The sequence below is a fragment of the Marinilactibacillus psychrotolerans genome (genome assembly GCF_900101525.1).
Lineage (GTDB): Bacteria > Bacillota > Bacilli > Lactobacillales > Carnobacteriaceae_A > Marinilactibacillus > Marinilactibacillus psychrotolerans.
Genome location: NZ_FMZD01000004.1, coordinates 1 through 57,671 on the forward strand (window position 1 = coordinate 1; position 57,671 = coordinate 57,671).

Sequence of the window (57,671 nt, forward strand, 5' to 3'; positions counted from 1 at the left end):
TTTCCAGTATCCCTTCCCATTCTTTTAAATCAATCACTTTTGATTGTGGAAAAGAGTTCTCTAATTGGAAATCAGTTAGTAACCACCATGATATTTCTATTTTCTTTGCAGATCCTGGTTGTCCGTCTCAGCGTGGGCTGAATGAACACTCTAACGGATTGCTTCGACGTGACGGACTGCCAAAACAGATGGACTTTAATAAAACCGATCAATCCTTTATTTCTTCTGTTTCAAACTACAGAAATACGATTCCTAGAAAGTCTTTAGATTATAGAACCCCTATGGAAGTTTTTCATGAGCATGTATCAGATTGGAAACCGTCTAGCTTAATTTGACAAACGAGAAATTGAAAAAACTCCTTTAAAATATTGGTTGATACGTCTACTTCCAGTATAAAGAAATGATTTCATCTATTCACGTTATTTTTATAATTACCAATAATCTTTCTTGATTGAAGTTTTACAATAAAGCGCTTGTATGTAATGGATTACATCTTATACAATAAGTCTATAACAAATAGTTTTTACTGTCTTGAAACAGACAATATACTCAAGGAGGAACATATATAATGGCATTTAGAAAAGATTTTCTATGGGGCGGCGCAACTGCTGCCAATCAGCTTGAAGGTGGATACGATCAAGACGGACGTGGATTAGCGAACGTTGACGTGGTACCCGTTGGAGAAGACCGTGGACCAATCATTACAGGACAAGTAAAACATTTTGACTTCGATGAGGACCATTTCTATCCAGCTAAAGAAGCAATCGATCACTATAACCGTTTCAAAGAAGATATTGCATTGTTTGGGGAAATGGGCTTTAAAACGTACCGTCTGTCTATTGCCTGGACTCGCATTTTCCCTAAAGGGGACGAAACAGAACCAAACGAAGCTGGCTTGAAATTTTATGAAGACTTATTCAAAGAATGTCATAAATATGGTATCGAGCCGTTAGTTACTATTACTCACTTTGATTGCCCGATGCACTTAATTAAAGAGTATGGTGGATGGCGTAACCGTAAGATGGTTGGTTTCTACGAGAACCTTTGTCGTGCAATCTTCAATCGCTATAAAGGATTAGTAAAATACTGGTTAACTTTCAATGAAATCAATATGATCCTGCATGCTCCATTTATGGGTGCTGGATTAGCATTTGACGAAGGCGAAAATCAGAAACAAGTGAAATACCAGGCTGCTCACCATGAATTAATTGCTAGTGCATTGGCAACTAAAATTGCGCATGAAGTAGATCCTGAAAACCAAGTTGGTTGTATGCTGGCAGCGGGTAAATACTATCCAAACACACCAAATCCAGTAGATGTATTCGCAGCTCAACAAGAAGATCACGAAAACTACTTCTTCATCGATGTACAGTCTCGAGGAGAATACCCTGCGTACGCGATCAAAGAATTAGAACGTGAAAATATCGAGATTCCATTCGAAGAAGGCGACAAAGAATTATTGAAAAAAAATACTGTCGACTTTATTTCATTCTCTTATTATTCATCTCGTGTAGCTTCAGGCGATCCTAAAGTGAACGAAAAAACTGCTGGAAATATCTTTGCTTCAATCAAAAATCCTTATCTAGAAGCAAGTGAGTGGGGATGGCAAATTGATCCATTAGGACTACGCATTACAATGAACGATATCTATGATCGTTACCAAAAACCATTGTTCATCGTAGAAAATGGGCTAGGCGCAGTTGATCAACCAGACGAAAATGGCTACGTAGAAGATGACTATAGAATCTCTTACATGGCCGAGCATATCAAAGCAATGAAAGATGCTGTTGAGTTAGACGGTATTGATTTGATAGGTTACACTTCTTGGGGATGTATTGACCTTGTAAGTGCCGGAACGGGTGAAATGAAAAAACGTTACGGATTCATCTATGTTGACCGTGACAACGATGGTAATGGAACACTGAAACGTACGAAGAAAAAATCATTTGACTGGTATAAAAAAGTTATCGCTTCAAATGGGGAAGATGTAAGTAACGGTTAATTTATCGACAACAGGTAATGAAGAATAGGGACGTCAGCTGGATATAGCTGACGTTCTTTTATTATCTCTAATATTCTAATCTATTATTAGTTAAGTTTCTTTATCTATTGTAGAGATAATCATCTTTCTTTAAAATAAGACTAACAAACGAGGAGTGATGAAAATGGAGAATTTGCAAGGGAAATGTCTATGTGGCAAAACAGTTCTTACCGTCAGCCAAATAACGCACGATTTGACGGTCTGCCACTGTAGTATGTGCAGAAAGCAGGCGGCTGGGCCTATGTTTTACACCGAGAGAGTCCCAGATGACCAGATCCATTTCAATCAAAGACAGACAGTCGGCCTCTATCCTTCATCCAAAGAGATTGAACGAGGATTCTGTAATCAATGTGGAACATTCTTATTTTTCCGTAATACAAAACATCAGATGACTGCAATAAATCCGGAGTTGTTCGATGAACAAATCTCAGTTTTGAACTTTGAGAAAGAAATTTATTACGACGACAAACCAGACTACTATATTTTTGCAAATAAAACAGTTAAACGACCATAACGGAGGAAAAACAGTGAGCAAACGAACAGAATGGATTGAAGAAAAGACGATCCGACAATTACAGCATGCCTTAACTAAAGGGGAAACGACTTCAAGAGAATTAGTCCTCACATATTTTGAACGTATTGCAGAAATTGATTCTTCAGGCCCAAATTTAAATGCTTTAATAGAAATAAATCCGGACGCTTTGCATTTAGCAGATAAGTTGGATATAGAAAGAAAAAGTGGAAAAATAAAAGGGGATTTGCATGGGATCCCTATCGTTATCAAAGATAATATTGATACAAAAGATAATATTGATACAAAAGATAATATTGATACAAAAGATAAGATGCATACTTCAGCAGGTTCATTATTATTAAAAGACCACGTCGCAAAAGCAGATGCATTTATAGTTAAACAATTACGAAAAGCAGGAGCAATTATATTAGGCAAAACAAATCTGACGGAATGGGCAAATTTTATTGCAGAGGATATGCCAACTGGATATAGTTCACGTGGAGGTCAAACGTTAAATCCATATGGGAAAGAATTTATGGTCGGAGGATCTAGCGCCGGTTCGGGTTCTGCAGTAGCCGCTAATTTAGCCGTAGCTGGTATTGGAACTGAAACATCCGGCTCAATATTGAGTCCGGCAAGTCAGAATTCACTAGTTGGATTAAAACCAACGGTTGGCTTAATTAGTCGCAGTGGAATTATACCCATTTCTCATACACAAGATACAGCAGGTCCGATGACCAGAACGGTAGAAGATGCAGCAATACTACTAAATCTCTTACAAGGTTACGATAAAAAAGATCCAATCACGGAAACCAATCCAAATCTAGCGATAGATTATACAAAGTGTCTCTCAAGTAAGGGATTAAAAGGAAAACGAATCGGGATTACACGAAAGCCTTTCTTTGATTATGTAGACACAGAAAAACAAATTTTGATAAACCAAGCAATAGAAGAGATGAAAAAAGCCGGTGCAAAGGTTGTAGAAGATATTTCCATTCCTTCAGCTAATGAAAATTGGAACATCAATGTAATGATTTATGAATTCAAAGCAGCTGTGGAAACGTATTTGAAGACGATCGACGCTTCTATAGGATTGCATACACTAAATGATCTCATTAATGGAAATCGTCAAATAGGTAAAAGAGCATTGAAATATGGGCAAGCTTTATTTTATCAAGCAGAAGCAACAAGTGGTCAGCTAACAGAGACTGCATACTTGAAAAGTCTAGTTTTTGACCAAAAACAATCTAGAGAAAACGGAATCGATGCTGTAATAGACGAGCATAACTTGGATGCGGTCATCACTCCAAATAATGCAGGAGCTATGATTCCTGCCAAAGCTGGTTATCCATCAATAACTGTTCCAGCTGGCTATACAGAAGCAGGCGAACCGGTAGGTATGACTTTCACAGCCAGCGCTTATGCTGAATCAGTTCTACTTGAATGTGCCTATGCCTTTGAACAAAGCACAAAGTATAGAAGAAGTCCCTTTTGATAGATAAATAGAACAGGAGGATCAGGATGACGAAACACAAAATTTATACAATGAGTTTTGCCAGAGTTTACCCACATTATATTACTAAAGCAAAGAAAAAAGGACGGACGAAAGCTGAAGTAGATGAGATTATCCGCTGGTTAACCGGATATAGTCAAAAGGAAATAGAAGCTCAAATAGAAAAACAAACAGAATTTGAAATCTTTTTTAAAGAAGCTCCTCAGATGAATCCTTATAGAAGACAAATCAAAGGTGTGATTTGCGGGATACGAGTTGAAGACATTGAAGAACCCATCATGCAGGAGATCAGATATCTGGATAAGATGATAGATGAGTTAGCAAAAGGGAAAGCAATGGAAAAAATTTTCCGTGAAGGATAAGTAAGATACAGAGTGAGTCAATAGGTTGAATAAATAACTTTTAATGTATTGACTTTAATCTGTACTTTCGTTATATTCAATTAAAGACAAAACGAATCTGTAATTAAAGGAAGTAAATGATGAAATTCTCAAAAGCAACGAATTATGCATTGCATTCAATGGTCCATTTGGCGATGGAATCAGGTAATGAGGCGATTAAAGTAGAAGATTTAGCGAGTCGTCAAAAGCTGTCCCCGACATATCTGTCTAAAATATTGACTAAGCTTGCCAAAGCAAATCTGATTGAGTCTACTCCTGGAGTAAAGGGTGGGTATAGATTGTTACGAGCACCAGAGGAATGTACATTTTTAGATGTGATTCGAGCAACAGAAGGTTATGAATCTTTACTCAACTGTACAATGTCCCATGATGGCAAGTGGAACAAATCTTGCTTAATTGAACGAGCGATGTCAGATGTTGAAAACAAGATGGAAGAAGAACTAGCAAATAAAACCATTGCCAAAATATTGTCTGAAATGCATACTGAAAATTAGTGATGAGCTAATTTTGTTTTAATTATAGATATTGTAGATCTTTAATAGAGGTTATAGGAGGATTGAATAGGATGGATGTAGTTGTAATTGGTGGAGGTCCTGCTGGCATGAGTGCAGCTTTAGTAGCCGGAAGAGGAAAGAAAAACGTGGTATTGATAGACGAAAATAAACCAAGAAATGCTGTAACAAAGGAATCTCACGCTTTTTTAACTAGAGACAACATAAAGCCAGCAGATTTCAAAGAGAAAGGTAGAAGAGACCTGCTGAAATACCCGACGATCGCTATAAAGGACGGCAGGGTATTAGAGATTAAAAAAACTGATCAATCATTATTCGAATTAACGACAGAAGCGGGTGAAATTCTTCAGACTAAAAATGTCGTGATCACTCCAGGTCTCAAAGAAACGCTGCCAGCAGTTTCAGGAATTGAAAACTATTATGGAACCAGTCTGTTTTCATGTCCATTCTGTGATGGATGGGAAATGAAGGATAAACCTTTGATATTAATAGCAGAATCTGCACAAGCTTTACACGTAATAAAGTTATTAAAAAATTGGACAGATGATTTGATTGTAGCAACTAATGGTCATAGCGTTTTTGATACAGAGCAGAAAAAAGTCTTCGAACTCAATCATATTCGTTTGATAGAAGAGAAAATTACTGAACTTAAAGGCAATAATGGAGAATTGAAAAGTGTTGTTTTCAAAAATGGAGAAGAAGTCGAAAGGTCTGGCGGATTCTGTACAACCGTATTAGACAATTCGCTTCCTTTTATAGAACAGTTAGGGATAGAAGTGAATGAAGCAGGATATATTACCGCGGATATGATGGGACATACGAATGTAAAAGGGATTTATGCTGCGGGAGAAATAACTGGACCTTCTCAGTTGATCGTTTCTGCCAGCCAAGGGCATATGACTGGGGTAGGAATCATAGCCGATGCTTGCGAAGAAGCTTTTCAAAATATTTAGTATAATCAATATAATAATAAAAAAATGGAGTGTTGATCATCGGACATCTAGATAAATTTAATCAACTGGCAGCTACTTACGATACACCAAGAAATATAGAAATGGCTAAACGATCTGCTGAAGCTATTCGAGAGTTAATGGATAGAACACAGACTAGCAAAGCGATCGATTTTGGTTGCGGGACAGGGTTAGTCGGCTTGGAGTTAATAGATGAATTTGATTCTCTAGTATTTATGGATGCTTCAGCTAAGATGATTGAAGAAGTAGAGAGCAAACTAGCTGATTTAAATGTGGAAAAGGCGAGCACATTATGCTTGAATATTGAAGAAGAGGATATCTTACCAATTAAAGCAGATACGATTATTATTTCTCTAGTATTACACCATATAACAGATACTAAAAATCTATTATCACAATTCTACGATGCCTTAAACTTAAATGGACAATTACTAATCGTTGAAATGCAGAAACAAGAAATAAATGCCCATCATCATGGGCACGGAATTGACAGTACGGATTTAGAGAATGAACTTGAAGCAATTGGATTTCAACAGATACAAATCGATCGATTCTATGATGCAGAGAAAGAGAACGAAGGGCAGGAAGCTTCTCGTTATGCATTGAGTGCCAGAAAAATTTAAAATAAATAATTGAATAATCACTAACCAGCACTTTAAACGTATGGATTCGTTTAGAGTGCTTATTTCTATTACTGTATAGATACGGCTGCAAGATAACGGGTCTCAAAAGCAGACGGAACCTGTTATAATAAACTAAAGTTACTTAAATGATAAGATCAACCAAATTCATCTTTGAAAGGAATCGTGACATGCAAAAAGAATTTGACCATAAATTAAACACTATTAAATGGATTGGGATAATTACGATGCTAATCGATCATATGGGCTATTTTTTGTTTCCGCAGTTATTATGGATGCGAGTAATTGGAAGAATTGCTTTTCCCTGTTTTTTGTATGGCATTATAGAGGGGACTAATCGTACCCACAATTATAAAAAATATATAACACGATTATTAATGCTTGGAGTAATATCTATGCCCATTACTCCGAATACGTTAAATGTAATATTCCTACTTGCTCTATTTTCGCTTTCTATAAAATACAAGAAATATTTATTCGTCTTTTTACTGCTGAGTATCCCAGTGGAATATGGAGTTTATGGTATGTTATTTGGTTGGGCAATATATTGGATAAAAGAACAAGATCGCGATCAAGGTATTTTATTTTCCATTCTTGTACAATTTATAATGGGTATTTCGGTTCAAGCATTTTCTTTAATGGCTCTGCCGTTGTTTCTAAGCAATATAAGCCTTAAACTTCCTAAAGTATCTAAATATTTTTTCTATGTGTTTTATCCAGCACATCAAGGTATTTTAATACTGATTGTAATGTGGATAAACAGATAGAAATTAAGCAACAGAATAGCCTGAATCTAGTAGCTGGAATTTGAAACAGACGTTCTTTATAATGGGCCGACCTATATAAAGTAAGGTTGGCAATCTGACAAATCATGTAAATTTATAAATCAAAACATTCATCGACTATGTTAAATAATTCTTTAAGATACTGATAGTTTTTATTCCCAAAAGAGAAACAGATAAATAAACAATAACTTGAAGTCGTTTTATTATTTGTATACATAAGCAAATTAAATGACATAATTTCATATAAATAGTAAACTAAATGATAGCCCTTATTAAATAGACTCACGAAACGAAAGTTGATTATTTCTTTAAAGCTACGGTAACCAATCTCTGGGAGGAGACACTATTAAAATGGAATTAACAGAACTATTAAAATCGGTAGAGATTGATTCGAAACGTCTTGCTAAAGAAAAAACGAATACTGAAAAATTAAATATAAAAAATGTAGCCTATCACTCAAAAGAAGTTAGCCAAGATACAATCTTTGTTTGCATCAAAGGTCATCTAGCAGACGGTCATCAGTATGCAGAAAAAGCTGTTGCTAAAGGAGCTGTTGTTATTGTTGTAGAGCGGTTCATTAAGGATTTGGATGTTCTTCAGGTTAAAGTAAAGGACAGTCGAGAAGCTTTAGCTACCATATCTAGTAATTATTTTAAACAACCATCTAAGTCTATGCACATTTTTGGTATCACGGCAACGAATGGTAAAACGACAATTACATATATGACGGATGAGATCTTTAAAGCATATAAATTGAAAGTAGGACTAATCGGCACGATTATTACTAAAATTGATAACGAGATAGAAACTAGTGTTTTAACAACGCCAGAATCTTATGATTTACAGAAATACTTTGCAAAAATGGAAGATGAGGCAATATCTCATGTTTCTATGGAGGTCTCCTCTTCAGCACTTGAACTTAAACGGGTTCATAAAACAGCATTTGATGTAGTGGCGTTTACTAATATTAGCCCTGAACATATTAGATTACATGAATCTTTTGAAGCTTATTTTGATGCAAAATCGCTACTTATAAGAAATGCACCAAAAAATAGCTTTGCAATTCTGAATATTGATGAGCCGATATTAAATCCGCTGGTAAATCAAACGGAAGCTCAGGTCGTAACTTTTGGAATAGAAAATAGTTCAGGGATTGTTAAAATAACGGATATCGATTTATCGTCTGGTAAGCCGTCCTTTACCGTCAATATTATGTCCCGCCTTAATACATTAAATGGGACACAAATCAGCCCTGAAAAATTTAAGATTCAATTATCCGTTCCAGGCTATCACTCAATATATAATGCCACAACAGCAATTCTAACCGCGTTAATCAATAATATCCCTCTTGAATATGTTAAAAGAGGAAGTAATGGACCAGAATTAAGCGAAGAAATTGCAGAATCAATAGTAGGGTGGTTTAATAAAATGAATATAGAAAACATCATTTTAACAACCAGTCGATCGCATGTAATGAAAAAAGATGAGGTTACAAAAGAAGAATTAGAAGCATTCTTAGAAGTGATGCAGAAGAATAAAATAGATGTAGCTTTTTTTGAGGAGTTAGACGATGCGCTGCAACTAGGCGTTGAAAGGTTAAATCCGGATGACATCTTATTGATTTCTGGAGCCCATTCAATGGATACCGGAGCTAAAAAAACATTAGATTTATTGAAGCAAATGTATCCGAATGTTGACCACGAGGCAATAGATAGTGTAGTAGGTTCTAAAATAATTGGTATGGGTTGAAATTGAGTAAGTAAAATAAAATTAACTGGCTATGTTAAGTCTTGAGTTTCATCGGCTTAATATAGCTAGTTTTGTATGTTGAAAAACGTTTCTTAGTTAATATGCAAAGGTATATCCTTAGTAAATTATTTTAGATAGCATGCTTTTTTTAGAAGATAATTATTTATAGTTGACAAAGTAGAAAATGATGGTAAACTAATTGTGTAATCGGTTACAGATAGAGGGAGATAAGATGACTACAATCAAAGATGTTGCAGAATTTGCTGGGGTATCCGTTGCCACAGTTTCAAGAACGTTAAATAATAGTGGATATGTGGGAGAAGAATCCAGAAAAAAGGTAGAAAGAGCGATTAAAACTTTAGAGTATTATCCTAATGAAGTGGCTAGATCCTTGTTTCAAAAAACATCTAAGATGATAGGATTATTACTGCCTGATATCTCTAATCCATATTTTCCTTTACTAGCAAAGGGAGTAGAGGATTATGCTCAAGAAAAAGGATATATGGTAATTCTTGGAAATGTGGAAGATAATTTAGAAAAAGAAAAATCTTATGTTAAGTTTTTTTCACAATATAATGTTTCTGGAGTATTGTCAGCCTCCGCTATACAAAAAGATGCTAAATCAACCATACCATTTGTTTTATTAGATAGAGCAATGGAAAAAGAAGACTATTCCATTTCTACTGATGATCTCTTGGGCGGTAAACTAGCAGCTAAGGCAATTAAAGAAGCAAGAGCAGAGAGCGTTATTGTAATGGCGGGACCTAAAAAAGTACCAGGAGCTAATGATCGTCTTACTGGAAACCTTCAAATCTTAAACCGATCTAATATAAATTATAAAATCTTTGAAACAAATACTTATCAAGTTGATAAAGCAGAAAAAATAGCAAGAAGCCTTTTTGAAACCTTTGAAAATTTTGATAGTGTAATAGCAAGTAATGATGTATACGCACTAGCCGTTATGAAAGAAGCGATGAGACGGGGGTATCGTATTCCACAGGATATACAGATCATTGGTTATGATGATATGCCTTTTAGCCGCTACATGTTTCCGGGGCTTACTACTATTGCTCAACCAGCTTATGAAGTAGGGCACAGAGGAGCAAAAATGTTATTTAATTTAATTGAAAAAAAATCAATTACACAAAAAAGAGTTATTTTAAAACCGGATCTGGTTTGTCGAGATACTTTAAGATAGGAGCTTGAAAATGTCAAATATTGTAGTAGTAGGAAGTATATCAACAGATTTCATTGTTGGAGCTAATAAGAGACCTCTTGTTGGAGAAACGATAGAAGGAACAAGTTTTACCACAGATTTTGGAGGAAAAGGAGCTAATCAAGCCGTTGCTTGCGCTCGTTTAGGAGCAAAGACATCGATACTAGGAGCTGTTGGAGGAGATGAATTTGCGGAAAGACTTTTACAGAATCTTCAAAATAATAATATAAATATAAGCAATGTGGAACGGGTTACACATTCACCTTCTGGTTCTGCAGTGATCACTTTGGTTGAAGGAGATAATTCAATTATATATGTACCAGGAGCAAATGCTGAATATAATCCACTAGCGGTCAGAACTTACTTTGAAAATAGAAAAGATGAAAAAATTGATTTAGTTTTGGTACAAAATGAGACAAAAGAAGAAACGGTAGAAAGTTTAATTGATTTATGTAATCTGGAGAATGTGCCTGTTTTATTAAATCCAGCTCCAGCTAGAACAATAGCAAAGAATACTATTGATAAATTAACATTTCTGACTCCAAATGAAACGGAGTTTAAGACGATGTTTCCTAATGAAAAATTAAAAGATGTCTTAACACAATATCCAAAAAAATTAATAGTAACTTTAGGTTCAAAAGGAGCCATATTCCATGATGGTAAATCTATTATTAAAGTCCCGTCAATACCCGTAGAAAATGTAGAAGATACAACAGGGGCAGGAGATACCTTTAATGGAGCATTTGCTGTAGCGGTTACCTCGGGTCTGCAGATAGAAGAAAGTATAAAATTCGGGAATTTAGCTGCAGCTATTGCTATTCAAAATAAGGGAGCACAAAATGGAATGCCGACATTAAAAGAAATGAAGGGAAGAATAGAATATGAAAAAAAATGGGATCTTGAATAGCGAAATCAGTAAAATATTAGCGGATATGGGGCATACAGATCAATTGATTATTGCAGATTGCGGGTTGCCAGTTCCTGATGGAGTGAAAAAAATTGATCTATCGATATATGAAGGCATACCCAGTTTTGAAGAGTTATTAAACTTAATGATGAATGAAATGAAGATAGAAAAAGCGATATTGGCTGAAGAAATAAAAGGTAAAAATTCGAACCTTAATAAAAGAACAGTAGAAAAATTAAAAAGTTCTGATATTGAAGTTGTTTATATACAACATGAAGAATTTAAAAAACAGTCTCAATTTTCTAAAACAATTATTCGAACTGGAGAAGCAACACCCTATGCAAATGTGATTTTACAATCCGGAGTATTATTCTAGGAGGTGCAAAAATGAACATAGAAATGAAAGGGGTTACTAAATCTTTTGGCAGCAATTATGTCTTGAGAGGAGTGGACTTTGATCTACAAGCGGGTGAAGTACATGCACTAATGGGAGAAAATGGAGCTGGAAAATCCACCTTAATGAATATTATGACAGGGTTGCACAAAAAAGATGAGGGACAAATATTTATTGATGGAAAAGAGCAGCTATTTGATAGTCCCAAAGCAGCTGAAAATTATGGGATTAGCTTTATTCATCAGGAAATGATTACATGGCCAGAAATGACAGTTTTAGAAAATTTATTTATGGGAAAAGAAATGAAAACTAGTTTTGGTTGGATAAAAACCAAAGAGATGCAGAATAAGGCAGACAATATTTTTCGAGAACTTGGTATCCAAATAGACTTCGACAAACAAATGAAGACATTAAGTGTAGGACAACAACAATTAGTTGAGATTGCAAAAACCTTAATGAACGAGACCAAGGTCATCATAATGGATGAGCCAACAGCTGCATTAACGGATAGAGAAATTGAGCTATTATTCAAGATAATAAATCAACTTAAGGAAAAAAATGTAGCGATTGTTTACATTTCTCATCGGATGGAAGAGATTTTTAAAATTAGTGACCGGGTAACAGTTATGAGAGATGGAATCTCAATCAGTACTAAACCTACCAAGGACACATATTATGATGAAATTGTTCGTCAAATGGTTGGAAGAGACTTAGAGGATTATTACCCAACTATCGAAAGCGAGAAGGGAGAGATGGTATTAGAGGTTAAAGAACTATCTCGATTTAACCTTTTTAATGAAATTTCTTTCAAGCTACATTCAGGTGAAATAATTGGATTTTCTGGATTAATGGGATCAGGTCGTACGGAAATCATGCGGGCAATATTTGGGATTGATCGATTAGAAAAAGGGGAAATATTTTTAGAAGGTGAAAAAGTAGAGATAAAAACGCCGAATGATGCTATTTCAAAAGGAATTGGATTCCTAACAGAAAATCGCAAAGACGAAGGATTATTTTTAGATTTCTCTATACGAGATAATATCAGCATGACGGCTTTTGAAGAATTTTCTAAATATGGTTGGATCAATCGTAAAGAAGAAGCAGAGTTTGTAGAGCTACTAATTAAAAGATTGACGGTTAAAACAACAGATATGGAGTTGCCGGCATCTGCTCTTTCGGGAGGGAATCAGCAGAAAGTTGTGCTTGCCAAATGGATTGGTGCTGGATCGAAAGTATTGATTCTAGACGAACCAACTCGTGGAGTAGATGTAGGAGCCAAAAAAGAGATCTATAGTTTAATGAAAGAATTAACGGAAAGAGGCGTTGGTATTATTATGGTATCGAGCGACTTACCAGAAGTAATCGGCGTTAGTGATCGGGTGATTGTAGTTCATGAAGGAAAAATAGCAGGAGAACTCTCAAAAGAATCTTTATCTGAAGAAAAAATTATGACATTAGCAACAGGAGGATCTTAATGGAAGCTAAATCTAAAAGTATTGCTCAAACAAAAGCTAAAAGAAGTGAATTATTTAGGAAGTTAGGGCCACTAATTGCCCTAATAGTTCTAGTTACTGTGGTAACCTTTTTGAATACAAATTTTATCAGTCCGACAAACCTTTTAAATCTTTTAAGACAAGTATCTGTGAATGCTTTAATTGCCTTTGGTATGACATTCGTTATCATTACCGGAGGAATTGATTTATCAGTAGGATCCACACTAGCGCTTAGTGGAGCTTTGACTGCTGGGATTCTAGCGGCAGGTGTACCACCTGTTGTTGCGATTTTTGCTGGTCTATTGATAGGGGCAGCGTTAGGATTACTGAATGGTATTGTGATTACCAAAGGGAAAGTAGCACCATTTATCGCAACACTTGCTACAATGACAATATTTCGTGGATTAACGTTAGTTTATACAGAAGGAAATCCCATCACAGGATTTAGTGATGACTTCACATTTTTATTTTTTGGAAGGGGGTATCTATTCGGAATACCATTCCCAGTAGTATTAATGGCTATTGCCTTCGGGATACTATTTGTTCTTTTACACAAAATGACATTTGGTCGTAAGACTTTTGCGATTGGGGGGAATGAAAATGCATCTTATATAGCTGGGATCAAAAGTGATAGAGTTAAATATACCGTCTATGCCATTTCAGGAATGATGTCAGCGCTAGCCGGACTGATTTTAACTTCGAGATTAAATTCTGCACAACCTACTGCCGGGACCGCTTATGAATTAGATGCAATTGCTGCTGTAGTAATTGGTGGCACAAGCTTAGCAGGAGGAAAAGGACGTATAGTGGGAACACTTATTGGGGCGTTGATTATTGGAACATTAAATAATGGATTAAATCTCCTTGGCGTATCTAGTTTTTATCAGCAAGTAGTTAGAGGAATCGTTATTATTATTGCAGTATTGTTAGACAGAAAAAAATAGATAAATGGAGGAATTAACATGAAAAAACTTTTTGGACTATTAACAATCTTTACAATGTTTCTTTTAGGAGCTTGTGGTTCAGCAACATTAGAAGGCGAACAATCTGACGAAAGTGAAAAAGTAGCGGAAATATCTCCAGATGAAATGACTATTGGTCTATCTATTTCAACATTAAATAATCCATTTTTTGGTCAGCTGCAAGAAGGGGTAGAAGATAAAGCCGAAGAAAATGGTACGACAGTGCGAACAGTTGATGCTCAAGACGATACAGCTACACAAATTAATGGGATTGATGATTTGATTCAACAAGGCGTAGATGTTCTTTTAATCAATCCAGTAGATTCTGATGCCATCACACCAGCGATTGAATCTGCTAATGCAGCTGGGATCCCTGTCATTACCTTAGACCGTTCAAGTGAAGGTGGAGAAGTCGTTACATTAATTGCTTCAGACAATGTTCAAGGCGGAGAAATGGCTGCTGAACACATAGTTGAGCTTGTGGGAGAAAATGCTAAAGTTGTTCAACTAGAAGGAACCCCAGGAGCATCTGCTGCTAATGAACGTGGTGAAGGATTTAATAATGTGGCAAATGAAAAATTAGATATTGTAGATAGTCAATCTGCTAATTTTAGCCGATCAGAAGGATTAACCGTAATGGAAAACCTACTACAATCCAACTCAGATATTGATGCTGTATTTGCTCAAAATGATGAAATGGCATTGGGTGCTATAGAAGCTATAGAAGCAGCAGGATTAGAAGATATTGTAGTAATCGGATTTGACGGAAATGAAGATGCACTTGCTCAAATCGAAGAAGGTCGATTAGATGCAACAGTAGCGCAACAACCATATGAAATGGGCTCATTAGCAGTGCAAGCAGCCTATGACTATGTCTCAGGAAAAGATGTAGAAAACGTAATTTCTTCTCCATTAGAATTGATGACTGCTGAATAAAATTTTGAAAAGACGAGAATAACTATTACCCTTAAAATCATCTATCATATTATAAATATTTGAAATTGAAACCGCCTAAATCTGCTAAGATAAGATTTAGGTGGTTTTTTAATGTTGTATACCCATCTATGACAAAGTAAGTCATCGTATAATTCATTATTTGGTATGAAAGCCTATACAATTACTGTCAGTAAGCCCTTATAATGAAAAGTGTCAGGAGGGAAGAACATGCTTTTAGATAAGCGAAGCTATTCAATTATTGAATTACTAGTCCAAAACCCAAATAATCGAATTGCTGATTTAGAAAAGGAATTTCAGTTAACAAGAAGGCAAATCAATTACTCAATTAAGAAAATAAATGGTTGGCTAGAGAGTAATTGTTTGCCAACAATCAAGCGGAGTAAAAACGGCAGTTTTTCATTAGATCAGAAAGTTATTCAATATTTTACTAACTTAAGTAGTCAACAAGATGAGTCAGAACAATTGGAATATGTACCAACTGAGAAAGAACGTACGATTCTTTTAGTATTCTATCTTTTATCGAAAAAAGAAGAACTATCACTGGCTCATATTACGGATATCCTAGAAGTTAGTAAAAATACAGTAGTGAGAGATATAAAAGTTGCAAATGAAGGGCTAAGTAATTACGGGTTAGCCATTAGTTACACTAGAGCAGAAGGCTATAAAATCGAAGGAGAAGAATTGATAATCCGAAAATTGCTCAATTCTTTATTGGAAAAAATTCTTCAAATGTATAAAGGTCAATACTATTTAGAAAAAATTGGACAATTAAATGTAGAAGCCGTTCTTCCTGTCATTGAAAAAATAGAAGAAGTACTTGGTATTCAATATACAGATCAAAGCTTAGCTGTTTTACCTTGGTTGCTTTTAGTTAATAAAAGAAGAGTAAATCAAGGAAATGTATTGAAAAGGTCATGGCATGAATCTGTAGTTGATTTTCGAGATACAAGAGAATATGAGGTGATAAATGAACACTTAATACCTTTTATAAATCTGCTTGATCAAGAAAGAGAATGGTTGATTCTACAATTTCTTACTGCAAACTTTCAAGATTCTACTAAAAATGTGGTTGAAGATAAGGACTTGATTATGGCCATTAAAGAAATGATTTGGCTGTTTGAAGAAAAAACTTATCTAACGATTTCTAATAAACAATATTTACTCGAGAGATTGGCTCAACACCTGCGACCTGCCTATTATCGGGTGAAATATCAAATTAGTTTGAAGAATGACTGGTATCTAGATTATATAGAAAGAGAAGAGAGCTACACAGTTCTATTCGAAATTATCAAAGAGATTATACAGCCTATTGAAAAGTTGACAAATAGAATATTTAATAATAACGAAATTGCTTTACTGACCTTTTTCTTTGGAGCGGAACTATTGAATCAAGGTATATCTTTAGAAAACAAGATCAAAGCGGTAGTGGTTTGTACAAATGGAATTTCAATTTCCAGGATTCTAAATTACTCTCTAAAAGAGCTCTTTCCGGATTTTATATTTTTAAATGTTCTTTCTATACGAGAATTTAAAGAATATACAAGAGACTTTGATATTGCCTTTTCTACAGTACCTCTAGAAACAGATCAGAAAACTTTTCTATTGAATCCACTTATTACTGAGAAAGAAAAACAAGCATTACAAAAACAAGTTTATCAACATTTAGGGATTGATAAAAAAGAGCTTTCGATTACTAGATTATTATCTGTAATAAAAAAACATGCCAAAATTTATGATGAAGACCAATTAGTTTCTAGTTTGAAAAATATATTAAATAGTAATGTGGAAACGAAAGATCCTGTTGAATTCGAATCTTCTTTACCTTCTTTATTGAATTATCTTAACGAAGAACGGATTCGGTTTATTGAGGAAGTAGATGATTGGAAAGAGGGAATTCGTCTAGCCTGCGCTCCATTGGTTGAGGAACAAAAAATCACGCCGCAATATATCGAAACCTTAATCAACGAAAATGATACAGAACACACGTATAGCTTTTTAGGAGAAACGATGGCGATCCCCCATGCTGATAGGCCTAATCAAATACTAAATGATGGCTTTTCTATGTTGATCTTGAAAAGACCTATTCAGTTTAAGAATAAACATAAAGTTCAAATTGTTGTGCCGCTAGCTATTGAAGAAAAAACAAATCATCTAAAAGCGATTCTTCAATTACAAAAATTGGCAGAAGATACTGAATTGATGAAAGAATTAATGAGTAAGCATAATGCCGAAGAAGTTATTGAAATAATAAGAACAAAGTTATTGGATTTTGAAATAAAGGTATAAGAAAGAGAGGTTTAGTCATTGAATATAAATCAGTTTCCAATCATTACTGTCATATTTAGAGGGTTCAGCAAAGACCAAGTAATGATTGCTATAGAAGAGTTGGAAAAAAGTAGAAGAGAATATGCAGTAGAAATTACACTGAATTCTCCAGATGCGTTTACTACTATAAAAGCTGCTTCAAAAAAATATGGAAAAAGAATGTGGATTGGAGCAGGAACAGTAAAGAATTTAGATGAAGCAAAAATTGCGATTGATTCAGGAGCGAGATTTGTTTTATCCCCAATTGCATTAGATAGAGAAACTTTGAATTACTGCAAGAACCATGGTGTTTTAACGGTCCCTTCAGGGTTAACACCTACAGAAGTATGGAAATTAGTAGAAGACGGAGCAGATATTATAAAAGTTTTCCCTGCAGCTTCTATTGCTATTGATCACATGAAAGCTTTAAAAGGTCCTTTAGGCGATTTACCACTTATGGCTGTTGGTGGAATCAATAAAAATAATGCAAAGGCATACTTAATGAATGGCGCAAAGTATTTAGGAGTAGGCTCTAGTTTATTTAAAAAAGAAGATATTGAGCACAAAAATATTGAAGGTCTCAAACAGTCATTAAGAGCATTTGAAGAAGCAATAAATTAAAAGGAGGCGCAATTAAGTGGATGTGGCGGTTGAATTAAAAAAAGAAAATATTTTAACAAATTTGAATTTCCAAACAAAAGAAGAAGTTCTGCGCTTTCTTGCAAATCATTTGTATGAAGAAGGATATGTTAAGGAAGAATATAAAAAATCCATAGTAGAAAGGGAGCACAGATATCCTACCGGCCTTCCTTCAGCAGGAGTTAATATTGCTATCCCACATACTAATCATGATTTAGTAAATGAAACAACGATTGCTATTGGAGTATTGGATAAACCGGTTAGTTTTTATTCAATGGAAGATTCAAAAACACTTTTAGATATACAAATTGTTATTATGTTAGCTATTGGAGAACCAAAAGGACAAATTGAAATGCTGCAAAGAATAGTAGCAATTATCCAAAATGAAGCATTAACCAAAAAGGTTTTAGCATCTGATTCAACAGAAACAATCGTAGCCTTATTAGAACCTGCTTTAACAGAAAACAAATAAAATTGGGAGTGGTTTAAGATGAAAAGAGTATTAGTAGCTTGTGGAAATGGAATTGCTACGTCTACGGTAGTAGCTTCAAAAATTAGAGAATATGCTGAAGAAAAAGGGATAGCACTTCAAACCGATCAATGTAAATTAATGGAAGTTCCAGGGAAAGCAAGTAGTTATGATCTGGTTGTAACGACAGGTACATTTGGAGGGGATGTTGATACTCCGGTGGTTCGTGCCATTTCGTTATTAACTGGAATAGGACAAGAAGACACCTTACAAGAAATTATAACTAAATTAGAACAGTAAAGGAGAATAAACTATGTTAGATGCTCTTATGGCAGCGTTCCAATGGTTGATGGATGCAGGTCCTACGGTTATGCTACCTGTTATTATTACAGTGATAGGTGTTATATTCCGATTGAAAATTACAAAAGCTTTTAAAGCAGGATTAACATTAGGTATTGGTTTTGCAGGAATTCGATTAATTTTAGATTATATGACCTCCAACATTGGTCCTGCTGCCCAAGCTATGGTAAAGAATATAGGAATTGAGCTGGATGTATTAGATGTAGGATGGGGCGCGATTGCGGCTGTAACTTGGTCTTCACCTATTATTGCGATTCTTGTAGCGGCTATCTTGATCACCAATGTCGTTATGTTGATTTTAAAGGTAACCAATACATTAGATGTGGATATCTGGAACTATCATCATATGGCGATTGTAGGGATTATGGTTCATTATACAACTGGAAATGCTCTTTTAGGAATTGCAGCATCTGTTGTAATGGCTGCTACAACATTTAAAATTGCAGACTGGTCTCAACCTATGATTGAAAAGTTTTTTGGTATCCCAGGCGTTACTCTTCCTACCGTGTCGGCTACGTCTAGTTTATTAATTGCATGGCCGTTGAACTGGTTACTAGACAAAATTCCAGGTATTAATAAAATTCATTTTAGTTTAAAAGATGCTCAAAAAAAACTTGGTTTTTTTGGAGATCAAATGATTATGGGTCTGCTTTTAGGATCCATTATTGGATTATTAGCAGGATATAATATACAAGAAGTTTTACAATTAGGTGTAAGCATGTCTGCTGTATTAGTCCTTATACCAAAAATGGCTTCAATGTTTATGGAAGGCTTGATGCCTATTTCAGAAGCAGCTCAAAAATGGAGTCAAAGAGTATTTAAAGATCGTCAATTATTTATTGGTTTAGATGCAGCGGTAGTAGTAGGAAATCAAGATGTTATTACGACAGCATTAATCATTATCCCGTTAACTATATTTTTAGCTGTAGTTCTGCCAGGAAATCGGATGCTTCCTTTCGCAGATTTAGCTGTTATTCCTTTCCGAGTAGCACTCGTGGTTGCGTTAACTAGAGGGAATTTATTCAAAAATATTATCATAGGGTTATTCACAACGGCTGCTTTATTATATGCAGGTTCTATTACAGCGCCAGAATTAACCTCAATTGCACAAGGAGTAGGGATTGATATTGCAGTAGTAGGAACAGCATTATTCATCAGTTCATTTGCAGCAACTAGTTTAACCCATAGTTTCTTAGTTTATCTAGCCTTTACGATGAATCTGTTCATCTCTATACCCATTATGCTAATAGTTATTGGTGCTTGTTGGTATTACTTTGAAGTGATTAAACCTCGTCGTGGAGATTTTTATGATGCAGATAGGCAAGAAGTATCTGTTCAATCTGACAACTTAGAAATTTGAAATTAGATAGGAGAGAAAGTATGAAAATTTCAGATATTACTGTTTATAAAATAAAACCAAGATGGATTTTTATCAAAATAAGTACAGACGAAGGAATTGATGGATGGGGAGAAATGATCTCAGGAACTAAAACGGAAACTGTAGTAGCAGGAGCATATGAAATGGGGAATAGGATTATTGGAAGAGACCCATTTGAAATTGAACGTTTATGGCAAGAGTTGCATCGGTCATTTTTTAGATTTGGACCGATTAATAGCACGGTTATTTCAGGAATTGAGATGGCACTTTGGGATATAAAAGGAAAATATTATAATATGCCTGTCTATGAATTTTTAGGTGGCAAAACACGAGATAGAATAAAAGTCTATTCCTGGATAGGGGGCGATAGACCAGATGATATAGTTGAACAGGCCCAAGATCGTTTAGATAGAGGGTTTAAAGCAGTAAAAATGAATGGAACAGAAGAGTTGCATTATATTGATTCCTTTAAAGAAATAGAAAAAGTAGTGGAAAGAGTTGGATTATTACGAGACAAATTTGGGTATGAATTAGATATAGGAGTGGACTTTCATGGTCGTGTTCATAAACCTATGGCAAAAGTACTAGCAAAAGAGTTAGAACAATTTCGACCAATGTTTTTAGAGGAAGTAGTTTTACCTGAAAATGAAGAGTCATTTAAAGAAATCGGAAAAGTTACCTCTACTCCACTTGCGACTGGTGAGCGGTTACAAACACGTTGGCAATTTAAAAATATATTTAAAGAAGGAATAATCGATATTATTCAACCAGATATTGCATTGGCAGGAGGCATTTTAGAAACAAGGAAAATTGCGGCTATGGCAGAAGCTCATGATATGGCCGTAGCGCCTCATGCACCATATGGGCCAATTGCTCTTGCAGCTACACTACAACTAGATGTATGTACTCCGAATGTTTTCATACAGGAACAAAGTTTAGGCATTCACTACAACAAAGGTTTTGATTTACTAGATTTTGTCCATAATAAAGAAATCTTTCAATATAAAGATGGTTTTGTTGGTATACCAGAAAAGCCAGGTTTAGGGTTAGAATTAAATGAAGAATTAATTGAAGAAATTTCTCAAGAAGGCTTGGTTTGGACAAACCCTAAATGGAAAAATTATGATGGTACAATAGCTGAATGGTAAAGAGAATAATTGACTGAATTAATGAATATCAAATGATAAAGTTATATCTAAAATAATATCATCAGCGAATTCAAAAAAGATAATGAAGATTCAGCAATGAAACTTTTATTAATATAAATACAATATTTTTCTCAAGAATAAAGCACAGTACCCAAGAAAATAAGGATACTGTGCTTTAATTCATTCATCATTTTTATTGTTTTTACTTGTATAAGTTGCAGCCCCGATAACGGTCCCTAGGGCAATGCCAATTGCTAATCCAACAGCTAGATTATCCATCATTATTCCAATGGCAGCTCCTAAAGCTACCCCTATACCAATTCCCATACCCGTACTTGAACCAGCAGCTGAATCTTTTTCTTTTGGTGACTCGTTATCTGTATCTTCTTTCACAAGTTAGGACTCCTTTATTTTTAATGTAGCATAAACAAATAATAAAGTACATTCATAAAGCGGATACAAGCTAATCCCTCTTTTATATGATATGCTTTTTAAAACTATACTTGAAAGAAGGAAACTAATGGACTCTCTAATTAGTAAGTTGCAAAAAAAGAAATCTACATTAAGTAATTTAGAAAATCAAGTTCTAGAGTATATTTTAGCAAATCCTCTTGAAGTCTCAGAAAGTACGATTGAACAGTTAGCTGATAAACTTTTTATCTCTACCGCAACAATTTCTCGTACAGCAAAGCATCTTGGTTTTAAAGGGTTTCAGGAGTTGAAATATGCTATCTTACATTATACAAATAAAGAGCGAGGCCAGACCAATATTAAAGAGTTATCAAAAGAAACTTCTCTTTTTAGTGATAATTTAAACCACCAAATTTCTAAATCTTTTGAAAATATTCAGGATGAAGTTGTCAGTAAAGTAACAAAGCTAATGAAAGAAGCGGATACGATAGAGATTATAGGAGTAGGTGGAAGTTTGCCAAATTGTATAGATACAGCAAAAAAACTTATAGCACTTGGAAAAAAAGCTACAGCTCGAACAGACTGGGATGAATTAAGATCGATTTCCAGATCATTAACTCAAAAAGACTTAGCTATAATAGTCAGCTTAAGTGGGGAAACAATTCATGTTACTGAATATGCTACTAATTTTGTGAAGAATAATGTTCCTATCGTTGCGGTTGTAGGGGTCAGTAATAGTTCTTTAGAGAAAATGGCTACCTATACTTTGAAGGCATTTGTGGAACCTCTATATTTTGGAGAAGTAGATTTGAGTTCTAGAGTAGCACTAACCGGTATATTAGATTTGTTGTTAATTCGATATGCAGGAGAGAAGCCTTAGATAATGTAAATCTGTACATAATCGTGTAAGAACTTCCAACGTTATGTAAGCGATAGCATTCCGCTATTGTAGCCCATATAATAAAGGTGTATTAAATGTCCGGGCAAATTTAGCAAAGGAAGGGATAAAAATGAAAAACAAGAAAAAAGTAAGTTTTTGGGAGTTTTTTCAGGGTTTAGGTAAAACATTCATGTTACCTGTAGCATTGCTTGCATTTATGGGACTTTTACTTGGGATCGGTAGTTCATTCTCAGGAGAATCAACGATTGATGCATTACCATTTTTAGGAAATCGATTTTTACAAATAATTTTCCGCTTTATGTCAACAATTGGAGCATTTGCATTTAGTTATTTACCAGTGATGTTTGCAATGGCAATTCCATTAGGACTAGTAAGAAAAGAAAAAGGAATTGCTGCTTTTTCAGGATTTGTAGGCTATACGATTATGAACTTATCCATAAATTTTTATTTGACAGAAAATAATTTACTGGCTGATCCAGAAGCATTAAGAGAAGCTGGACAAGGAATGGTTTTTGGAATTCAGACAATCGAAATGGGGGTTCTTGGTGGAATCATTGCTGGGTTAGTAGTTTACCAACTTCATAAGCGTTTCTATACTATTCAACTTCCAGATAGTCTTTCCTTCTTTTCAGGAGTAAGGTTTGTTCCCATTATCACTTCTTTAGTCTTAGCGGTTGTGGGGTTGATTATACCGATCATTTGGCCAGTATTTGCGGTAGTAATTACCGGAATCGGTACATTGATTCAAAGTGCTGGAGTATTTGGACCTTTTCTGTTTGGTGCGGGGGAGCGATTGCTATTACCATTTGGATTACATCATATCCTAGTGGCTATGGTGCGATTCACAGAAGCAGGTGGATCAGCAATTATAGATGGTAATCAAGTATTTGGAGCATTAAATATCTTTTACGCTGAGTTACAGCAAGGAATTCCGATATCAGGAGATGCAACGGCGTTCCTTTCGCAAGGGAAAATGCCTACATTTATTTTTGGGTTGCCTGCTGCTGCCTTAGCTATGTATCATGCAGCAACGCCTGAAAATAGGCATAAAATAAAAGGACTATTGATATCAGGTGTTGTAGCAACAGCAGTTACGGGTATTACAGAACCAATAGAATTTCTCTTCTTGTTTATAAGTCCTTTACTCTGGATCTTCCATGTTATTATGACTGGTTTAGGATTTATGATTATGCCGTTAGTGGGCGTTGTCATTGGGAATACAGATGGAGGATTACTCGATTTTCTTATTTTCGGTGTTATGCAAGGAAATTATACTAGGTGGTGGATGGTTCTTGTAATAGGTGCAATCTGGTTTGCGATTTATTATTTTGTATTTAAGACAGTTATTCTAAAATTTGACTTAAAGACTCCTGGACGAGAAAAACTTACAGATGAAACAGAATACACGGAAGAAGAAACGCATTACAAGAAAAAAGGAAGCTACCATGTGCCCGAAATGATTGATGCTTTAGGTGGGGCGCAAAATATTGAAGTAGTGGATAATTGTATTACTCGCTTAAGATTAGTTTTGAAACAGGGTGCCATCGTTGATGATAATAAACTTAAAGAACTGGGGGCTTTAGGAGTTGTTCATCTCGGAGAGAATAATGTACAAGTTATCATAGGGACTAAGGTAACGAGTGTCAGAAATGAATTAGATTCATTGTTATATGATTAGGAAGGAGAAAAAGTGTGTGGATTTCAATCAGATAGTCGATCGAAAGGGTACTCATTGTACACAATGGGATTATATTGAAGACAGATTTGGAGAAAATAATCTTTTACCATTTACTATTTCTGACACAGACTTTATGTTGCCGGGGGAAGTTAGACATACTTTATCTAAAAGGCTTGAACATGGGATTTTTGGCTATACTAGGTGGAATCATCAAGCATTCCAAGAAGCAGTTTTGAAGTGGTATCGGAATAGATTTAATTTAGAAATAAAAAAAGAATGGCTGAATTACAGTCCGTCAGTTATTTATAGTATTTCATTATTGATTGATATGCACTCTGACAAACAAGATGGTGTTATTGTACAAACGCCAGCATACGACGCATTTTTCAAAACGATTGTAGGAAACCAGCGCAAACTTATTGAGAACCCATTACTTTATCAAAATGGACTATACTCTATCAACTTTATTGAACTGGAAACAAAGCTATCAGATCCACAAAATAAAATACTGTTGTTATGCTCTCCCCATAATCCAACTGGAAGAGTGTGGGAAAAGGAAGAGTTAAAGAAAATCGTAGAATTATGTAAGAAGTACCAAGTATTCTTAATATCGGATGAAATCCATATGGATATAGTAAGAAAAGAATATTCTCATCATCCCATTCTGGAACTTTCTGAGCAAAATGTTGCTATTGTAACTTCAGGATCTAAAACATTCAACTTTCCAGGTTTAATTTTTTCCTACGTCCTTTTGCCTAGTGAAACGGATAGGAAAGCATTTAGATATAGATTGAAAAATAGAGACGGGCTCTCTTCTGCAAGTACTTTAGGTCTTGAAGCCACCATTTCTGCCTATGACAACTGTGAAAATTGGGTAGAAGAATTGAATGAGTATATTGATGGAAATATTGAATATGTAAAGAAAGAATTGTTAAAAAAAATGTCTACTATAAAAGTAGTGGAATCACATTCTACCTACTTAATGTGGCTGGATATGACAAATTATCCAGGAACAATGGAAGAAATTCAAAAAAAGTTACTAGAAATTGGTCAAGTAGCTATAATGGACGGTGGAGTATACGGAGGAAACGGAAGGAACTTTTTACGACTCAATGTCGGGTGTCCTAGAGACAAAGTGGTAGATGGACTCCATCGATTAATTAAAAGTTTAAATTAAATAGAATAGAGTATTTATTTTTCGGATAGACACAGTGGGCTATATATCTGTGTCTATCCGAAATTTTTTGTCTAAAAGTTTAAGATATGTAAATAATCTAACTAAAAAAGTTCATCACAATTTATATAAAAGCGGTTTCTTTTATTTGTGATCAACCTACGCAATAAGTTGAATAATAGTGATAAAATAAGTTTAGAAGTAAAAGGATAGGAGGTGAGAAAATGGATCAATTAGCATTAGAAATTATAGCGAATACCTTAGTTAGAAATGAAGTAACAATTCATACAATCGCTCGATCTTTAGGAATAACAGAAAATAAAGTGATCTTAAGTATCGATAGAATTAATTCTGAAGAAGAAAGACCAGTCATAAAGTATCAAAAAGAAAAAATATATTTTTCTCAAGAACAAGTTGAAAAGTACTATCATATATCAAAAAAAGAAGGGTTCCTGCAGTACTCAATTTCACTAAGAAGAATGTTGCTTATTCTTTTGCTGGCATTAAAAGAAAGCTCTTATTCCTTACAAGACTTAGCAGAACAGATGAAAGTAAGTAAGAATACTATCGTTTCAGATTTGAATACCTTAAAAAGCGATTTGGAAGAGAAAGAGTGTAGATTATTTTACTCGAGAAAAGATGGCTATAGTTTAGAAGGTGAGGAACTAATAGTAAGGAAACTTTTAGTGGAGACAGTAAACAAAATATTTAATATTCCTGTCGGAAAATATTTATTATTTGAAGAAGGTCTATTGGATGCTAATGAAGTCATTTTTCTACAAAAGAGACTTCAAAAAGTAGAAGAACGTCTGAATATATTATTATCTGATGAAATGGTTGAGGTATTACCTTATACGGCCTATTCCATTGTTCAGAGGAAAAAGAATACGAATAGTTCCTGTTCCCTTACTACGGAAATAAAAGCTGTAACAAATTCAAGAGAATATGAAACAATTATTTCTGCTTTCTGGAATTACGATTTTTTAGATGAAGATGATTTAATCTATTTAGCTGTATTAGTTCTATCATCTAATATGATAAATTCTGAGTTCACTGTCTATAATACGGATGCACTAGATCAAACGATTACGTGTTTCATCGCAACCATCGAAAGTAAGTTAGCTATTCAATTCTCCAATGTGGAACAATTGAAAAAGGTATTATTGCAGCATATACGTCCAGCACTTTTTAGAGCAGAGTTAGGTATTTCAATCGTTAATCCATTGACAAAACAGTTTAAAGAAGAGTATCGGTCGATATATAGGTTAGTCAAACAGGAAATGACAATGTTTGATGCTTTTGTTCCAAACCCCTTTTCTGAAGACGAAACAGCGTTTATTGCAATGATCGTATTAAGTAATATTATGGAATACTCTAAACAAAAGGAAGATAAACCGTTCAAAGCAGTAGTTGTATGTAAAAGTGGAACGAGTATTTCTAAAATGTTGCTTGGTTTGCTAGAAGAATTGTTTCCATTTATCTCATTTAAAGGAACATATTCTGCAAGACAATTTGAAAGTAGTGTTATAGAAGCTGACTTTATTTTTTCAACGGTTCCTCTTAATACGGATCAAGAGGTTTTACTGGTCTCTTCTTATATGAATTATAGAGATCGTGTAGAGTTAAAAGAACGCGTAGATAGAAAGATTGAAGAGAATACCGTTAGAAAAGCAAGATATATTCTTTCTTACCTTGGAGATTATCTAAAGCAGGAAAAAGAAAAGGAAGCAATAGATACTTTATCAAAGTTTTTAGCAGAAGATCAGGTCGAAGAAGAGAAAGAACAAGAAAAATCAGAAGACTTAATTATAGATGACTGTCAGATATCTATTATTGATGAAAAATGGGAATGGGAAGATTGTATAGAGAAAGCATTTAATCCGATTTCTAATAGGGGAAATATTAACCAGCAGTATATCGAAACATGTAAAAAGGCATTTGCAGTTTCGTATAAAACCATGCTGATTGGACCACAGGTATTACTTCCTCATGTGGGATTCGAAGAAGGTGTTCAGAAAATGGATGTACAGATTTCTATACTCAAACATCCCATAGTAGATCCAGATGGAGAAAAGTATCAGGTGATTGTAGCGCTAGCACCAGGTCAACATAATGAACACGTGAACTGGCTGATGAGATTAAATGAAAAGTTTGTCTCTGAACATTTAAAAGAAAAGTTGTTATCTGCTGCTGATTCAGTAGAAGCAATGAATTTTATAGAAGGGAAGACAATAGATGGAATACGCTGAATTATTTCGAGAAGATCTCATACAACTAAATGCTGTTTTCAGAGACAGAAATGAACTATTTGAGACAATTTATAAAAAATTATTAGAGAAAGAACTAGTAAAAAACACTTTTTTGAAAGCGGTTGAGAATAGAGAGGAGAATTATCCTACTGGCTTACAATTTGAAAATTTATCAATAGCCATTCCTCATACAGATGTAAAACATATTGAACAACCATTTGTTTATATCTGTACTTTGGAAAAACCCATTCCTTTTATACAAATGGGAACAAGTGATACTTTAGTCGAAGCAGAAGTGATTTTAGTATTAGGAATTAAGGAACCAAAAGAACAAGTAGGCATGTTATCTCGGTTGATGGAAATATTCAGTAATAAAGAGTTTATAAAAGCGTTTAAAAATACAGATAGTGAAAGCGAAATCCTTGCACTATTTAAAAAGGAAATGGAAAGAACTGTTGAGTAAGGAACTAAATGAATAGAGAGAAAGAATGGAGGAAGGTAAAATGGATTGGGCATTGTCAGCATTACAATGGTTTGTAGATCTTGGAGCAGTTGTCGTATTACCCATATTGATTTTTATTTTTGGAATAGTGTTGGGAGCAAAGTGGGGTAAAGCTTTTATTTCAGCGTTAACAGTTGGTATCGGATTTATTGGATTGAATTTAGTTATTGATTTATTGACGAATAACTTAGGACCAGCAGCCCAACAAATGGTTGAACGTTTTGGATTGAACTTAACCGTAATTGATGTAGGATGGCCAGCCGCGGCAGCAATCTCATATGGATCAATTTTAGGAACATTAGCGATTCCAATTGGTGTAGCTATTAATGTAGTATTACTGATTTTTGGGTTAACTAAAACGCTAAATGTTGATATTTGGAATATTTGGCACGCTGCATTTATTGCATCTTTAGTATATGCATTGACAAATAATTTCTTAATGGGCATTTTGGCAACAGTCGTTTACATCATGATGATTTTGTTATTCGGGGACTTACTAGGTCCAATTATCAAAAAGTTCTATGGATTTCCAAATTTAACTTTTCCACACGGAACAGCAGCACCAGGATTTATTATTGCACTGCCTTTTGAATGGTTATTTAACCGTATACCAGGTATTAAAAACTGGAAAGCTGATCCAGATACCATCCAAGACAAATTCGGTGTATTCGGAAATTCAGCAGTTGTCGGATTTATAATTGGTTTAGCTATTGGACTTTTAGCAGGGTACGATGTAGCGGCTTTAGGACAACTAGCTGTAAGTACAGCCGCAGTTATGATTTTATTACCACGAATGGTTGCACTATTGATGGAAGGGTTAACACCAATTTCTGAAGCAGCGAATGAATTTGTTAAGAAACGTTTTCCTGGAAGAGAGTTATATATCGGAATGGACGCAGCCTTATCAGTTGGACATCCAGCTGTATTATCTTCAAGTCTATTATTAGTTCCGATTACAATTTTCTTAGCCGTTATTTTACCAGGAAATAGTACGATTCCTTTTGGGGATTTAGCTACAATTCCTTTCTTAGTGTGTTTAATGGCACCAGTGTTTAATGGGAATATTATACGAACGGTTATCGCAGGTACATTTTATATGGTAAGTGTATTGTATATTACTTCTTGGGTCGCACCTTTAGTGACACAAGCTGCAATATCTGCTAATTTCGATTTAGAAGGAAATTCTGCCATTACTGCTTTAGCAGAAGGTGGATTGTGGACTACAGGCATGTATGTTGGAATTACACAACTAATGGGCTGGATCGGATTAACAGTCATTGGATTAATCGTACTGGGCGGATTGTATTACGTAAATAAAGTTCTACCAGGTAAAAAGGCAGATTTAAAAGATATTAATGAATCATAATAGAAAAGGGGAAAACTGATGAAAAAATTATTGATCATGTGTGGAACAGGTGTAGCAACATCGACGGTAGTAACGAATAAAATAAAAGTCTGGTTAAAAGAAAAAGGATTAGAATCAGACGTCAAATTATATCAATCTAAAATAGCTGATGAAGTAAACAAACTAGATGAATACGATGTAGTACTCAGTACAACAGTTGTTCCAGATCGAGTAAAAGATAAAGTCATTAGCGGCGTTCCTATGTTGACTGGAATGGGAACAGAGGAAATGTATGATGAAATTGAAAGACAAATTCGTGAAAGTTAGGTGACAAAGGATGTTGGTAACTTCAACAAATTTATTTCAAAAAGCACAAAAGAATAGCTATGCGATCCCAGCAACGAACTTTATTGATTTGGACTCCGCCAGAACCTTCGTAAATACTGCTGAAAAACTAAGGAAACCTTTGATATTGCCATTTGCACAGGCTCATGCAGAAGTGCTTCCATTAGAAGAAGCCGCATTGATTGGTAAATACTTTGCAGAAAAAAGTAAGATGCCAGTGGTCCTGCATTTGGATCATGGAGAAGATATTGACTTTATTGAACGTGCCGTTCAGTTAGGTTTTACATCTGTCATGATTGATGCTTCTCAGGAAAAACTAGATGAAAATATTCGTAAAACCAGAGAAGTCGTTAATCTTGCACGTTTAAATGGAGTGGTTGTAGAAGCTGAGATTGGACATGTAGGGTCTGGAATCAATTATGAGAATCATGACCATACTGATAGTATCTATACAGAAGTAGAAGATGCCGTTCACTTTGTGGAGTCAACTAAAGTAGATTCCTTAGCCGTTTCGATTGGAACAGCCCATGGAATCTATAAAGGAGAGCCGCACATCAATTTTGAACGTCTGGATGAAATTACAGCAGCATTACAAATTCCTTTAGTCTTACATGGTGGATCTTCCTCTGGAGATGAAAACCTAGCTAGATGTGCGAAGAGCGGTATCTGTAAAATTAACATTTTTACGGATTTTATCAGTGGAGCATTGAAAGCTATTGAGGAAGAAAGACCTGAAGATTATCTTTCATTAAAACAACTATCCAATCAAGCCATGGAAAAAGTACTCACACATTATTTTGATCTTTTTAAAACAATGTCAGTGGAGGAATTTAAATGAGCAAAAGGAAATTGCGCAAACCGTTTTTTGTAGTGAATCCAAAAGCGTACTTGTATGGAGAAGAATCACTTAAGCTAGCAAAAGCAGTTGACCAATTGGCTGAAAAGTATGATGTGGATATTCTTTTTACTGTGCAACACGTAGATGCATACAGAATCAGGCAAGAAACATCAAACATTATAGTGACGGTTCAACACATGGATTCTTTAGAAGCCGGCAGAGGTATGGGCTATATACTAGGAGAGGCGTTGGTTGACGCTGGTGTAGAAGCAACCTTTTTAAATCATGCCGAGCATCCAGTGCAAGTCAATGAACTGGTTGCAACGATTAAACGAGCAAAAGAACTAGATCTCCTAACTATTGTATGTGCAGATTCAATGGCTGAAGCGAGAGCCATCGCTTCTTTAGGGCCGGATATTATGGTATGCGAGCCGACAGAATTGATTGGAACAGGAAAAGTCAGCGATGTCAGCTATATGAAAGAGACAAATCAAGCTGTGAAAGAGGCGAACGCAACGGTTCAGGTCCTTCAAGCTGCTGGGATAAGTACAGTAGAAGATGTCAGACAGGCAATTGAATCTGGAGCAGAGGGTACGGGAGGAACAAGTGGCATTATTAAAGCAACTGACCCAGTGGCTACAGTAGAAGCTATGCTGCAAGAATTAGTGAAATGGAAGGACTGATTAAATGATTGTCACAGATAAACTAACCTTACACTCTAATGGAAAGCGAGTTACCTACCATAATATTACAAATGAAGTAAAGCGTATATTAGAAACAAGCGAAATACAAAATGGAGTGTGTGTCATTCAATCTCCACATACAACCTGTTCTGTCATTTTTGAAGAATTTGTTCATGATTTGGATTTTAATGGAGATGAGTATCTGCAAGTGGACTTAAATCGAATATTAGATCAAATCATCCCTAGAGAATTAAGTGAAAACACCGATTATCGCTATCCTGGTCAAAAACATGTTGATTTTCTGATGGGAATGAATGATCCGAATTACCCAGCAGATCCAGGAACTATTTTAAATGGAGATGCACACATTCGAGCTTCCTTTTTCGGAGCCAGTGAATCACTGATCATTAAAGAGGGAGATTTGCAAATTGGCACCGTCGGTTCAATCTATTTCATTGACTTTGATCAAAATAGAGAAAGAGATAGAACTTGCCATGTAATGATTATGGGCGAATAAAAATAAAACTCTTATACAGATTGATGCAGCAGATAGTAATATGTGATGCAGGACCTGTGTAAGAGTTTTTATTATAAATTACAAGTAATCGGCAAAATCATTAAAGTTTGTAATGATCCCATCATAACTTAATTTATTTTGGTCGAAATGCGGTTGATTGTGGCCTTCTGGATCAATTGCAATAATTGTCCCAATTCCAGCATTCATAGCCGCTTTCAGACCAGAAATAGCATCTTCAATTACTAGACAATCTTTCGGAAGTAAATTTAATCTTTGAGCGGCTAAAATAAAAATGTCTGGACACGGTTTACCAGGAAAAGAACCATCATCATATACTATTTTATTTTTATCAAACCAGCGATCCAAGTTAAAAAGGCTATAATAAAATTCCAAATTTTGTTTTGGGCTCGCTGTTGCTATTGTCATGGGCGTGTTTCGTTGATGTAAATTATTTAGTATTTCTTCCAGCCCTTCAGTTAAAGCAAGGTCAGGCTGATTAAGAACGAGTTTTCTATAGTATGCTTCTTTTTCATTTGATAGGAGAATTATTTTTTCTTGTGATAGCGATCCATTCAAAAAATAGGTTAAAATTTTATCGTTTGTTTGCCCATGGATTTTATGTAGTATATCTTCGTTTGTAACAACTTTAGTCGAGTATTTCTTTATAATATAAATCCATGCTTGCTCATGAAAAGGTGAATCTTGAAACATCGTACCATTAAAATCAAAAATGATTCCTTTCATTTTGGGCCCCTCCAAATTATATAGTGTTTTTTTCAGCTAACGCTCATCCGGTACTATTAAAATTTATTTTAACATATATCAGAAGTATTAGTTGCAAGCTGAAAGGATAAAGTGAATCGTAAAGTAAAAAGGGTAAAATATAAAGACCTTTCCCAAGTGAATTATTCCACAAGGAAAAGGTCTTTACTTAATGAGCCATTATTCTGATCTTAAAGCGATTGCTGCATCTTTCTTCGCTGCCATACGAGCTGGTATGTGACCACCAAGCATCGTCAGAACTGTTGAAATAACGATCAACAGAATTGCGTGAAGCGGATTTAATTGAGCTACGTTCTCTAAATCAGTTACTTGGTATAAAACATAATTTGTCGGGAAAGTTACCAACCAGGCAATTAAGACACCAAGGGTTCCAGAAGTAACACCTAATATACAGGTTTCAGCATCAAATACACGAGTAACATCTTTCTTACGAGCACCTAAAGCTTTTAAAACACCAATTTCTTTAGTTCTTTCAATAACGGAAGTGTAGGTAATGATACTGATCATAATCATGCTAGTGATTAACGAAATAGCTGCAAATGCAATCAGTACATACGTAATAGCATCCATCAGCCCGCCAGTCAATTCAGTCATGGTTCCTGCTAAATCTTGATAAACGATTTGATCGTCTTCTGATAAATCTTCATTATATTCATCCAGATAATTTAATACTTCTTCTTTATCCTCAAAGTTATTAGGATAAATCATAATACTTGAAGGCATACTTTCTCCACCTAAATAAGTCATTAAAGATCCTTTTGTTGTTTCATCAACAGGTTCACCGGTCATAACATTAATATCGCTGTCTTCTTGTGCTTGGACAATAGCAGAATTTTGATTTTGTTCAATAATATCAGTTGTAAGATCATTGCTATAGGCAATGCCAGGCGCCAGTAAGTCCATTGTGGAACTTTCTTTTACGCGCAAGATACCAGAAACAGTTATTGTTTGATTATTTTCATTATCGAATATACTTTGATAATCTGTATTAGGGACAAATCCACCAGTAGGTAGTTCAGTATAGTAATCGTTGTTAGCTACTAAATCGATTGTTGTACCAACAATGTCCTTAAAATTCAGCTCATCCCCCGATTCAAGTTCAAAACCCAAATTTTCCAAAGCATGGATGTTTGTTGTGTTAGTTTCGTCAACGATCAGCACAACATCTGTTGGAGATTTAGGATATTTACCCTCTAGCAATGAATAGTTATCTTCCAAGAAGTTCCCATTACTATCATCTAGTTGTGTTGGGAAAGTTGAAACACCAATACCAGTTGAAGTTGACAAAGCACTTGTGATTGCTGAACTACTATCGTTAGAACCAGCATTAGAGAATGAAACGGGCTCTACTTCACCATCAACTTCTCTTAAAAGATTCATTCCAATAGATCTAGTGAATCCAACATTATTACTTAGACCAGGATCGATATTTTCAATGTAGTCAACGTATTCTTCATCAATATTGTTTATATGCTGAATCTGTTCTTGATCACTTTGTTCAGCAGTAACCGTTTCTGTGTCAGGATACTCTTCGGTTTCTTCCTCTTCAGTGTCTCCAACCGAACTTCGGTCTGTTGTTACACTTGAAATAGTGATGGGGAATTGAGCCAACGTTTCTGATTGAGTCTGATCGATTTGTATCTGAAAACCATTAGATAACGCCAGTACAATTGCAATACCGATAATTCCAATGCTGGAGGCAAATGAAGTCAGGATCGTACGTCCTTTTTTTGTTCGGATATTATTAAAAGATAATTTAAGAGCAGTAAAAAACGTCATTTTAGTTTGTTTTAAATTGAACTGATCTGTCTGAACTTGTTCAGTATATGGATTAGAATCACTTAAAATTTTACCATCTTCAAATTCAATGATTCTATCAGTATATTTATGAGCCAGTTCAGGGTTATGTGTTACCATAACTACTAGTTTCTCGTTCGATAATTCTTTTATCAAATCCATGATTTGAATACTGGTTTCAGTATCTAGCGCGCCTGTAGGTTCATCACAAAGGAGGATATCCGGATCATTAGCTAAAGCACGTGCGATTGCTACACGCTGCATTTGCCCACCAGAGAGTTGAGTGGGTTTTTTATTCATATGATCTTTTAATCCAACTCGAGTTAAAGCATTTTCTGCTTTCTCACGTTTTTCTTCTTTAGACACACCGCTTAATGTCATTCCTAATTCGACGTTATCAATAATGCCGAGATGACCAATCAGGTTATAATTTTGGAAAACAAACCCGATAGAATTGTTACGGTAAGCATCCCAATCTCTATCTTTAAAGGTTTTAGTCGACTTGCCATTAATGATCATATCACCTGAATCATATTGATCCAGTCCACCGATCACATTCAACATCGTTGTTTTACCAGAACCGCTTGGGCCTAATATTGCTACAAATTCTTGTTTTCTAAAAGCAACGGAAACGTCATCTAATGCTTTTGTGGTAGTTTCACCGACTTTGTAATATTTCTTGATATTTTGTACTTCTAACATGCCTGATTCATTCCTTCACTGCGATTTTCTTTACTTATATAGATTTAGAATAGCACTCATCTATGAACTGAATATGAATTGAAAGAAATTTTTGTTAAAATATACAGGAATACAGATGCACGAGGGAGAAAAGTATGCAGTCTATTTTGATCGTAGAAGATAATGAAAATTTAATCGAGTTATATAAACAAGTTTTATCTAAAGCTGGATTTTTTGTTTTTTCAGCGCATGACGGGGAAGAAGCATTGAACTTAATGAAACATACACACCTTGATCTAATGGTTACGGATGTCATGATGCCCAAAATGGATGGATATGAACTAGCAGAATTCTTAAGAGAATTAGAAAATGAAATACCTATTTTGATGATTACCGCAAAAGGCTCTTTAGAAGACAAAAAAATCGGATTTCGTATTGGAATTGATGATTATATGGTCAAGCCAATTGATGTACAAGAAATGGTTTTACGTGTAGAAGCGCTTCTTAGAAGATCTAAAATGAATAAAGATCATAAATTAACGGTTGGGAACACAATTTTGAATCAGGATCAGTTGACTGTGACATCGGGATCAGAAATGATTGAGTTACCCAATAAGGAATTTCAGTTATTATATAAGTTACTGTCTAATTTAGAAAAAATTTTTACACGAAGACAATTGATGAATGACATCTGGGGTTTTGAGTCTGATACATATGAACGAACAGTAGATGTCCATATTAAAAGACTACGCAGTAGGTTTTCACGAAATACTGATTTTGGAATTATCACTATACGTGGATTAGGATATAAGGCGGTTTTGAAAAATGAAAAATAAAGTAACTTCACAATTATGGATCTATCTGACTCTGTTGATTTTTTTCTCATTAGTCCTGTCTACATTGGCTTTTTTCGCTTTGATGTATTTGCTGACGAGTCTACAGATTATTGATACAAATAATTTTAGATCCGTACCTATATTGCTTATTTTCGGAAGTTTCAGTATTTTAATTGGGACAATTGTATCAGCTTTTGTAGTACATAGAGTGCTGCATCCTATTATGATTTTACGGACCAACATGGAAAAAGTAGCCAAGAGAGATTTTACGATCCAGTTGAACCAGCATCAATCGATTAAAGAAGTTCAGAAACTTTATACATCATTTAATACGATGGTTAGAGAATTGAATAGTGTAGAAACCTTAAGAAACGAATTCACTACTACGGTATCACATGAATTCAAAACTCCGGTTTCGACTATTCAAGGATACGTGCAGTTACTCCAGAATTCAGAACTTTCTCAAGCGGAAGTACAGGATTACTATAAACGAATTTTGAATGGAACCCAGCAGTTGTCAACTTTATCAGACAACATTTTGAATCTGACAAAATTAAATAACGAAAACTTTGTATTAGATAAGAAAAATTTTCGGTTAGATGAACAGATAAGAGAAGTTATATTATTTCTACAGCCTAAGTGGGAAAAGAAACAATTAGAATGGATCTTTGATCTGGAAACAGTCAACATTGATGGAGACGAAGAATTCCTGCATCAGGTATGGTTGAACTTGATTGATAATGCAATCAAGTATAACAAAGTTGGTGGAATGGCAACAGTAACACTGACAAAAGACGATACAAACTGCTGCATCGAAATAAAAGATTCTGGAATCGGTATGACAGAAGAAACTACTCAAAAAATGTTTGAACGATTCTATCAAGAAGATACAACAAGAAAGACTCAAGGGAATGGATTAGGTCTGTCCCTGGTAAAAGAAATCATTGATTTGCATGAAGGTAAAATCATGGCCGAAAGCAAACCCGGATCTGGCACTAAGTTTTTTGTCCAGTTACCATTGTAAATAAAAGTGAAGCTGGAACAAAAGTCTCCTTCTAAGGAGGATTTGCCTAGCTAAATAAGTAGAAAGCCGTCAAACCAAGGACTAGAGTGGTTTGACGGTTATTTCTTTTTTTGCTAGTTTCTCCCCAGCCTTGCTTCTTTTAAGGCGCATAAGTTTACCAGGTAACAATTTTATCAACGATTTGTTGTTGTTCAGTAGAGGTTTTTCTTAGATAGATTCGAGTAGTTTCAATACTATCCTGTCCCATCAAATCCGCTAACAAAGCAATATCATTGTGATATAATAAAAAGTTCTTTGCAAACAGATGCCTAAAAGAATGTGGATAAACTACTTTAGGATCAACACCATATTTAGAGAAACGTTTGAACTTAATTCAACTTGATTTTATCAATAAATTTAGACAGGTTGAATACATTGAACCATTAAAAGATGAAGATATGGCAGCTGTTGTTCAAACAGTCGAAAACATATTTAAATTCTGAGAACTAAAAGATTCTGTTAATGGAGAAACCTGAGGTAAATAGCTTTTTTCATTAGCTTTTTAATTCATATGGATATTTATATAATGAAAATTTATTACTTCTTACTTAAAGAGTCCATCTGTAATCATCAAGTGTTGAGTGATATTTTTCCAGTCTTTCAATGTTTCAGCCTATTAAATAACAAAATTATTAAAAAGGATTTAATTATAGCAACAGTGTGCTAAGATAATCAGTAAAGCATACTTTTAAACCCAGAAAGGAAATTATATAGTATGAAGAAAATATACTTAGGCGGACCGCTTTTCAGTGAAATGGAAGCGAGTTATAATAAATTGCTGGCTAATGAAATTAGGAAAAAATTAAAGGTAGAGGTTTATAACCCTGTAGAGAACGAAGCAATTAATGATAAGTCGGGATATGCAGATAGTATCATGATTGCTGAGGGAGACAATGCTCATTTAGAAGCATCTGACATATTGGTAGCGTTACTGGATGGACCGGTGGTTGATCCTGGATTAGCTGCAGAGATTGGGTATTTTTATTCTATGAATAAACCAATCATTGCGCTTTATACAGATTCAAGACAAGGAAGCTTTGGGAACCAGCAGAAAATAGATGCGATCGACGATATTGCGGAATCGCAGTTTTCCTATGTTAATCTCTATATAGTGGGGTTAATAAAAAAAAGAGGATTTGTGTTAGATTCTAAAGAAAAACTACTAAATAAACTGGAAGAAATTTTGACAAATTAACAAAGAGGGATTATATGTTAAACAGTATCAATCAAACAATCTATAAAAAATGTTTATTTCCATTATTTTTTTCTCTATTTGGGTCTGTCTGGCTTTATTGTTGGAATTGGGATAAATCTGAAGTCTATTTTGAAATTGCTATCGGTATCTTGATCTTGGGTTTCTTTATTTATGCTTTGAGAAATATATGGATATATGCTGATCAGAATATAAGATCGAAACTATACAGAAATATAGCAGTTTTTGCTATAATGTTAAATCTTTCAACTTATGCAGTGTCTATTGTCTTTCAAGATGTGATTGCGTTTATATTTGCAATTTTTATGATGATTGGTTTCTGGAATATCATTACAAGGTAATATAAATAATCCTTTTTTATACTAACATTGTCATAGATAGAAAACGAACATAAAACCACAAACTTACTATTTGACCTTTTTTGACCTTTGGAGTACAATAGCTATAGTTTCATACAAAATGAATAATTAACTTATGTTAAAATAAATTTGAGTGAATTTAAGGAGGACATTACAAATGAATTTAGTACCAACAGTTATTGAACAATCACCCCGCGGTGAACGCGCATATGATATTTATTCCCGTTTACTGAAAGACCGTATTATAATGCTAGGCGGACCAATTGATGATCAAGTAGCAAACTCTGTGATCGCCCAATTATTATTCTTGGATGCTCAAGATCCAGAAAAAGATATCTACCTATATATTAATTCTCCAGGTGGTAGCGTAACAGCTGGATTAGCAATCTACGATACAATGAACTTTATTAAATCAGATGTTCAGACAATAGCAATTGGTTTAGCTGCTTCAATGGGAAGCTTTTTACTAGCAGCTGGCGAAAAAGGCAAACGTTTCGCACTTCCAAATGCTGAAATTATGATTCACCAACCATTAGGTGGCGCACAAGGGCAAGCTACTGAAATTGAAATTGCGGCTAAACACATCTTAAGAACTCGTGAGCGCCTAAATAACATTTTAGTAGAACAGACTGGACAACCTCTAGATGTTATTGAACGAGACACAGATCGTGATAACTTTATGATGGCTGAAGAAGCAAAAGACTACGGTTTAGTAGATGAAATAATGGATAGCGCAGCGGATTTAAATAAATAATCGAACATTTTTTAAAATGGATAAAAATGTACAAATAGAAACAGGACTTGCATTGAGTGCAGGTCCTGTTTTTTTACGTATGAAACGACTTTGTTCTATATAAGGTAATTCGATACAAGCTGGAAGATAAATCGGCTATTGAATTTGTTTCTTATGAACAGCCTTCTCACTGGTCATATATATAATAGAGCGTTATAATAAAAAGAGTTAAGAAATTCAAGAAGGGAGAGGATATGTTGGATGTTTCGAGTATCAATGCATCAGAAGTAACGACTGAAAGCGGTATACACCTCGGGAAAGGAAATGCGCCAGTCAAAATAGTCGAATTTTTAAATTTAAAGTGTCCTTTTTGCAGACAATGGTGGAAAAATGCAACCCCACTTTTAGATTCTTATGTAGAAGAAGGAAAAGTTGAAAGAATCATAAAATTGTTTGATAAAGAAAAACCAAGTTTGAGAAAGGGTAATGTGATCCATCGTTATCTTGACTACAATAATGCAGATAAAACGAAAGAAGACCTTTCTTATTTTCTTGAACATCAAACTGAATGGGGAAGCTTAAAAGAGCCAGAGGTGGCAGAATATGCTGTTTCGAAAAGGAACTTGCAAGTGCAAGAAAATTTGGCAGATGCAGAAATGATTATAGCCGAAGCAGAAAAAGCGAATGTTCAACTCGTTCCTACTGTCTTTATAGATAATTATATTTTTGATGAACATATTTCAAATGAAGAGTTGAAAGAAATCATTGAAACAAGATTGAATCGAAGTAGTTCAAATAGTCTTCATGGGAAATGATTGGACATAAAACGTCCCTTTAATTTATACCTACGGGTTGAAAAATGCCCCGCATGTTGGTATAATTAACTCGCAATCAAATAAGAAGTGTTAACAAGATCGCAACAATAAATTCTTTTATAATTACCTATGAAGGACAAAGAATTTAATCTGTATGCAGTATGAACGCTAGCACTTTTTCGCTGCGAACTTTTTGCACTTTCGATCGAGAAAGTTTTCTCAATAGTACAGGTGTAGATGCAGCCGAGAAAGAAGGTCTAGAATGCTGTCAGTTATTGAAAAAGTTGCGCCAGATATATTTCAGACTTTAAAAAGACGCTATCACATATTGAAGCAGATTGAAAAATCTGGGCCGATAGGGAGACGTTCGCTTGCAGGTCGACTTGGATTCACTGAACGGATTTTAAGAAGTGAAGTAGAAATTCTGCGTAATCAGGGATTGATCAAAATTTCTTCAGCTGGAATGGAATGTACTTCCAGTGGGATTGAAATCTATCGTCAGCTCGAACGTATGATGGGGCAACACGTCAGATCAAAAGATCAGGAAACTAGATTGGCTCATACATTAAAAATTAGTCATTGTATTATTGTTCCTGGAAATTCTGATGAAGATACCCGCATACTGGAAGACATGGGACATGCTGCAATTAAGGCTCTGGATTTTCTTTTACCTGTTGGAAAGAATGTTGTCGCCGTGATGGGTGGGACGACAATGGTAGAAGTTGCTCATGCAATGGATGAGAAATTTGGAGAAAATCGACAGTTACTCTTTGTTCCTGCTCGTGGCGGGTTAGGAGAATCGGTCGACATTCAAGCGAATGTTATTGCAGAAACGATGGCTAGAAAATCTGGCGGAAAGAGCAGGGCACTATATGCGCCTGATCATGTTCGCTCAGATACCTATTCACTTTTGTCAGAAGAACCTGAAATCAAAGAAACACTTCAATTAGTTGAAAATGCTTCTTTAGTTTTGTACAGTATAGGTAGTGCTTTTGAAATGGCAGAACGTCGTGGAATGAATGATGCAAAACTTCGTTTGTTAAAAGAGAAAAATGCGATCGCTGAGGCATTTGGAGAGTTCGTTAACCCTAAAGGAGAGATTGTTTACAAACTCTCTCGTATTGGCTTGCAATCAAGTCAAATGGGACGGATTCCTCACGTAGTGGCGGTAGCAGGCGGAAGACGCAAAGCTAAAGCAATTGAAGCTTATGTAAAAACTGTCCCTCCGCATACATGGTTAGTAACGGATGAGGCAGCAGCTAACGAGATTTTAAATGGGGGAAACCCCTTAAAATAGAAACGAAAATTTAAGGAGGAAACAATAATGTCAAAGAAAGTAGCAATTAATGGGTTTGGACGTATTGGACGTTTAGCTCTACGTAGAATCTTAGAATCAGATACAAACCTAGAGGTCGTAGCAATCAACGACTTAACAGATAATGAGGATCTAGCTTATTTATTGAAATATGACACTGCGCAAGGACGTTTCCCACACGAAGTAGAAGTTAAAGATAATGCAATTTATGTTGCTGGAAATGAAATCAAAGCTTTTGCTGAAAAAGATGCTAGTCAATTACCATGGGGTGATTTAGGAATCGATATCGTATTAGAATGTACTGGTTTCTATACTTCACCAGAAAAATCTCAAGCTCATATCGATGCCGGAGCAAAACGTGTATTGATTTCAGCACCAGCTTCAGGCGATCTTAAAACAATCGTATTTGGTGTTAACCATGAAACAGTTGAATCAGATGACAAAATCGTTTCAGCAGCTTCATGTACAACAAACTGCTTGTCTCCAATGGTCAACGTATTAAACAAAGAATTCGGACTTGATCACGGATTAATGAGCACAGTACATGCTTATACTTCAACTCAAACATTACAAGACTCACCAGGTGGACGTAAGAGTCGTGCTGGAGCTCAAAATGCTATCCCAGCTTCAACTGGAGCAGCAAAAGCAGTTGGAAAAGTTATTCCTGAAGTAGATGGAAAAGTTGACGGAACAGCTGTAAGAATTCCAGTAGTAACTGGATCAATGGTTGAATTATACTCTGTATTGAATAAAGAAGTAACTGTTGAAGCAATCAACTCAGCAATGAAAGATTACGCTTCAGATGCTTACTTGTATAACGAAGATGAAATTGTCTCTTCAGATATTATTGGTGTTCCTGCTGGATCAGTATTCGATGCAACTCAAACAAAAATCATCGAAGGTAACGCTGGCCAACTAGTTAAAACTGTTGCTTGGTATGATAACGAGTATGGTTTTACTGGAAATATGGTTAGAACATTAGACTATATGGCAAATCTATAAAATTATAATTTAAGTGTTTCAAACTTAATTGATTAGCGTCGATTAAGATAAAAAAATAAAGCTTTCAATTTTCTAAGGAGGAAATTGTATTATGTCAGTAAAAGTAGCTATTAACGGATTTGGACGTATTGGACGTTTAGCATTCCGTCGTATTAACGAAGTTGAAGGATTAGAAGTTGTTGCAGTAAACGACTTGACAGATCCAAATATGTTGGTTCACTTGCTTAAATACGATACAACTCAAGGACGCTTCAATGGTGAAGTAACTGTCGGCGACGGCAAATTCACTGTAGACGGACGCGATGTTAAAGTATTAAGCGAACGTAATCCTGAAGATCTTCCATGGGGAGACCTTGGAGTAGATATCGTTCTTGAATGTACAGGATTCTTTACTTCTCAAGAAAAAGCTGGATTACACCTTAAAGCTGGAGCAAAACGTGTAGTTGTTTCTGCACCTGCAACTGGCGATGTTAAAACAATCGTTTATAACACTAACCACGAAACTTTAGATGGATCAGAAACAGTTATTTCTGGTGCTTCATGTACAACAAACTGTTTAGCACCAATGGCTAAAGCATTAAACGACAAGTTTGGAATCGAAACTGGTTTAATGACTACTATCCATGCTTATACTGGAGACCAAATGACACTTGATGGACCACACCCTAAAGGTGACTTCCGTCGTGCTCGTGCTGCTGCAGCAAACATTGTTCCTAATTCAACTGGTGCTGCTAAAGCAATCGGTCTAGTGTTGCCTGAATTACAAGGTAAATTAGATGGAGCAGCTCAACGTGTACCAGTTCCTGCTGGATCATTGACTGAATTACAAGTTATTCTTTCTAAAGAAGTAACTGCTGAAGAAGTTAACGCAGCAATGAAAGAAGTAGCAAATGAGTCTTATGGTTATACTGAAGACCCAATTGTTTCTTCTGACATTTTAGGAATGACTTATGGTTCATTATTCGATGCAACTCAAACAAAAGTTATTTCTGCTGGCGGAAAACAATTAGTTAAAACTGTTTCTTGGTATGACAATGAAATGTCATATACTGCTCAATTAGTTCGTACTCTTGAATACTTCGCTTCTTTATAAGAAGAAAAGCGTAAAGATACACTAACTGATCATTAACTGAACAGAACAAGAATGAATAAGCGGGGGAGCACTCACTCTATGCGATAAACTATGGTAAAAGAATGTGATTAACGATTACAGTCGTTTTAACAGATCTCTTTTCTATAATATATCGCTTTAGTATCGCGCTTCCCTGCTTTTTATTTTGTTTAATAAACAGTTAGACTGGCTACCCATTTATTGACATAATCTATTATAGATTGTCGTATTTTTGAATTTAAAGAACTTGAAAATAATTTAATCAAAGGAAGGTAGACTATTAATGCCTAAAAAGACAGTAAAAGATCTAGCACTTAAAGGTAAAAAAGTATTAGTACGTGCTGATTTCAACGTACCTATGAAAGATGGAAAAATCTCAAACGATAACCGTATCCAAGCAGCTTTACCAACTATTAAATATGTACTAGAGCAAGGCGGAAAAGCAATCGTATTTTCTCACCTTGGCCGTGTGAAAACTGAAGAGGACAAGGCTGGTTTATCTCTAGCACCTGTTGCTGAGCGCCTAGGCGAATTATTAAACAAAGAAGTTAAATTCGTAGCTCAAACTCGTGGAGAAGAACTAGAAACTGCTGTTGCCGGACTTTCAGAAGGCGAAGTATTAATGTTTGAAAATACTCGTTTTGAAGATGTAGATGGCAAAAAAGAAAGTAAAAACGATCCAGAATTAGGAAAATATTGGGCTAGCTTAGGGGACGTATTTGTAAATGATGCATTTGGTACGGCTCACCGTGCACACGCTTCTAACGTTGGGATTGCTTCTAACGTTGAATCAGCAGCTGGTTTCTTAGTAGAAAAAGAAATCAACTTTATCGGTGGAGCAGTTGATGAACCTAAACGTCCATTCGTTGCGATCTTAGGTGGCGCAAAAGTTTCAGATAAAATCGGTGTAATTGAAAACTTGCTTTCTAAAGCTGACAAAGTTTTAATCGGTGGCGGAATGACTTATACATTCTACAAAGCTTTAGGAAAAAACATTGGTAGTTCACTACTTGAAGAAGACAAAGTTTCTTTAGCAAAAGAATTGATTGAAAAAGCTGGAGATAAATTAGTTCTTCCTGTTGATTCTGTTGTAGCTGCTGAGTTCTCTAATAATGTAGAAACTGAAGTAGTAGAAGGCAATATTCCTGAAGGTAAAATGGGCTTAGACATTGGGCCTAAGACAGTTGAATTATTCTCTAAAGAGCTTGCAGGCGCAAAAACAGTCGTTTGGAATGGCCCAATGGGCGTATTTGAAATGTCTAACTTTGCTAAAGGAACAAGTGCTATCTGTGAAACCCTAGCTAAACTAGATGATGCAACAACAATCATTGGTGGTGGAGATTCAGCAACTGCTGCACAACAACTTGGTTTTGAAGATGACTTTAGTCATATTTCTACTGGTGGAGGAGCTTCACTAGAATACCTTGAAGGTAAAGAATTACCAGGAATCGCTGCAATCTCAGATAAGTAATTTAGTTTAAAATGAAACACTTAAAGCGTACAATAAGGGTAGCTGCGGTAATGAAACTTACCGCAACACTCTTTCTGATATGAATCAGAAAATACTAATCGAAAGAAGGAATGTAATATGCGTAAACCTATTATTGCTGGTAACTGGAAAATGAATAAAACAGCTACTGAAGCGGCATCATTCATCGAAGAGGTTAAAAATAATATCCCTTCTTCAGATAAAGTAGATGCTGTAATCGGTGCACCTAATTTATTTACTCAAAGCTTACTTGACATGACTGCTGACTCAGAACTTAAGATTGCAGCTCAAAACTGCTATTTTGAAGACGAAGGTGCGTTCACTGGAGAAACTTCTCCTGCTGCCTTAGCTGATTTAGGTACACAATATGTCATTATTGGACACTCTGAGCGTCGTGAATACTTTGGCGAAACAGATGAAGACGTAAATAAAAAAGCTCATGCAATCTTTAACCACGGTATGATTCCAATTATCTGTGTTGGAGAAACATTAGAACAAAAAGAAGCTGGACAAACAAATGAATTAGTTGCGGATCAAGTAACGAAAGCATTAAAAGGTCTATCTGATGAACAAATTAAAACTTCTGTTATTGCTTATGAACCAATCTGGGCAATCGGAACAGGTAAAACAGCTACTGCAGAAGATGCTAACAACACCATTTCTGTAGTTCGTCAAACTGTAGCAAAACTTTACAGTGATGTAGTAGCGGATGCAGTTCGTATCCAATATGGTGGTTCTGTAAAACCTGCTAATATCGCTGAACTAATGGCACAACCTGATATTGATGGTGCATTAGTTGGTGGAGCTAGTTTAGAAGCAGATTCATTCTTGAAATTATTGGAGGCGGCTAAGTAATATGAGTAAAGCACCTGTAGCGATTATCATCTTAGACGGATTCGGATGGAGACCTGATCAATACGGAAATGCAGTAGAACAAGCCAATAAACCAAATTTTGACCGTTTCTGGAAGACGTATCCTCATGCAACTTTACAAGCTTCCGGTTTACCTGTAGGACTGCCTGAAGGTCAAATGGGCAATTCTGAAGTTGGGCATACAAATATTGGCGCAGGGCGTATTGTCTATCAAAGTATCACTCGTATAGACAAAGCGATTGAAGATAAAGAATTACAGACAAATACTGCCTTAAACGGCGCCTTCGATCATGTAAAAGAAAATGATTCAGCCTTACACTTCTTTGGATTAATCTCTGATGGTGGCGTGCATAGTCATTCTCGTCATTTAACTTCTCTATTAAAAATAGCAAAAGAAAAGGGCATCAGCAAAGTTTATGTTCATGCATTTACTGATGGACGAGACGTTGCCCCTGATTCAGGAGCTGGATTTATTCAAGACTTGCAAAATGTTATGTCTGAACAAGGTGTGGGGGCAATTGCTTCTATATCTGGACGATTTTATGCAATGGACCGCGATAACCGTTGGCCACGTATTCAAAAAGCATACGACGCTATTTTTAATGGCGAAGGTGTGAAAGCAACTGATCCAGTAGAAGCTGTTAAGTCAAGCTACAAAAATGAGAAAATGGATGAATTCATTGTTCCTACTGTTATTGAAAAAGATGGTAAACCAGTTGGAACCGTTCAAGATAATGATGCAATCGTGTTCTTCAACTTCCGTCCTGACCGTGCAAGCGAACTTTCTCGTGCGATAACTGAACCAGACTTTGATGAGTTTGAGCGTAAAAACACACCAAAAAACATCAAATTTGTTACGATGACACAATATACTGCGGATATGAAAGCAGATGTTATGTTCCCTCCAGTTCATTTGAAAAATGTTATTGGAGAAGTACTATCTGATCATGGATTAACTCAATTACGCATTGCTGAAACTGAAAAATATCCACACGTTACTTTCTTTATGAATGGTGGGACAAATGATGAGTTTCCTGGAGAAAATCGTATTTTAATACCTTCTCCAAAAGTTGAAACGTATGATTTGAAACCAGAAATGAGTGCTTATGAAGTAACAGATGCATTGGTTGAAGATATTCAAAATGATAAACATGATGCCATCATCTTGAACTTTGCAAATCCGGATATGGTAGGCCACTCTGGTATGCTAGAACCAACAATCAAAGCGATTGAAGCAGTTGATGAAAATCTGGGTAGAGTCGTTGATTTGATCCTTGAAAAAGGTGGATCAGCTATTATCTTTGCGGATCATGGAAATGCAGATACTGAATTGACACCAGAAGGTAAACCACACACAGCTCACACAACTGTTCCTGTACCGGTAATCGTTACTAAACACAATATTCATTTACGTGAAGATGGTAAATTAGCTGACGTATCACCGACAATGCTTGAACTGTTGAATATTGAGAAACCTAAAGAGATGACTGGAGAAAGTCTGATCATTCAAGATAGATAATTACCAATGCAACACTTATGATGTATTTGACCACTTAAAAAAGTGAGTATAAATAAAAAAACAAAACTAAAAGGAGATAATTATAAATGCCATATATTACAGATGTACTAGCACGTGAAGTTTTAGATTCTCGTGGTAACCCAACTATTGAGGTAGAAGTATTTACAGAATCAGGCGCTTTCGGACGTGGAATGGTTCCTTCAGGTGCTTCAACTGGTGAACATGAAGCCGTTGAATTACGTGATGGAGACAAAGACCGTTATTTAGGTAAAGGTGTTACTAAAGCAGTTGATAATGTTAATAATACAATTGCTGAAGCAATCATCGGTATGGATATCCGTGATCAAATGGGCGTTGATAAAGCGTTGATCGAATTAGACGGAACACCTAATAAAGGTAAATTAGGCGCTAACGCTATTTTAGGCGTGTCAATTGCTGTTGCTCGTGCAGCTGCTGATTATTTAGATCTTCCTCTATACAGATATTTAGGTGGAACAAACACTAAAGTGTTACCAACACCAATGATGAATATCGTTAATGGTGGTTCTCACTCTGATGCACCGATCGCATTCCAAGAATTTATGATCTTGCCTGTTGGAGCTCCAACATTCAAAGAAGCTTTACGTTGGGGAGCTGAAATCTTCCACGCACTTAAAGCAATCTTAAAAGACCGTGGACTAGAAACTTCTGTTGGTGACGAAGGTGGATTTGCTCCTCGTTTCGAAGGAACTGAAGACGGTGTTGAAACAATTCTTGAAGCAATCAAAAAAGTAGGTCTTGAACCAGGTAAAGATGTATACCTTGGATTTGACTGTGCTGCTTCTGAATTCTACGAAGACGGCGTATACAACTATGCTAAATTCGAAGGTGAAGGCGGAGCAAAACGTTCTGCTGCTGAACAAGTAGATTACCTTGAAGAATTAGTAAACAAATATCCAATCCTTTCAATTGAAGATGGTATGGACGAAAATGACTGGGATGGTTTCAAACTATTAACTGAACGCTTAGGCGACAAAGTTCAACTAGTTGGAGATGACTTGTTCGTTACAAACACTGAAATCCTTAAACGTGGTATCGACAACAACATCAGTAACTCTATCTTAATCAAAGTTAACCAAATCGGTACATTGACAGAAACATTCAATGCAATCGAAATGGCTAAAAAAGCTGGTTACACTGCCGTAGTATCTCACCGTTCAGGTGAAACAGAAGACTCAACAATTTCTGATATCGCAGTTGCAACAAATGCTGGACAAATCAAAACTGGTTCATTGAGCCGTACTGACCGTATCGCTAAATACAACCAATTATTAAGAATCGAAGACCAATTAGGCGACTTAGCTGTCTACGAAGGCTTAGATGCATTCTACAACCTAAAAAACAAATAATTTAATCTTAATTTAAAGATTAAATCAGTTTAGTATTACTGGTTGAACCTGTAATTACTCAGACTTTAACCCCTTAATCTACGTTTTCTATAGTAGATTAAGGGGTTTTTTTGTTAAACTGTAAAACGATAACTATAAAAATCAGGTGCAATCGTTTAAAGATTACTATAAAATGAGAGGGAAATCATATTGGGCTGAAGGTGGAAGGAAATAGAATGATAAATAAAAAGGCACAAAGGTACATAATGATCCATATTTTATTGATGGGGTGCATATTAGGGGCAGCTTCTGGTATAGGCAATCTATTTATTGAACTAGGATTTCCTGAAACAAATGTGGTTATTATTTATTTATTGGCGGTACTGCTCATTTCAAGGTTTACTTCGGGATATGTCTATGGAATCCTGGCAAGTCTGATAGCGACTATTTTATTTAATTATTTGTTTACAAGTCCCTATTATACGTTAACAGTGGATAATCCGAGTTATCTATTAACTTTTATCATTATGACGACTGCAGCAATTATTACGAGTACATTAACTTCTAGGATCCAACTCAATACACTAAAAGCACAAGAAAAAGAAAACGAAACAAAGACTTTATATAATTTAACAAGCCGCTTAACCGATACACTTGAAATTAAAGAAGTTGCCAGCATCGCAATTCAATCAATAAGTCAGGTGTTGAATACAAATGTCGGCTGCTTATATTTTAATGAAAATGGGAATCCCAGTGATTTCTTTTTACAGCAAAAATCGCCAACTCAACAAACTACTGAATATATTACGGATGAAAATAATATAAAAGAAAAAGTTCAAGGAACAAGGCGAGGGTTTTACATTGATGCGAATTATTACTATTGGATTATTTATGGACAAGAGAATGTATTAGGATTAATCCGAATCTCAACAGAAGTTGCCGAGCAGATTACGGATGCCCAAAAAAGAACTTTACTATCAATGATTGAGAATACTGCATTAGCGATGGACAGGATTTATTTATCCAAGCAAAGGGCAAGATCAAATGAAGAAACGACCCAAGAACGGCAGAAAGGGGATTTGCTGAGAGGGATCTCTCATGATTTGAGAACACCTCTTTCTGGAATCATAGCAACTGCTGAGATGTTATTAAGTATGACGGATGATAAAGATGTGAGATATTTAATGATCAAAGACATTCAAGAAGATACGGTTTGGCTGCATTCCCTAGTCGAGAATGTCTTGAGTTTAACAAGACTACAAAATGGAAAGCTTTCTCTGGATAAGAAATCAGAAGCTTTAGAAGAAATAATCGATGAGTCGATTCGTTTTGTAACGAAAAGGTTTCATGGATATACTATTTCAGTAGAAATGCCCCAAGAAATGGTATTAGTACCAGTAGATTCAAAATTAATTCTACAAGTATTTATTAATTTACTAGAAAATGCCATTAAACATTCTGTAAAGGAAAGAGAAATTCGAATAATCGTTGAAAAGGATTTGAAGCAAAATAAAATTCAAGTTACGATTGCAGATAAAGGTGAAGGGATTATTGAAGCAGAGCTACCTAATATTTTTGAACCTTTTTATACTTCTAGGGCAAAACATGTCGATTCAAAAAACAGGGTTGGTTTAGGTTTGACAATTTGTGAAACAGCTATACTAGCGCACGGTGGTACAATAACTGCTCAAAACCGCAAAGATGTCTCTGGAGCAGAATTTATATTTACTTTGCCATTAAAGGGGTAATGAAATGGGTCAATTGCACGAAAAGATATTAATTGTAGAAGATGATATACAAATAAGAAAGTTTTTAAGTTATATATTGGAGAATGAATCCTTTGAGTATAAAACGGCTAGTTCAGGTAAAGAAGCTATGAATAGCTTAATTTCTGAAAGTATCGATATGGTTATTTTAGACCTGGGGTTACCAGATATTGATGGTCTTGAGATCATTAAAAAAGTACGTGAATGGTCTGAAGTCCCTATTATCGTAGTCTCTGCAAGAGATCAAGATCAGGAAAAGGCTCAAGCTTTAGATGTTGGTGCAGATGATTATTTGACCAAACCTTTTTCAGCAACAGAACTATTAGCCCGTATTCGAGTGGGATTTAGACATTATTATCGCATGAGTTCGACAAAAACACAATCAGAAATAGAAGTAGGCCATCTGAAAATAAATTTCGATAAAAGGATAGTTTGCTTAAAGGAAGAGCCTATTCATATTACGCCTATGGAATATAACCTATTGGCACTATTTTTCAAGAATATTGGAAAAGTATTAACAACTAAATTTATCTTAAAGGAAATCTGGGGAACAGCTTATGGAGAGGACACCCAAGCGTTAAGGACAATGATGGCGGGCCTGCGAAGAAAGATTGAAGCAAATCCTGCTCAACCACAATATATTATCACAGAAATTGGTGTCGGCTATAGAATGATTGAACAATAGAATAGAATAGAAAAACGATCTGCTTTCGGGCAGGTCTTTTTTTATGCAAACTCACAAAAAGCTAACGAGTATAGCAGCATCCTCACACTATCCTCACACCTAAGCAGTTAAAATTTAGTTATAGAAAAGTTGTAGAACAATTGGAGGGTCAAGAAATGGAAAAATTGATTTCTATAAAAGACAGGCTTTTACTAGATGATTTAAGTAGAGAAGTAAAAGAAAGCATAGATATGCATCAGTTTGGTAAAGCAGAAGAACTAATCAGACAAGCACTTAAAGATTTTCCACATGCGCCACATCCCCATAATCTATACGGGATTCTCTTAGAGAAAAAAGGCCATAAGCATGGAGCTATGAGCCATTATCGAGCTGGTAATGCACTTGAGCCTACCTTTAAGCCAGTACGGTATAATCTTTACCGTTATGGTGAATTTAATGCAAAAAAAAGACCCGCTTACTTCGAAGACGACTGTAAGGAATTAGACTAATTAAATTAGGAGAATGATGATGAAACTATTTAATGCAGAACAAAAAATGGATCGGTTAAATTTAATTATTGGATCAGGGCGTTTGGGCGCAAGCTTAGCAAATGATCTTTCTGACCAAGGAGAAAACGTTGTGGTTATTGATAAAGGTAAATCTGCTTTTAGAAAATTAGCTCCTTCTTTTGGGGGGATGACGATTACAGGAGATGCAACGAATTTGGCGGTATTAAAAGAAGCACAAATAGAAAAGGCTTCTGTTGTGATTGTTGTAACAGATGCAGATACGATCAATATTATGATTTCACAGATGGCAAAAGAAATTTTTAAAAAAGAAAACGTGATTTCCAGATTATATGATCCGGAGAGAAAAGCGGTATATGATGGATATGATATTCAGCTTGTGTATCCCGCAATCCTGTCCGTCAATGAAATCAATCGTCTATTAACTGAACAACAGAGTAGGAGAGGAGAAGGCTAATGAAAAAGCATATATTGCTAGTTGGCGGGTATAATAAAACAATCTCTATGAGTCAATCATTATTAAAAAAAGGATATGAAGTAACGGTAATCAATAGCAACTACGATCATTGTCAAAAAATGGCAGAAATTCCTAAATTGAATGTTATTTTTGGCGATGGAACAAAGCCCTTTGTTTTACAAGAAGCTCAAATACAAACAGTCGATATTGCGATTGCTTTAACTCAGAAAGATGAAACCAATCTTGTGATCTGTGAACTCTGCAAAAAGAAATTTGAAGTCTATAAAACGGTCTCTTTAATTGATGATCCTAAGAAAATAAAATTCTTTTATGCAATGGGGGTTGATTCGGTTGTTTCAGCGATCAATGCCATCACTAATATTGTCGAGCAACAAGCTTTGATTGATGAGATTACAACAGTTATCCCAGTAGGAGAAGGGCGCATAACCATTGCCGAAGTCAAAATCCCCATGAAAGCTAAAACAGTAGGGAAGAAGTTATGGGAGATTGATTTGCCTAAAGAAGTGATTATCGGCTGTATATTAAGAGATGAAGAAAGCATGGTACCCAGAGGAGATACTAGAATTCAAGCCGGTGATGAATTGATTTTAATCTCATCCGATAAAAAGGAAAAAGCAATTAAAGAACTAACAGGAGAGATTTGATATGAACTTTAAATTTAAAGAGTTAAATAACATTGGAAAGTTAATGATAATTATTGGAACATTAACATTGGTTCCTTTGGGGATGATTCCTTTTTACCCTCAAGACAGTGTTTATAGTATGTCTTTTATTATTCCATCCCTTTTCTCTATCTTAGGAGGATTGGTTGTTGGGAAAAAGTTTAAGTCTCAGAGTACAGAAATAGATTTTCAGTATATGAATCAAACGGGAAGTCTAATTGTTCTTTTTGCGTGGTTCTATGGCTTCTTCATGGGTGCTTTTCCTTTTTACTTGTCCAATCAGCTAACGTTTATTCAGTCTTTATATGAAGCAGTCAGCGGCTGGACAACTACAGGATTATCTGTAATGGATGTCAGTGTCACTCCTCCAATTTTTCTATTTTACAGGAGTTTTATGCAATTTTGTGGAGGGTTAGGATTCATGATGATGATGATTATGTTGATACAAGGAAAAGAATCAATGAGCCTTTATAATGCAGAAGGGCATACAGATCGTTTGATGCCAAATATAAAAAATACAGCACAAGTCATTTTTAAGATGTACAGTTTCTTTTTAGCAATAGGAACGATGGTTTATATACTTTTCGGAATGCCTATTCTGGATAGTCTCTTACACGCAATGTCCGCGCTCTCTACAGGTGGATTTTCAACAGAAGTAAATAGTATCGGAGCCTATGAAAGCTTAAAAATAGAAGCTGTAACGATTATGTTAATGGTAATTGGAACGACTAACTTTGCTGTACTATTGTTACTAGCTAGAAGAAAATTCAGTCAGCTCATCAAGGTAAGTGAATTAAGATTTTTTGGACTGATTCTATTGGTATTTTTACCATTACTATCCTTTTCTATATTTTCTGAAATGTATATGGGATTAGGGGAAAGTTTCAGACATGCTTTGTTTAATATTGTTTCAGCTCTATCTACGACTGGATATTCGACAACGACGTATGATACTTGGCCTGCTGCTGGTATTGGTATCATGATCATAATGATGGTTATAGGTGGAGGATTAGGATCAACTGCTGGAGGGTTGAAACTGACTAGGGTTTATCTAATGTTAAGGATTTTAGGTCTTAATATCAAAAAAAGAGTTTCTTCCACTAGAAGAGTTAATACTGCCTATTATCAGACAGCCCAAGGGAAACAAGAAATTGATACTTCCTTAATGACAGATACTATCGGGTTTATTACTTTTTATATATTAATTTTATTAACTGGAGGAATCCTAATTACGTGGACGTCTGGTGCAACATTGACAGAAGCCATGTTTGAGTTTGCCTCATCTTTAGGAACAGTCGGATTATCTATTGGACTTACAGGTCCTAGTACAGATTATGGTACCTTAATTATTCAAATGTTCGGAATGATTTTAGGCAGATTAGAAATCTTTATCATACTGGTTGGTGCCTATTCAGGGATGTATTCTTTAAAACATAAATTTAGAAAGACAGCATAAAATACTTTTCAAATCAAAGACTTCTTACCATCAGATACCTACATTGATGATAAGAAGTCTTTTGTACTATACTCTAATTATGTTTTCGTAAATCTTTTTTTTCTGTAACAAGTTCAATCGTTGAATGGGTTACATTATAACCTTCTAACTGTTCGCGTACCTGGGCTTTAATTTTTGATGCATCTTTCATATGTTCAGAAGAAACGAGTAAAGTGACTGAAAAAGCATTCTCTTGACCATCAATAGACCAGAAATGAAAGTGAGAAAAATCATCAATCTCTTCGATTGTCAGGATATTGCTTTCGAGTTCATTCAAATCTACGCCTTCCGGCACACTTTCAAGAAAGATCGTTAAAGTATGATAAAATTTCGGAACAGCTTGTACAAAAATATAAAGCGCAATACCAATGGATAGCATAGGATCTAATATATATAAATTTGAAAACTGCATAATAATACTGACGACAAGAACACCTATCCATCCAAGAACATCTTCTAACATATGCAAATTCAAAAAGCTTTCATTTTCAGATTTTCCTTTGCTCATAAGCCAAGCAGCATAACCATTAACTACAATTGCAAAAATCGAAATCCAAAGCATACCTGATGAATTAACAGGTTGTGGATCAAAAAGCAGAGGAACACTTCTAAAAGCTACTAGAATTGATCCTGCTAATAAAACAACTGCTGTAATCAAAGCACCTAGTAATGAAAACCGTTGATAACCAAAACTAAATTTATCGTTGCTTTTTTTGGTAGAATATTTCTGGAAAAAAAAGGCAAGACCGACTGAAACAGAATCTCCTAGATCATGTACAGCATCTGATAAAATAGCTGAACTATTGAAAATAAAACCAAAAATAAATTCCAGACCGGAAAATACAAGGTTTAATATAAATACAATACCGATATTTTTGACGGTTTGATCGTTTTTAGAAGCTGATTTTGATTGATGGTGATTTTTATTTTGATTAGGCAATTCGATTCCTCCTATATATAATGTATAGTATACTAGTAGTAGCCAATTTCTTATACTCATTATACTTTTCTTTAATCAAGGAATAAAATTATAGGAACTACAGAAATTTATTAAGAAGGAGAAAAGCAGTATGCTTGAAACATTTAGTTCATTTCATCCCGTTTTACAAGCTTTAATAGCGGGCCTTTTTACTTGGAGTTGTACAATATTCGGCTCTGCATTTGTTTTCTTATTTAAAGATATCAACCGTAAATTTTTAGACGTCATGAATGGTTTTGCAGCAGGCGTCATGATAGCTGCATCATTCTGGTCACTATTAGCCCCTTCTATCTCCAATGCGGAAGATAGCGGATATGGTATCTGGGCTTTTGTGCCAGCTGCTGTTGGCTTTATGATGGGAGGGTTTTTCTTAAGGTTGATTGATGTAGTGATTCCGCATTTACATTTGAATGAACCGGAAGAAAATAGTGAAGGACCAAAAACAAAAGCTTCCAAGAACTTGCTTCTTTTTCTAGCGATTACCATACATAATATACCAGAAGGTTTATCTGTTGGGGTTGCATTTGGAGCGGTGGTAGCAGGAGCAGCAAACGGAGATGCCTTTTTGAGTGCTGTGGGCTTAGCTATTGGGATCGGAATCCAAAACATACCAGAAGGGTCTGCTTTATCTATGCCGATTAGAGCAGCAGGCACCAGTAGACTTAAAGCATTCAATTATGGACAGCTTTCAGCGATTGTTGAACCAATTGCTGCGGTTATCGGGGCAGTGGCAGTTATTTCAATGGCAGCCATCTTACCGTATGCATTAGCATTTGCAGCCGGCGCTATGATTTTTGTCGTAGTTGAAGAGTTGATCCCAGAATCTCAGACAAATGGGAATAAAGATATTGCAACCTTATCCTTGATGGTTGGATTTGTGATTATGATGGTTTTAGACGTTGCATTAGGATAACTCTAAAATAGAATAGATCAATAGCTGGTACAGAGGGATTCCTAAATATGGAAATGACAATCCCTCTAGTAATACAAAAACGTTTGTGCTATATTAAGTAGTGAGAGACTTATGAAAGGGAGGTCAATTCCGATATGTATGATATATTATTAGGATTTATGCTCGTATTATCAGTATTTATTATAATCGTAGTTGCAATGCAGCCAACTAAAACGCAGAATGCGTCAAATGCCTTTTTAGGTGGTGCTAGTCAATTATTTGGAAAACAAAAAGCAAGAGGATTTGAAGCTGTTTTGATTAAAACGACAATCGTCTGCATTGTACTTTTCTTTGTTATTGCTTTAGCCCTAACTCGATTCTTTTAAGTAATTTAAAATACAAACTGATAAGGAGCAAATCCACAGTACCCGAGCATGGGGATCCAGCATGCTTAAGCGGACGATGGAATTGCTCTTTTTATTTTGGTTAATCAGTAAGCAATAGGTATGAGATTAGTAGGTATTGTATTTTGGTATTAAAAAAGGATCAATTAAGGTAAAATAAAGATATAGAGTTAAGGAGTGAAAAGAATGAGAGATAAAACAATTTTTTTTGAAAAAGGCCCACGAGCTGTTTTACTTTTCCATGCATTTACAAGTACTCCAAATGATGTGAGAAGTTTAGCACGTGCACTAGAACGAGCTGATTATACCGTCTATGCACCTACTTTATCTGGTCACGGAACAGATAATCCGGATGATTTATTTGATTACGGAATTGAAGACTGGAAAAAAGATGGGGAAAAAGCCTATGAATTTTTAAAAGAAAAGGGATATAAAGAGATAGCTGTTTTCGGCTTATCATTAGGGGGGATTGTAGCCACACATCTAATGTTAACAAAAGATGTTTTAGCAGCAGGAACGTTTTCTTCTCCAGTGATAGATAATCAAGAGAGTCATGTTCCAGAAAACTTCATGACTTGGTATGAAAATCTAAAAGAGCAAGCAGGGTATTCTAGAGAAGAAGTTGCTGGATTAAAAACAGCGGCAGAACCTCAATTGAAAATAATTCTAACAGGACTAAACGATTTTATTCAAACGATGGTACCGCAATATAAAAATGTCAAAGGAAATGTATTTATAGGTCAAGGCGGAAGAGATGAAATGATTAATCCTCATCAATCTGGTGAGTATAGAGACGCCTTAATCAATGCAAATGTAGATTTTCATTGGTATGAAGAAGGTCCGCATAGTAT

Annotated in this window: 58 protein-coding genes and 1 pseudogene (1 of these 59 running past the window's edge); 54 read left to right on the top strand and 5 right to left on the bottom strand. The window is 35.3% G+C overall.

The features are described 5' to 3' along the window. The 22 genes from BLT22_RS02840 to dgoD all read left to right on the top strand — a co-directional run. The coding region (locus tag BLT22_RS02840) for an IS30 family transposase (RefSeq protein ID WP_143020616.1) at positions 1 to 335 on the top strand (335 nt) is incomplete at its 5' end. Between the two features lie 233 nt (positions 336 to 568). Then, positions 569 to 2,002 (top strand): 6-phospho-beta-glucosidase, encoded by a 1,434-nt coding sequence (locus BLT22_RS02845; RefSeq protein ID WP_091760471.1) that lies wholly within the window; start codon positions 569 to 571, stop codon positions 2,000 to 2,002. Positions 2,003 to 2,165: 163 nt separating this feature from the next. Further along, entirely contained in the window at positions 2,166 to 2,555 is a 390-nt protein-coding gene (locus BLT22_RS02850) for a GFA family protein (RefSeq protein ID WP_176935298.1), read from the top strand. A 13-nt stretch (positions 2,556 to 2,568) separates the two neighbouring features. Next, entirely contained in the window at positions 2,569 to 4,050 is a 1,482-nt protein-coding gene (locus BLT22_RS02855) for an amidase family protein (RefSeq protein ID WP_091760477.1), read from the top strand. A 26-nt stretch (positions 4,051 to 4,076) separates the two neighbouring features. Further along, positions 4,077 to 4,430, top strand: coding sequence for a DUF2200 domain-containing protein (locus BLT22_RS02860; protein ID WP_091760480.1), 354 nt, complete (start codon positions 4,077 to 4,079; stop codon positions 4,428 to 4,430). A 119-nt stretch (positions 4,431 to 4,549) separates the two neighbouring features. After that, positions 4,550 to 4,963 carry an Rrf2 family transcriptional regulator gene (locus BLT22_RS02865; RefSeq protein WP_091760483.1) on the top strand — a complete coding sequence of 138 codons (414 nt, stop codon included), beginning with the start codon at positions 4,550 to 4,552 and terminating at the stop codon, positions 4,961 to 4,963. Between the two features lie 71 nt (positions 4,964 to 5,034). Continuing rightward, entirely contained in the window at positions 5,035 to 5,934 is a 900-nt protein-coding gene (locus tag BLT22_RS02870) for an NAD(P)/FAD-dependent oxidoreductase (RefSeq protein WP_091760486.1), read from the top strand. 32 nt (positions 5,935 to 5,966) lie between these two features. Further along, the gene (locus tag BLT22_RS02875) at positions 5,967 to 6,575 is read left to right on the top strand and encodes a class I SAM-dependent methyltransferase (RefSeq protein ID WP_371861794.1); all 609 of its coding nucleotides are present in this window, start codon (positions 5,967 to 5,969) and stop codon (positions 6,573 to 6,575) included. A gap of 188 nt (positions 6,576 to 6,763) precedes the next feature. Beyond that, on the top strand, positions 6,764 to 7,360 hold the full coding sequence (locus BLT22_RS02880) for a TraX family protein (protein WP_176935300.1): 597 nt from the start codon (positions 6,764 to 6,766) through the stop codon (positions 7,358 to 7,360). A gap of 369 nt (positions 7,361 to 7,729) precedes the next feature. Continuing rightward, a complete protein-coding gene (locus BLT22_RS02885; RefSeq protein ID WP_091760497.1) occupies positions 7,730 to 9,127 on the top strand; it encodes a Mur ligase family protein in 1,398 nt (465 codons plus the stop codon). Between the two features lie 232 nt (positions 9,128 to 9,359). Beyond that, positions 9,360 to 10,325: a LacI family DNA-binding transcriptional regulator gene (locus BLT22_RS02890; protein WP_072693082.1), complete on the top strand. Its 966-nt coding sequence runs from the start codon at positions 9,360 to 9,362 to the stop codon at positions 10,323 to 10,325. Between the two features lie 10 nt (positions 10,326 to 10,335). After that, entirely contained in the window at positions 10,336 to 11,250 is a 915-nt protein-coding gene (locus BLT22_RS02895; protein ID WP_091760500.1) for a ribokinase, read from the top strand. After that, complete coding sequence (gene rbsD, locus BLT22_RS02900; protein ID WP_091760502.1) at positions 11,225 to 11,626, top strand: D-ribose pyranase; 402 nt, start codon at positions 11,225 to 11,227, stop codon at positions 11,624 to 11,626. The genes BLT22_RS02895 and rbsD overlap by 26 nt, the downstream gene beginning before the upstream one ends. 11 nt (positions 11,627 to 11,637) lie before the next feature. Next, the gene (locus BLT22_RS02905) at positions 11,638 to 13,119 is read left to right on the top strand and encodes a sugar ABC transporter ATP-binding protein (RefSeq protein WP_091760505.1); all 1,482 of its coding nucleotides are present in this window, start codon (positions 11,638 to 11,640) and stop codon (positions 13,117 to 13,119) included. After that, positions 13,119 to 14,081, top strand: a complete 963-nt coding sequence (gene rbsC / locus BLT22_RS02910) for a ribose ABC transporter permease (RefSeq protein ID WP_091760508.1) — start codon at positions 13,119 to 13,121, stop codon at positions 14,079 to 14,081. Before BLT22_RS02905 ends, rbsC begins: the two co-directional genes overlap by 1 nt. Positions 14,082 to 14,099: 18 nt before the next feature. Next, on the top strand, positions 14,100 to 15,035 hold the full coding sequence (locus BLT22_RS02915) for a D-ribose ABC transporter substrate-binding protein (RefSeq protein ID WP_091760511.1): 936 nt from the start codon (positions 14,100 to 14,102) through the stop codon (positions 15,033 to 15,035). 228 nt (positions 15,036 to 15,263) lie between these two features. Continuing rightward, positions 15,264 to 17,342: a BglG family transcription antiterminator gene (locus BLT22_RS02920; protein ID WP_091760513.1), complete on the top strand. Its 2,079-nt coding sequence runs from the start codon at positions 15,264 to 15,266 to the stop codon at positions 17,340 to 17,342. Between the two features lie 18 nt (positions 17,343 to 17,360). Beyond that, a complete protein-coding gene (locus tag BLT22_RS02925; RefSeq protein ID WP_218127229.1) occupies positions 17,361 to 17,981 on the top strand; it encodes a bifunctional 4-hydroxy-2-oxoglutarate aldolase/2-dehydro-3-deoxy-phosphogluconate aldolase in 621 nt (206 codons plus the stop codon). A 22-nt stretch (positions 17,982 to 18,003) separates the two neighbouring features. Continuing rightward, on the top strand, positions 18,004 to 18,471 hold the full coding sequence (locus tag BLT22_RS02930) for a PTS sugar transporter subunit IIA (protein WP_091760800.1): 468 nt from the start codon (positions 18,004 to 18,006) through the stop codon (positions 18,469 to 18,471). An 18-nt stretch (positions 18,472 to 18,489) separates the two neighbouring features. Further along, positions 18,490 to 18,768 (top strand): PTS sugar transporter subunit IIB, encoded by a 279-nt coding sequence (locus BLT22_RS02935; protein ID WP_091760516.1) that lies wholly within the window; start codon positions 18,490 to 18,492, stop codon positions 18,766 to 18,768. 13 nt (positions 18,769 to 18,781) lie between these two features. Continuing rightward, complete coding sequence (locus BLT22_RS02940; RefSeq protein ID WP_091760519.1) at positions 18,782 to 20,188, top strand: PTS galactitol transporter subunit IIC; 1,407 nt, start codon at positions 18,782 to 18,784, stop codon at positions 20,186 to 20,188. A gap of 20 nt (positions 20,189 to 20,208) precedes the next feature. Then, positions 20,209 to 21,354, top strand: a complete 1,146-nt coding sequence (gene dgoD, locus BLT22_RS02945; RefSeq protein ID WP_091760521.1) for a galactonate dehydratase — start codon at positions 20,209 to 20,211, stop codon at positions 21,352 to 21,354. A 180-nt stretch (positions 21,355 to 21,534) separates the two neighbouring features. Here dgoD and BLT22_RS02950 read toward each other — a convergent pair whose 3' ends face one another. Beyond that, a complete protein-coding gene (locus tag BLT22_RS02950; RefSeq protein ID WP_091760524.1) occupies positions 21,535 to 21,747 on the bottom strand; it encodes a glycine zipper domain-containing protein in 213 nt (70 codons plus the stop codon). Between the two features lie 127 nt (positions 21,748 to 21,874). On the opposite strand from BLT22_RS02950, the gene BLT22_RS02955 reads away from it, so the two are divergent. From BLT22_RS02955 to BLT22_RS03000, 10 genes are all read left to right on the top strand, one after another. After that, the gene (locus BLT22_RS02955) at positions 21,875 to 22,645 is read left to right on the top strand and encodes a MurR/RpiR family transcriptional regulator (RefSeq protein ID WP_171034422.1); all 771 of its coding nucleotides are present in this window, start codon (positions 21,875 to 21,877) and stop codon (positions 22,643 to 22,645) included. 130 nt (positions 22,646 to 22,775) lie between these two features. Further along, a complete protein-coding gene (gene malX / locus BLT22_RS02960) occupies positions 22,776 to 24,344 on the top strand; it encodes a maltose/glucose-specific PTS transporter subunit IIBC (RefSeq protein ID WP_091760527.1) in 1,569 nt (522 codons plus the stop codon). A gap of 16 nt (positions 24,345 to 24,360) precedes the next feature. Beyond that, entirely contained in the window at positions 24,361 to 25,521 is a 1,161-nt protein-coding gene (locus tag BLT22_RS02965) for a MalY/PatB family protein (RefSeq protein WP_371861795.1), read from the top strand. Positions 25,522 to 25,742: 221 nt separating this feature from the next. Next, positions 25,743 to 27,767, top strand: coding sequence for a BglG family transcription antiterminator (locus BLT22_RS02970; RefSeq protein WP_091760533.1), 2,025 nt, complete (start codon positions 25,743 to 25,745; stop codon positions 27,765 to 27,767). Further along, positions 27,754 to 28,230, top strand: coding sequence for a PTS sugar transporter subunit IIA (locus BLT22_RS02975; RefSeq protein ID WP_091760537.1), 477 nt, complete (start codon positions 27,754 to 27,756; stop codon positions 28,228 to 28,230). The genes BLT22_RS02970 and BLT22_RS02975 overlap by 14 nt, the downstream gene beginning before the upstream one ends. 40 nt (positions 28,231 to 28,270) lie before the next feature. Further along, the gene (locus BLT22_RS02980; protein ID WP_091760541.1) at positions 28,271 to 29,635 is read left to right on the top strand and encodes a PTS galactitol transporter subunit IIC; all 1,365 of its coding nucleotides are present in this window, start codon (positions 28,271 to 28,273) and stop codon (positions 29,633 to 29,635) included. An 18-nt stretch (positions 29,636 to 29,653) separates the two neighbouring features. Further along, complete coding sequence (locus BLT22_RS02985; RefSeq protein ID WP_091760544.1) at positions 29,654 to 29,941, top strand: PTS sugar transporter subunit IIB; 288 nt, start codon at positions 29,654 to 29,656, stop codon at positions 29,939 to 29,941. A 10-nt stretch (positions 29,942 to 29,951) separates the two neighbouring features. After that, complete coding sequence (locus BLT22_RS02990) at positions 29,952 to 30,797, top strand: class II fructose-bisphosphate aldolase (protein WP_091760547.1); 846 nt, start codon at positions 29,952 to 29,954, stop codon at positions 30,795 to 30,797. Beyond that, positions 30,794 to 31,480, top strand: a complete 687-nt coding sequence (locus tag BLT22_RS02995; RefSeq protein WP_091760551.1) for a triose-phosphate isomerase — start codon at positions 30,794 to 30,796, stop codon at positions 31,478 to 31,480. Before BLT22_RS02990 ends, BLT22_RS02995 begins: the two co-directional genes overlap by 4 nt. A gap of 4 nt (positions 31,481 to 31,484) precedes the next feature. Then, complete coding sequence (locus tag BLT22_RS03000; RefSeq protein ID WP_087057496.1) at positions 31,485 to 31,997, top strand: YjbQ family protein; 513 nt, start codon at positions 31,485 to 31,487, stop codon at positions 31,995 to 31,997. 78 nt (positions 31,998 to 32,075) lie between these two features. On the opposite strand, the gene BLT22_RS03005 is transcribed toward BLT22_RS03000, so the two are convergent. Then, a complete protein-coding gene (locus tag BLT22_RS03005) occupies positions 32,076 to 32,741 on the bottom strand; it encodes an HAD family hydrolase (protein WP_091760553.1) in 666 nt (221 codons plus the stop codon). Between the two features lie 198 nt (positions 32,742 to 32,939). Further along, entirely contained in the window at positions 32,940 to 35,279 is a 2,340-nt protein-coding gene (locus BLT22_RS03010; RefSeq protein ID WP_091760556.1) for an ABC transporter ATP-binding protein/permease, read from the bottom strand. 134 nt (positions 35,280 to 35,413) lie between these two features. Here BLT22_RS03010 and BLT22_RS03015 point away from each other — a divergent pair, with 134 nt between their 5' ends. Continuing rightward, positions 35,414 to 36,094, top strand: coding sequence for a response regulator transcription factor (locus tag BLT22_RS03015; RefSeq protein ID WP_091760558.1), 681 nt, complete (start codon positions 35,414 to 35,416; stop codon positions 36,092 to 36,094). Next, positions 36,084 to 37,118, top strand: a complete 1,035-nt coding sequence (locus BLT22_RS03020; protein ID WP_091760561.1) for a sensor histidine kinase — start codon at positions 36,084 to 36,086, stop codon at positions 37,116 to 37,118. Before BLT22_RS03015 ends, BLT22_RS03020 begins: the two co-directional genes overlap by 11 nt. A 154-nt stretch (positions 37,119 to 37,272) precedes the next feature. Here the strand turns inward: BLT22_RS03020 and BLT22_RS03025 are convergent. Next, positions 37,273 to 37,470, bottom strand: a pseudogene (locus tag BLT22_RS03025) (tyrosine-type recombinase/integrase); the annotation flags it as partial. A gap of 402 nt (positions 37,471 to 37,872) precedes the next feature. Between BLT22_RS03025 and BLT22_RS03030 the strand changes: the two are divergent. The 17 genes from BLT22_RS03030 (at position 37,873) to BLT22_RS03110 (ending at position 54,506) form a co-directional block, all read left to right on the top strand. After that, positions 37,873 to 38,352 (top strand): nucleoside 2-deoxyribosyltransferase, encoded by a 480-nt coding sequence (locus tag BLT22_RS03030; RefSeq protein WP_091760567.1) that lies wholly within the window; start codon positions 37,873 to 37,875, stop codon positions 38,350 to 38,352. Positions 38,353 to 38,366: 14 nt separating this feature from the next. Beyond that, positions 38,367 to 38,711 carry a hypothetical protein gene (locus BLT22_RS03035; RefSeq protein ID WP_091760569.1) on the top strand — a complete coding sequence of 115 codons (345 nt, stop codon included), beginning with the start codon at positions 38,367 to 38,369 and terminating at the stop codon, positions 38,709 to 38,711. A 175-nt stretch (positions 38,712 to 38,886) separates the two neighbouring features. Further along, the gene (gene clpP / locus BLT22_RS03040) at positions 38,887 to 39,483 is read left to right on the top strand and encodes an ATP-dependent Clp endopeptidase proteolytic subunit ClpP (RefSeq protein WP_087057490.1); all 597 of its coding nucleotides are present in this window, start codon (positions 38,887 to 38,889) and stop codon (positions 39,481 to 39,483) included. Between the two features lie 233 nt (positions 39,484 to 39,716). Further along, on the top strand, positions 39,717 to 40,277 hold the full coding sequence (locus BLT22_RS03045; RefSeq protein ID WP_236048841.1) for a thioredoxin domain-containing protein: 561 nt from the start codon (positions 39,717 to 39,719) through the stop codon (positions 40,275 to 40,277). A gap of 262 nt (positions 40,278 to 40,539) precedes the next feature. After that, the gene (locus BLT22_RS03050; RefSeq protein WP_091760571.1) at positions 40,540 to 41,574 is read left to right on the top strand and encodes a sugar-binding transcriptional regulator; all 1,035 of its coding nucleotides are present in this window, start codon (positions 40,540 to 40,542) and stop codon (positions 41,572 to 41,574) included. Positions 41,575 to 41,601: 27 nt separating this feature from the next. Beyond that, complete coding sequence (gap, locus tag BLT22_RS03055; protein WP_087057488.1) at positions 41,602 to 42,594, top strand: type I glyceraldehyde-3-phosphate dehydrogenase; 993 nt, start codon at positions 41,602 to 41,604, stop codon at positions 42,592 to 42,594. Between the two features lie 91 nt (positions 42,595 to 42,685). Further along, positions 42,686 to 43,687 carry a type I glyceraldehyde-3-phosphate dehydrogenase gene (gene gap / locus BLT22_RS03060; RefSeq protein ID WP_087057487.1) on the top strand — a complete coding sequence of 334 codons (1,002 nt, stop codon included), beginning with the start codon at positions 42,686 to 42,688 and terminating at the stop codon, positions 43,685 to 43,687. 301 nt (positions 43,688 to 43,988) lie between these two features. Then, the gene (locus BLT22_RS03065; protein WP_091760574.1) at positions 43,989 to 45,176 is read left to right on the top strand and encodes a phosphoglycerate kinase; all 1,188 of its coding nucleotides are present in this window, start codon (positions 43,989 to 43,991) and stop codon (positions 45,174 to 45,176) included. Between the two features lie 117 nt (positions 45,177 to 45,293). Next, on the top strand, positions 45,294 to 46,049 hold the full coding sequence (tpiA, locus tag BLT22_RS03070; protein ID WP_087057485.1) for a triose-phosphate isomerase: 756 nt from the start codon (positions 45,294 to 45,296) through the stop codon (positions 46,047 to 46,049). Position 46,050: 1 nt separating this feature from the next. Further along, on the top strand, positions 46,051 to 47,586 hold the full coding sequence (gene gpmI / locus BLT22_RS03075) for a 2,3-bisphosphoglycerate-independent phosphoglycerate mutase (RefSeq protein WP_091760576.1): 1,536 nt from the start codon (positions 46,051 to 46,053) through the stop codon (positions 47,584 to 47,586). A gap of 86 nt (positions 47,587 to 47,672) precedes the next feature. Then, positions 47,673 to 48,974, top strand: coding sequence for a phosphopyruvate hydratase (gene eno / locus BLT22_RS03080; protein ID WP_087057483.1), 1,302 nt, complete (start codon positions 47,673 to 47,675; stop codon positions 48,972 to 48,974). Positions 48,975 to 49,189: 215 nt separating this feature from the next. Further along, entirely contained in the window at positions 49,190 to 50,701 is a 1,512-nt protein-coding gene (locus tag BLT22_RS03085; RefSeq protein WP_218127230.1) for a DUF4118 domain-containing protein, read from the top strand. A 4-nt stretch (positions 50,702 to 50,705) separates the two neighbouring features. Beyond that, positions 50,706 to 51,404 (top strand): response regulator, encoded by a 699-nt coding sequence (locus BLT22_RS03090; RefSeq protein ID WP_091760579.1) that lies wholly within the window; start codon positions 50,706 to 50,708, stop codon positions 51,402 to 51,404. Positions 51,405 to 51,559: 155 nt separating this feature from the next. Then, positions 51,560 to 51,892, top strand: coding sequence for a hypothetical protein (locus tag BLT22_RS03095; protein WP_091760581.1), 333 nt, complete (start codon positions 51,560 to 51,562; stop codon positions 51,890 to 51,892). A 19-nt stretch (positions 51,893 to 51,911) separates the two neighbouring features. Then, positions 51,912 to 52,367, top strand: coding sequence for a potassium channel family protein (locus tag BLT22_RS03100; protein WP_091760584.1), 456 nt, complete (start codon positions 51,912 to 51,914; stop codon positions 52,365 to 52,367). Further along, the gene (locus BLT22_RS03105; RefSeq protein WP_091760587.1) at positions 52,367 to 53,032 is read left to right on the top strand and encodes a potassium channel family protein; all 666 of its coding nucleotides are present in this window, start codon (positions 52,367 to 52,369) and stop codon (positions 53,030 to 53,032) included. The genes BLT22_RS03100 and BLT22_RS03105 overlap by 1 nt, the downstream gene beginning before the upstream one ends. Before the next feature lies 1 nt (position 53,033). Next, complete coding sequence (locus BLT22_RS03110; RefSeq protein ID WP_091760590.1) at positions 53,034 to 54,506, top strand: TrkH family potassium uptake protein; 1,473 nt, start codon at positions 53,034 to 53,036, stop codon at positions 54,504 to 54,506. Between the two features lie 73 nt (positions 54,507 to 54,579). On the opposite strand, the gene BLT22_RS03115 is transcribed toward BLT22_RS03110, so the two are convergent. Beyond that, positions 54,580 to 55,485, bottom strand: coding sequence for a cation diffusion facilitator family transporter (locus tag BLT22_RS03115; RefSeq protein WP_236048840.1), 906 nt, complete (start codon positions 55,483 to 55,485; stop codon positions 54,580 to 54,582). A 130-nt stretch (positions 55,486 to 55,615) separates the two neighbouring features. Here BLT22_RS03115 and BLT22_RS03120 point away from each other — a divergent pair, with 130 nt between their 5' ends. The 3 genes from BLT22_RS03120 to BLT22_RS03130 form a co-directional block, all read left to right on the top strand. Then, positions 55,616 to 56,437, top strand: a complete 822-nt coding sequence (locus BLT22_RS03120) for a ZIP family metal transporter (RefSeq protein WP_091760596.1) — start codon at positions 55,616 to 55,618, stop codon at positions 56,435 to 56,437. Between the two features lie 134 nt (positions 56,438 to 56,571). Then, positions 56,572 to 56,802, top strand: coding sequence for a preprotein translocase subunit SecG (secG, locus tag BLT22_RS03125; RefSeq protein ID WP_087057480.1), 231 nt, complete (start codon positions 56,572 to 56,574; stop codon positions 56,800 to 56,802). 204 nt (positions 56,803 to 57,006) lie between these two features. Further along, positions 57,007 to 57,671, top strand: the 5' portion of a protein-coding gene (locus BLT22_RS03130) for an alpha/beta hydrolase (protein ID WP_087057479.1). It continues 85 nt past the right edge of the window; 665 of the gene's 750 nt are visible here — the first part of the coding sequence; its start codon is at positions 57,007 to 57,009; its stop codon lies beyond the right edge, outside the window.

Bases quoted from the DNA above. Each gene is read 5' to 3' on its own strand.
- BLT22_RS02980 (WP_091760541.1), top strand. From the start codon at position 28,271: ATGGATTGGGCATTGTCAGCATTACAATGGTTTGTAGATCTTGGAGCA.
- BLT22_RS03095 (WP_091760581.1), top strand. From the start codon at position 51,560: ATGGAAAAATTGATTTCTATAAAAGACAGGCTTTTACTAGATGATTTA.
- BLT22_RS02845 (WP_091760471.1), top strand. From the start codon at position 569: ATGGCATTTAGAAAAGATTTTCTATGGGGCGGCGCAACTGCTGCCAAT.
- clpP (WP_087057490.1), top strand. From the start codon at position 38,887: ATGAATTTAGTACCAACAGTTATTGAACAATCACCCCGCGGTGAACGC.
- BLT22_RS02860 (WP_091760480.1), top strand. From the start codon at position 4,077: ATGACGAAACACAAAATTTATACAATGAGTTTTGCCAGAGTTTACCCA.
- BLT22_RS02865 (WP_091760483.1), top strand. From the start codon at position 4,550: ATGAAATTCTCAAAAGCAACGAATTATGCATTGCATTCAATGGTCCAT.
- secG (WP_087057480.1), top strand. From the start codon at position 56,572: ATGTATGATATATTATTAGGATTTATGCTCGTATTATCAGTATTTATT.
- BLT22_RS02990 (WP_091760547.1), top strand. From the start codon at position 29,952: ATGTTGGTAACTTCAACAAATTTATTTCAAAAAGCACAAAAGAATAGC.
- BLT22_RS03105 (WP_091760587.1), top strand. From the start codon at position 52,367: ATGAAAAAGCATATATTGCTAGTTGGCGGGTATAATAAAACAATCTCT.
- BLT22_RS02905 (WP_091760505.1), top strand. From the start codon at position 11,638: ATGAACATAGAAATGAAAGGGGTTACTAAATCTTTTGGCAGCAATTAT.
- BLT22_RS03020 (WP_091760561.1), top strand. From the start codon at position 36,084: ATGAAAAATAAAGTAACTTCACAATTATGGATCTATCTGACTCTGTTG.
- tpiA (WP_087057485.1), top strand. From the start codon at position 45,294: ATGCGTAAACCTATTATTGCTGGTAACTGGAAAATGAATAAAACAGCT.
- BLT22_RS02870 (WP_091760486.1), top strand. From the start codon at position 5,035: ATGGATGTAGTTGTAATTGGTGGAGGTCCTGCTGGCATGAGTGCAGCT.
- BLT22_RS03000 (WP_087057496.1), top strand. From the start codon at position 31,485: ATGATTGTCACAGATAAACTAACCTTACACTCTAATGGAAAGCGAGTT.
- BLT22_RS02915 (WP_091760511.1), top strand. From the start codon at position 14,100: ATGAAAAAACTTTTTGGACTATTAACAATCTTTACAATGTTTCTTTTA.
- BLT22_RS02895 (WP_091760500.1), top strand. From the start codon at position 10,336: ATGTCAAATATTGTAGTAGTAGGAAGTATATCAACAGATTTCATTGTT.
- rbsC (WP_091760508.1), top strand. From the start codon at position 13,119: ATGGAAGCTAAATCTAAAAGTATTGCTCAAACAAAAGCTAAAAGAAGT.
- dgoD (WP_091760521.1), top strand. From the start codon at position 20,209: ATGAAAATTTCAGATATTACTGTTTATAAAATAAAACCAAGATGGATT.
- BLT22_RS02955 (WP_171034422.1), top strand. From the start codon at position 21,875: ATGGACTCTCTAATTAGTAAGTTGCAAAAAAAGAAATCTACATTAAGT.
- BLT22_RS03045 (WP_236048841.1), top strand. From the start codon at position 39,717: ATGTTGGATGTTTCGAGTATCAATGCATCAGAAGTAACGACTGAAAGC.
- BLT22_RS02890 (WP_072693082.1), top strand. From the start codon at position 9,360: ATGACTACAATCAAAGATGTTGCAGAATTTGCTGGGGTATCCGTTGCC.
- gap (WP_087057487.1), top strand. From the start codon at position 42,686: ATGTCAGTAAAAGTAGCTATTAACGGATTTGGACGTATTGGACGTTTA.
- BLT22_RS02995 (WP_091760551.1), top strand. From the start codon at position 30,794: ATGAGCAAAAGGAAATTGCGCAAACCGTTTTTTGTAGTGAATCCAAAA.
- gpmI (WP_091760576.1), top strand. From the start codon at position 46,051: ATGAGTAAAGCACCTGTAGCGATTATCATCTTAGACGGATTCGGATGG.
- BLT22_RS03050 (WP_091760571.1), top strand. From the start codon at position 40,540: ATGCTGTCAGTTATTGAAAAAGTTGCGCCAGATATATTTCAGACTTTA.
- BLT22_RS02935 (WP_091760516.1), top strand. From the start codon at position 18,490: ATGAAAAGAGTATTAGTAGCTTGTGGAAATGGAATTGCTACGTCTACG.
- BLT22_RS03015 (WP_091760558.1), top strand. From the start codon at position 35,414: ATGCAGTCTATTTTGATCGTAGAAGATAATGAAAATTTAATCGAGTTA.
- BLT22_RS03030 (WP_091760567.1), top strand. From the start codon at position 37,873: ATGAAGAAAATATACTTAGGCGGACCGCTTTTCAGTGAAATGGAAGCG.
- BLT22_RS02970 (WP_091760533.1), top strand. From the start codon at position 25,743: ATGGATCAATTAGCATTAGAAATTATAGCGAATACCTTAGTTAGAAAT.
- BLT22_RS02920 (WP_091760513.1), top strand. From the start codon at position 15,264: ATGCTTTTAGATAAGCGAAGCTATTCAATTATTGAATTACTAGTCCAA.
- BLT22_RS03065 (WP_091760574.1), top strand. From the start codon at position 43,989: ATGCCTAAAAAGACAGTAAAAGATCTAGCACTTAAAGGTAAAAAAGTA.
- eno (WP_087057483.1), top strand. From the start codon at position 47,673: ATGCCATATATTACAGATGTACTAGCACGTGAAGTTTTAGATTCTCGT.
- BLT22_RS03085 (WP_218127230.1), top strand. From the start codon at position 49,190: ATGATAAATAAAAAGGCACAAAGGTACATAATGATCCATATTTTATTG.
- BLT22_RS02885 (WP_091760497.1), top strand. From the start codon at position 7,730: ATGGAATTAACAGAACTATTAAAATCGGTAGAGATTGATTCGAAACGT.
- BLT22_RS03100 (WP_091760584.1), top strand. From the start codon at position 51,912: ATGAAACTATTTAATGCAGAACAAAAAATGGATCGGTTAAATTTAATT.
- BLT22_RS03005 (WP_091760553.1), bottom strand. From the start codon at position 32,741: ATGAAAGGAATCATTTTTGATTTTAATGGTACGATGTTTCAAGATTCA.
- gap (WP_087057488.1), top strand. From the start codon at position 41,602: ATGTCAAAGAAAGTAGCAATTAATGGGTTTGGACGTATTGGACGTTTA.
- BLT22_RS02850 (WP_176935298.1), top strand. From the start codon at position 2,166: ATGGAGAATTTGCAAGGGAAATGTCTATGTGGCAAAACAGTTCTTACC.
- BLT22_RS03010 (WP_091760556.1), bottom strand. From the start codon at position 35,279: ATGTTAGAAGTACAAAATATCAAGAAATATTACAAAGTCGGTGAAACT.
- BLT22_RS02940 (WP_091760519.1), top strand. From the start codon at position 18,782: ATGTTAGATGCTCTTATGGCAGCGTTCCAATGGTTGATGGATGCAGGT.
- BLT22_RS03110 (WP_091760590.1), top strand. From the start codon at position 53,034: ATGAACTTTAAATTTAAAGAGTTAAATAACATTGGAAAGTTAATGATA.
- BLT22_RS03035 (WP_091760569.1), top strand. From the start codon at position 38,367: ATGTTAAACAGTATCAATCAAACAATCTATAAAAAATGTTTATTTCCA.
- BLT22_RS03090 (WP_091760579.1), top strand. From the start codon at position 50,706: ATGGGTCAATTGCACGAAAAGATATTAATTGTAGAAGATGATATACAA.
- BLT22_RS02975 (WP_091760537.1), top strand. From the start codon at position 27,754: ATGGAATACGCTGAATTATTTCGAGAAGATCTCATACAACTAAATGCT.
- rbsD (WP_091760502.1), top strand. From the start codon at position 11,225: ATGAAAAAAAATGGGATCTTGAATAGCGAAATCAGTAAAATATTAGCG.
- BLT22_RS03120 (WP_091760596.1), top strand. From the start codon at position 55,616: ATGCTTGAAACATTTAGTTCATTTCATCCCGTTTTACAAGCTTTAATA.
- malX (WP_091760527.1), top strand. From the start codon at position 22,776: ATGAAAAACAAGAAAAAAGTAAGTTTTTGGGAGTTTTTTCAGGGTTTA.
- BLT22_RS02880 (WP_176935300.1), top strand. From the start codon at position 6,764: ATGCAAAAAGAATTTGACCATAAATTAAACACTATTAAATGGATTGGG.
- BLT22_RS02985 (WP_091760544.1), top strand. From the start codon at position 29,654: ATGAAAAAATTATTGATCATGTGTGGAACAGGTGTAGCAACATCGACG.